The sequence below is a fragment of the Pseudomonas farris genome (assembly GCF_019145235.1).
Lineage (GTDB): Bacteria > Pseudomonadota > Gammaproteobacteria > Pseudomonadales > Pseudomonadaceae > Aquipseudomonas > Aquipseudomonas farris.
In genome coordinates, this window is record NZ_JAHSTV010000003.1 from 170,872 (window position 1) to 225,417 (window position 54,546).

Annotated in this window: 59 protein-coding genes and 2 tRNA genes (1 of these 61 only partly in view); 31 read left to right on the forward strand and 30 right to left on the reverse strand. The window is 58.2% G+C overall.

The genetic code is table 11. The annotated features are described in order from the left end of the window. Positions 1-204 precede the first annotated feature (204 nt). From KVG95_RS07060 to KVG95_RS07110, 11 genes are all read left to right on the forward strand, one after another. On the forward strand, positions 205-3,117 hold the full coding sequence (locus tag KVG95_RS07060) for an aminotransferase (protein WP_217855216.1): 2,913 nt from the start codon (positions 205-207) through the stop codon (positions 3,115-3,117). Between the two features lie 219 nt (positions 3,118-3,336). Then, positions 3,337-4,215 carry an N-carbamoylputrescine amidase gene (aguB, locus tag KVG95_RS07065; protein WP_217855218.1) on the forward strand — a complete coding sequence of 293 codons (879 nt, stop codon included), beginning with the start codon at positions 3,337-3,339 and terminating at the stop codon, positions 4,213-4,215. Positions 4,216-4,218: 3 nt separating this feature from the next. Further along, entirely contained in the window at positions 4,219-5,325 is a 1,107-nt protein-coding gene (gene aguA, locus KVG95_RS07070) for an agmatine deiminase (protein WP_217855220.1), read from the forward strand. A 245-nt stretch (positions 5,326-5,570) separates the two neighbouring features. After that, positions 5,571-5,783 carry a hypothetical protein gene (locus tag KVG95_RS07075; protein WP_217855222.1) on the forward strand — a complete coding sequence of 71 codons (213 nt, stop codon included), beginning with the start codon at positions 5,571-5,573 and terminating at the stop codon, positions 5,781-5,783. A 356-nt stretch (positions 5,784-6,139) separates the two neighbouring features. Then, positions 6,140-6,811, forward strand: a complete 672-nt coding sequence (locus KVG95_RS07080; RefSeq protein WP_217855225.1) for a DsbA family protein — start codon at positions 6,140-6,142, stop codon at positions 6,809-6,811. A 17-nt stretch (positions 6,812-6,828) separates the two neighbouring features. Next, on the forward strand, positions 6,829-7,224 hold the full coding sequence (locus tag KVG95_RS07085; protein ID WP_217855227.1) for a nuclear transport factor 2 family protein: 396 nt from the start codon (positions 6,829-6,831) through the stop codon (positions 7,222-7,224). Positions 7,225-7,461: 237 nt separating this feature from the next. Continuing rightward, positions 7,462-8,748, forward strand: coding sequence for an OprD family porin (locus tag KVG95_RS07090; protein WP_217855229.1), 1,287 nt, complete (start codon positions 7,462-7,464; stop codon positions 8,746-8,748). Between the two features lie 223 nt (positions 8,749-8,971). Next, on the forward strand, positions 8,972-9,718 hold the full coding sequence (locus KVG95_RS07095; RefSeq protein WP_217855231.1) for a 2OG-Fe dioxygenase family protein: 747 nt from the start codon (positions 8,972-8,974) through the stop codon (positions 9,716-9,718). A 46-nt stretch (positions 9,719-9,764) separates the two neighbouring features. Next, the gene (locus KVG95_RS07100) at positions 9,765-10,178 is read left to right on the forward strand and encodes a GNAT family N-acetyltransferase (RefSeq protein WP_187326451.1); all 414 of its coding nucleotides are present in this window, start codon (positions 9,765-9,767) and stop codon (positions 10,176-10,178) included. Next, positions 10,175-10,891: an AzlC family ABC transporter permease gene (locus KVG95_RS07105; RefSeq protein WP_123721679.1), complete on the forward strand. Its 717-nt coding sequence runs from the start codon at positions 10,175-10,177 to the stop codon at positions 10,889-10,891. Before KVG95_RS07100 ends, KVG95_RS07105 begins: the two co-directional genes overlap by 4 nt. After that, a complete protein-coding gene (locus tag KVG95_RS07110; RefSeq protein WP_038978526.1) occupies positions 10,870-11,187 on the forward strand; it encodes an AzlD domain-containing protein in 318 nt (105 codons plus the stop codon). The genes KVG95_RS07105 and KVG95_RS07110 overlap by 22 nt, the downstream gene beginning before the upstream one ends. On the opposite strand, the gene KVG95_RS07115 is transcribed toward KVG95_RS07110, so the two are convergent. Then, positions 11,104-12,030, reverse strand: a complete 927-nt coding sequence (locus KVG95_RS07115; protein WP_052962846.1) for a LysR family transcriptional regulator — start codon at positions 12,028-12,030, stop codon at positions 11,104-11,106. The two genes, KVG95_RS07110 and KVG95_RS07115, sit on opposite strands and share 84 nt — an antisense overlap. A 615-nt stretch (positions 12,031-12,645) precedes the next feature. Here KVG95_RS07115 and KVG95_RS07120 point away from each other — a divergent pair. The 5 genes from KVG95_RS07120 (at position 12,646) to KVG95_RS07140 (ending at position 15,561) form a co-directional block, all read left to right on the forward strand. After that, positions 12,646-13,056: an MbcA/ParS/Xre antitoxin family protein gene (locus tag KVG95_RS07120; protein ID WP_038978528.1), complete on the forward strand. Its 411-nt coding sequence runs from the start codon at positions 12,646-12,648 to the stop codon at positions 13,054-13,056. Continuing rightward, positions 13,056-13,733, forward strand: a complete 678-nt coding sequence (locus KVG95_RS07125; protein WP_217855233.1) for an RES family NAD+ phosphorylase — start codon at positions 13,056-13,058, stop codon at positions 13,731-13,733. Before KVG95_RS07120 ends, KVG95_RS07125 begins: the two co-directional genes overlap by 1 nt. Before the next feature lie 200 nt (positions 13,734-13,933). Continuing rightward, positions 13,934-14,155, forward strand: coding sequence for a tautomerase family protein (locus tag KVG95_RS07130; RefSeq protein WP_123361089.1), 222 nt, complete (start codon positions 13,934-13,936; stop codon positions 14,153-14,155). After that, complete coding sequence (locus tag KVG95_RS07135; RefSeq protein ID WP_217855235.1) at positions 14,152-14,808, forward strand: DsbA family oxidoreductase; 657 nt, start codon at positions 14,152-14,154, stop codon at positions 14,806-14,808. The genes KVG95_RS07130 and KVG95_RS07135 overlap by 4 nt, the downstream gene beginning before the upstream one ends. A gap of 42 nt (positions 14,809-14,850) precedes the next feature. Further along, the gene (locus KVG95_RS07140; protein ID WP_217855237.1) at positions 14,851-15,561 is read left to right on the forward strand and encodes an SDR family NAD(P)-dependent oxidoreductase; all 711 of its coding nucleotides are present in this window, start codon (positions 14,851-14,853) and stop codon (positions 15,559-15,561) included. A gap of 66 nt (positions 15,562-15,627) precedes the next feature. Here the strand turns inward: KVG95_RS07140 and KVG95_RS07145 are convergent, their stop codons facing one another. From KVG95_RS07145 to KVG95_RS07155, 3 genes are all read right to left on the reverse strand, one after another. Beyond that, positions 15,628-15,951, reverse strand: coding sequence for a hypothetical protein (locus KVG95_RS07145; protein WP_063341871.1), 324 nt, complete (start codon positions 15,949-15,951; stop codon positions 15,628-15,630). 145 nt (positions 15,952-16,096) lie between these two features. Then, on the reverse strand, positions 16,097-16,633 hold the full coding sequence (locus tag KVG95_RS07150; RefSeq protein ID WP_225922944.1) for a hypothetical protein: 537 nt from the start codon (positions 16,631-16,633) through the stop codon (positions 16,097-16,099). Positions 16,634-16,850: 217 nt separating this feature from the next. Continuing rightward, the gene (locus KVG95_RS07155; protein ID WP_217855239.1) at positions 16,851-17,765 is read right to left on the reverse strand and encodes a GntR family transcriptional regulator; all 915 of its coding nucleotides are present in this window, start codon (positions 17,763-17,765) and stop codon (positions 16,851-16,853) included. 154 nt (positions 17,766-17,919) lie between these two features. Here KVG95_RS07155 and KVG95_RS07160 point away from each other — a divergent pair, with 154 nt between their 5' ends. Both KVG95_RS07160 and KVG95_RS07165 read left to right on the forward strand, forming a co-directional pair. After that, a complete protein-coding gene (locus tag KVG95_RS07160; RefSeq protein WP_217855242.1) occupies positions 17,920-18,654 on the forward strand; it encodes an aspartate/glutamate racemase family protein in 735 nt (244 codons plus the stop codon). Then, on the forward strand, positions 18,614-19,363 hold the full coding sequence (locus tag KVG95_RS07165; protein WP_217855245.1) for a hydroxypyruvate isomerase family protein: 750 nt from the start codon (positions 18,614-18,616) through the stop codon (positions 19,361-19,363). The genes KVG95_RS07160 and KVG95_RS07165 overlap by 41 nt, the downstream gene beginning before the upstream one ends. A gap of 86 nt (positions 19,364-19,449) precedes the next feature. On the opposite strand, the gene KVG95_RS07170 is transcribed toward KVG95_RS07165, so the two are convergent. From KVG95_RS07170 to KVG95_RS07195, 6 genes are all read right to left on the reverse strand, one after another. Further along, positions 19,450-19,525, reverse strand: a tRNA-Thr gene (locus KVG95_RS07170). Positions 19,526-20,198: 673 nt separating this feature from the next. Then, positions 20,199-21,428 (reverse strand): methyltransferase, encoded by a 1,230-nt coding sequence (locus KVG95_RS07175; RefSeq protein ID WP_217855247.1) that lies wholly within the window; start codon positions 21,426-21,428, stop codon positions 20,199-20,201. Then, positions 21,409-22,098, reverse strand: a complete 690-nt coding sequence (locus KVG95_RS07180) for an ABC transporter permease (RefSeq protein WP_123498398.1) — start codon at positions 22,096-22,098, stop codon at positions 21,409-21,411. The genes KVG95_RS07175 and KVG95_RS07180 overlap by 20 nt, the downstream gene beginning before the upstream one ends. Further along, the gene (locus KVG95_RS07185) at positions 22,095-22,790 is read right to left on the reverse strand and encodes an ABC transporter permease (RefSeq protein WP_008068748.1); all 696 of its coding nucleotides are present in this window, start codon (positions 22,788-22,790) and stop codon (positions 22,095-22,097) included. The genes KVG95_RS07180 and KVG95_RS07185 overlap by 4 nt, the downstream gene beginning before the upstream one ends. A 78-nt stretch (positions 22,791-22,868) precedes the next feature. Further along, entirely contained in the window at positions 22,869-23,615 is a 747-nt protein-coding gene (locus tag KVG95_RS07190) for an ABC transporter substrate-binding protein (RefSeq protein WP_217855249.1), read from the reverse strand. Between the two features lie 13 nt (positions 23,616-23,628). Continuing rightward, positions 23,629-24,402 (reverse strand): ABC transporter ATP-binding protein, encoded by a 774-nt coding sequence (locus tag KVG95_RS07195; protein WP_052962829.1) that lies wholly within the window; start codon positions 24,400-24,402, stop codon positions 23,629-23,631. A 563-nt stretch (positions 24,403-24,965) separates the two neighbouring features. Here KVG95_RS07195 and gabP point away from each other — a divergent pair. Beyond that, complete coding sequence (gabP, locus tag KVG95_RS07200; protein WP_217855251.1) at positions 24,966-26,360, forward strand: GABA permease; 1,395 nt, start codon at positions 24,966-24,968, stop codon at positions 26,358-26,360. Positions 26,361-26,436: 76 nt separating this feature from the next. Here the strand turns inward: gabP and vapC are convergent, their stop codons facing one another. The 6 genes from vapC to KVG95_RS07230 form a co-directional block, all read right to left on the reverse strand. Then, on the reverse strand, positions 26,437-26,844 hold the full coding sequence (gene vapC, locus KVG95_RS07205; protein WP_217855253.1) for a type II toxin-antitoxin system tRNA(fMet)-specific endonuclease VapC: 408 nt from the start codon (positions 26,842-26,844) through the stop codon (positions 26,437-26,439). Next, positions 26,844-27,074, reverse strand: coding sequence for a type II toxin-antitoxin system VapB family antitoxin (gene vapB, locus KVG95_RS07210; protein ID WP_038978541.1), 231 nt, complete (start codon positions 27,072-27,074; stop codon positions 26,844-26,846). Before vapB ends, vapC begins: the two co-directional genes overlap by 1 nt. Before the next feature lie 180 nt (positions 27,075-27,254). Next, positions 27,255-27,707: a hypothetical protein gene (locus tag KVG95_RS07215; protein ID WP_217855255.1), complete on the reverse strand. Its 453-nt coding sequence runs from the start codon at positions 27,705-27,707 to the stop codon at positions 27,255-27,257. Positions 27,708-27,713: 6 nt separating this feature from the next. Beyond that, entirely contained in the window at positions 27,714-28,130 is a 417-nt protein-coding gene (locus tag KVG95_RS07220; protein WP_217855257.1) for a hypothetical protein, read from the reverse strand. A gap of 37 nt (positions 28,131-28,167) precedes the next feature. Next, positions 28,168-29,142, reverse strand: coding sequence for an alpha/beta hydrolase family protein (locus KVG95_RS07225; RefSeq protein WP_217855259.1), 975 nt, complete (start codon positions 29,140-29,142; stop codon positions 28,168-28,170). Between the two features lie 69 nt (positions 29,143-29,211). Further along, positions 29,212-30,270 (reverse strand): PDDEXK nuclease domain-containing protein, encoded by a 1,059-nt coding sequence (locus KVG95_RS07230; protein ID WP_217855261.1) that lies wholly within the window; start codon positions 30,268-30,270, stop codon positions 29,212-29,214. 261 nt (positions 30,271-30,531) lie between these two features. On the opposite strand from KVG95_RS07230, the gene KVG95_RS07235 reads away from it, so the two are divergent. Beyond that, positions 30,532-30,981 carry a carboxypeptidase regulatory-like domain-containing protein gene (locus tag KVG95_RS07235; RefSeq protein ID WP_217855263.1) on the forward strand — a complete coding sequence of 150 codons (450 nt, stop codon included), beginning with the start codon at positions 30,532-30,534 and terminating at the stop codon, positions 30,979-30,981. 84 nt (positions 30,982-31,065) lie between these two features. Here KVG95_RS07235 and KVG95_RS07240 read toward each other — a convergent pair. From KVG95_RS07240 to KVG95_RS07260, 5 genes are all read right to left on the reverse strand, one after another. Then, positions 31,066-31,141: transfer RNA gene (locus KVG95_RS07240), tRNA-Phe, on the reverse strand. 103 nt (positions 31,142-31,244) lie between these two features. After that, entirely contained in the window at positions 31,245-31,517 is a 273-nt protein-coding gene (locus KVG95_RS07245; protein ID WP_007897448.1) for an oxidative damage protection protein, read from the reverse strand. Beyond that, complete coding sequence (mutY, locus tag KVG95_RS07250) at positions 31,514-32,581, reverse strand: A/G-specific adenine glycosylase (protein WP_217855265.1); 1,068 nt, start codon at positions 32,579-32,581, stop codon at positions 31,514-31,516. The genes KVG95_RS07245 and mutY overlap by 4 nt, the downstream gene beginning before the upstream one ends. Then, positions 32,578-34,806 (reverse strand): AsmA family protein, encoded by a 2,229-nt coding sequence (locus KVG95_RS07255; RefSeq protein ID WP_217855268.1) that lies wholly within the window; start codon positions 34,804-34,806, stop codon positions 32,578-32,580. The genes mutY and KVG95_RS07255 overlap by 4 nt, the downstream gene beginning before the upstream one ends. Before the next feature lie 77 nt (positions 34,807-34,883). Next, the gene (locus tag KVG95_RS07260) at positions 34,884-35,288 is read right to left on the reverse strand and encodes an acetyl-CoA sensor PanZ family protein (protein ID WP_217855270.1); all 405 of its coding nucleotides are present in this window, start codon (positions 35,286-35,288) and stop codon (positions 34,884-34,886) included. Positions 35,289-35,554: 266 nt separating this feature from the next. On the opposite strand from KVG95_RS07260, the gene KVG95_RS07265 reads away from it, so the two are divergent. From KVG95_RS07265 to KVG95_RS07295, 7 genes are all read left to right on the forward strand, one after another. After that, a complete protein-coding gene (locus KVG95_RS07265; protein WP_052962820.1) occupies positions 35,555-37,216 on the forward strand; it encodes an OFA family MFS transporter in 1,662 nt (553 codons plus the stop codon). 270 nt (positions 37,217-37,486) lie between these two features. Beyond that, entirely contained in the window at positions 37,487-38,080 is a 594-nt protein-coding gene (hisB, locus tag KVG95_RS07270; RefSeq protein ID WP_007939452.1) for an imidazoleglycerol-phosphate dehydratase HisB, read from the forward strand. Continuing rightward, complete coding sequence (gene hisH, locus KVG95_RS07275) at positions 38,080-38,718, forward strand: imidazole glycerol phosphate synthase subunit HisH (protein WP_008068774.1); 639 nt, start codon at positions 38,080-38,082, stop codon at positions 38,716-38,718. The genes hisB and hisH overlap by 1 nt, the downstream gene beginning before the upstream one ends. Further along, positions 38,719-38,976, forward strand: coding sequence for a DUF2164 domain-containing protein (locus tag KVG95_RS07280; RefSeq protein ID WP_046045558.1), 258 nt, complete (start codon positions 38,719-38,721; stop codon positions 38,974-38,976). 42 nt (positions 38,977-39,018) lie between these two features. Beyond that, a complete protein-coding gene (gene hisA, locus KVG95_RS07285; protein WP_007897434.1) occupies positions 39,019-39,756 on the forward strand; it encodes a 1-(5-phosphoribosyl)-5-[(5-phosphoribosylamino)methylideneamino]imidazole-4-carboxamide isomerase in 738 nt (245 codons plus the stop codon). Positions 39,757-39,765: 9 nt separating this feature from the next. Beyond that, positions 39,766-40,536: an imidazole glycerol phosphate synthase subunit HisF gene (gene hisF, locus KVG95_RS07290; RefSeq protein ID WP_007897430.1), complete on the forward strand. Its 771-nt coding sequence runs from the start codon at positions 39,766-39,768 to the stop codon at positions 40,534-40,536. Positions 40,537-40,609: 73 nt separating this feature from the next. Next, positions 40,610-41,365: a substrate-binding periplasmic protein gene (locus tag KVG95_RS07295; protein ID WP_217855272.1), complete on the forward strand. Its 756-nt coding sequence runs from the start codon at positions 40,610-40,612 to the stop codon at positions 41,363-41,365. Positions 41,366-41,368: 3 nt separating this feature from the next. Here KVG95_RS07295 and KVG95_RS07300 read toward each other — a convergent pair whose 3' ends face one another. The 5 genes from KVG95_RS07300 to gpmI all read right to left on the reverse strand — a co-directional run bounded on the left by KVG95_RS07300 (position 41,369) and on the right by gpmI (position 48,215). Continuing rightward, complete coding sequence (locus KVG95_RS07300) at positions 41,369-42,607, reverse strand: trypsin-like serine peptidase (RefSeq protein ID WP_217855274.1); 1,239 nt, start codon at positions 42,605-42,607, stop codon at positions 41,369-41,371. Between the two features lie 104 nt (positions 42,608-42,711). Continuing rightward, positions 42,712-43,506, reverse strand: coding sequence for a divergent polysaccharide deacetylase family protein (locus KVG95_RS07305; RefSeq protein WP_217855276.1), 795 nt, complete (start codon positions 43,504-43,506; stop codon positions 42,712-42,714). Between the two features lies 1 nt (position 43,507). After that, a complete protein-coding gene (locus KVG95_RS07310) occupies positions 43,508-44,827 on the reverse strand; it encodes a S41 family peptidase (protein WP_217855278.1) in 1,320 nt (439 codons plus the stop codon). A 295-nt stretch (positions 44,828-45,122) separates the two neighbouring features. Next, positions 45,123-46,415: a murein hydrolase activator EnvC family protein gene (locus tag KVG95_RS07315; protein WP_217855280.1), complete on the reverse strand. Its 1,293-nt coding sequence runs from the start codon at positions 46,413-46,415 to the stop codon at positions 45,123-45,125. Positions 46,416-46,685: 270 nt separating this feature from the next. Then, entirely contained in the window at positions 46,686-48,215 is a 1,530-nt protein-coding gene (gene gpmI / locus KVG95_RS07320) for a 2,3-bisphosphoglycerate-independent phosphoglycerate mutase (RefSeq protein WP_201061495.1), read from the reverse strand. 154 nt (positions 48,216-48,369) lie between these two features. On the opposite strand from gpmI, the gene KVG95_RS07325 reads away from it, so the two are divergent. Genes KVG95_RS07325 through secB form a run of 3 tightly spaced genes read left to right on the forward strand, consistent with a single transcriptional unit; the run spans position 48,370 to position 49,580 of the window. Beyond that, positions 48,370-48,783 (forward strand): rhodanese-like domain-containing protein, encoded by a 414-nt coding sequence (locus KVG95_RS07325; protein WP_123361124.1) that lies wholly within the window; start codon positions 48,370-48,372, stop codon positions 48,781-48,783. A gap of 1 nt (position 48,784) precedes the next feature. Then, entirely contained in the window at positions 48,785-49,039 is a 255-nt protein-coding gene (gene grxC / locus KVG95_RS07330; protein WP_018929204.1) for a glutaredoxin 3, read from the forward strand. A gap of 55 nt (positions 49,040-49,094) precedes the next feature. Next, positions 49,095-49,580, forward strand: a complete 486-nt coding sequence (gene secB / locus KVG95_RS07335; RefSeq protein ID WP_007897410.1) for a protein-export chaperone SecB — start codon at positions 49,095-49,097, stop codon at positions 49,578-49,580. A gap of 131 nt (positions 49,581-49,711) precedes the next feature. Here the strand turns inward: secB and KVG95_RS07340 are convergent, their stop codons facing one another. Further along, on the reverse strand, positions 49,712-50,167 hold the full coding sequence (locus tag KVG95_RS07340; protein ID WP_007949025.1) for a tRNA (cytidine(34)-2'-O)-methyltransferase: 456 nt from the start codon (positions 50,165-50,167) through the stop codon (positions 49,712-49,714). Between KVG95_RS07340 and KVG95_RS30310 the strand changes: the two genes are divergently transcribed. Then, positions 50,166-50,606 (forward strand): hypothetical protein, encoded by a 441-nt coding sequence (locus tag KVG95_RS30310; RefSeq protein ID WP_264082246.1) that lies wholly within the window; start codon positions 50,166-50,168, stop codon positions 50,604-50,606. The two genes, KVG95_RS07340 and KVG95_RS30310, sit on opposite strands and share 2 nt — an antisense overlap. Before the next feature lie 690 nt (positions 50,607-51,296). Here KVG95_RS30310 and ntrC read toward each other — a convergent pair. The 3 genes from ntrC to KVG95_RS07360 all read right to left on the reverse strand — a co-directional run. Then, the gene (ntrC, locus tag KVG95_RS07350; protein ID WP_007897405.1) at positions 51,297-52,733 is read right to left on the reverse strand and encodes a nitrogen regulation protein NR(I); all 1,437 of its coding nucleotides are present in this window, start codon (positions 52,731-52,733) and stop codon (positions 51,297-51,299) included. Further along, positions 52,730-53,815 carry a nitrogen regulation protein NR(II) gene (gene glnL, locus KVG95_RS07355; RefSeq protein ID WP_038978561.1) on the reverse strand — a complete coding sequence of 362 codons (1,086 nt, stop codon included), beginning with the start codon at positions 53,813-53,815 and terminating at the stop codon, positions 52,730-52,732. The genes ntrC and glnL overlap by 4 nt, the downstream gene beginning before the upstream one ends. 377 nt (positions 53,816-54,192) lie before the next feature. Next, positions 54,193-54,546: the 3' portion of a DUF4124 domain-containing protein gene (locus KVG95_RS07360; RefSeq protein ID WP_264082247.1), read on the reverse strand. The gene runs 255 nt beyond the window's last position; only the last 354 of its 609 coding nucleotides appear in the window; its start codon lies beyond the right edge, outside the window; the stop codon is at positions 54,193-54,195.

Consider the following 54,546-nt stretch of genomic DNA (forward strand, 5'->3'; position numbering starts at 1 on the left):
TGGACGGTTGATGGATCCCTTTAGGCTATAGGTTGGAATCAGGAACAGTGAAAGGCAATCCGAGATTGCTGTAGGAAAGTTCATCTGAGTAGTCGCTGACCGGAAACCATCCCCAATGCCGACCCTCTGACCGGTATAAGAGGGTTGCGTATCGCCCCAAGCAATGGCGATATAAGCGCCTAATAAAATTTCAGGGGTTGTTGTATGCCGCTCGCCACGTTGATTCACCGCGCCAGTCTGCCCAGCCCGCAGGTGTCTGCGGCGCAAGCGCTTGAGCTGTTGAAAGAGCATTACGGGTTGAGCGGACGATTACAGACGCTTGGGAGCCAGCAGGATCTCAATTTCCGGGTCGACAGCGAGCAGGGGCGTTTCGTCCTGAAAATCTGCCGCGGCGATTACTCGGTCCTGGAGCTGCAAGCCCAGCACGCAGGGCTCAAGCATCTGGCGGAACATTCCGGCGTGCCGGTGCCTGGAGTGATTGCTGCCAAAAACGGCGCAGACCTTCTCTCCCTTGAGATTGAGGGCCAGGCTGTGCACGTACGACTGCTTGATTACATCGACGGCCAATCCCTGACGCATCTCGATCACCTAAGCCATTCAGTAGTCGCCGGTTTCGGTCGGCTCTGCGGCGAAATGGACCTGGCGCTGGCCGGTTTCGATCATCCTGGCCTCGAGCGCACCCTTCAATGGGATGCCCGCCACGCCAATGCGTTGATCGCGCATTTGCTGCCGGTGATCAAGGATGAGCGGCAACGAGCGTTGATTGCTGAAGCGGCCGAACAGGCCGAGCGCCATTTGCAGCCGCTGGTGGATAAGCTGCCGGTGCAGGCGATTCACATGGATATCACCGACGACAATGTGGTCTGGCAGCGGGATTCGCAGCGCCAATGGCAGTTGCAGGGCGTCATCGATTTCGGCGATCTGGTTCGAACCTGGCGGATCACTGATCTGTCGGTGACCTGCGCCGCGCTGCTGCACCATGCCGATGGCGATCCATTTTGCATTTTGCTGGCGGTTCGGGCTTATCACGCGGTCAATCCGTTGCCGCATGAAGAGTTGCTAGCGCTATGGCCGCTGATCGTTGCGCGCTCGGCGGTGTTGGTGCTGAGTGGCGAACAGCAGGTCAGCATCGATCCGGGCAATGAGTACAGTCGCGACAACCTGACCCATGAGTGGGAAATTTTCCGCGTTGCCACATCGGTGCCATTGGCGTTGATGGAGGCGGCGATTCTTAACGCGGTTGGGCAAAGCCTTCCAAGCATCGGCAGCGAGGGCTTCGCGCCATTGTTGCCGAGTCTGGTTGGGCGTGAATTTGCGTTGATCGATCTGGGCGTGCTCAGTCCGCATTTCGAGGCGGGTAACTGGGAGCAAGAAGGGATCGATCTGCGTTTGTTGACGGAAGCCGCCGAGGCACACGGTCTGGCGGCCAGTCGATATGGCCAGTATCGTCTGTCCCGCACTCGGCCGGACAGCGCCAGTGAACCGGATACTTTCCCGTTACACGTTGCATTGCGAGTGCCCGACGGCACGGCGGTCGAAGCGCCGTTTGCCGGGGTCATCCATATTGAAGGGGAGAACCTGCTGCAACTGGACGGCCCAGAGCTCAGCGTCCGATTGTGGGGTGTGGCCCCATCGGTACGCAGTAGCGCGGCGCTGGTCAAAGGCCAGGTCCTGGGTTCGGTCAGCGGGCCGTTGATCGTGCAGTTGTGTCGAAGCGCTCAGCTAGACGCGCCGTTGTTTTGCACACCTTCGCGCGCAGCAGCCTGGCAGGCACTGTGTCCGTCACCTGCCCTGTTGCTGGGCCTGGCCTGTGATGCGGAAGAAGAACTCGACCCGCAGACATTGCTCGCCCGCCGTGACGCGAGTTTCGCTCGCTCCCAGAAGCACTATTACGTCGACCCGCCGCGCGTCGAGCGTGGCTGGCGCAATCACCTGATCGACATGCAGGGTCGCTCTTACCTCGACATGCTCAACAACGTCGCGGTACTGGGTCATGGCCATCCGCGCATGGCCGCCGTTGCCAGCCGGCAGTGGTCGTTGCTCAACACCAACTCGCGTTTTCACTACGCGGCGATTGCCGAGTTTTCCGAGCGTTTACTGAAGCTGGCACCGGACAGCATGGATCGCGTATTTCTGGTCAACAGCGGTACCGAGGCCAATGACTTGGCAATCCGTCTGGCCTGGGCTTATAGCGGCGGTCGCGACATGCTCAGCGTATTGGAGGCTTATCACGGCTGGTCAGTGGCAGCGGATGCGGTTTCGACCTCGATTGCCGACAACCCCAAGGCCTTGAGCAGCCGTCCCGATTGGGTGCATCCGGTGACTGCGCCGAATACCTATCGTGGTGAATTTCGTGGCGTCGACAGCGCGCCGGACTACGTGCGCAGCGTCGAGCACAACCTGGCGAAAATCGCCGAACAGAAACGCCAACTGGCCGGTTTCATCTGCGAGCCGGTGTACGGCAATGCCGGCGGTATCTCGCTGCCGCCGGGCTATTTGAAGCAGGTCTATGCGCTGGTCCGCGCTCAGGGCGGGGTGTGCATCGCCGATGAAGTGCAGGTCGGTTACGGTCGCATGGGCAAATTCTTCTGGGGCTTCGAAGAACAGGGCGTGGTGCCGGACATCATCACCATGGCCAAAGGCATGGGTAACGGCCAGCCGTTGGGCGCAGTCATTACCCGCCGGGAAATCGCCGAAGCGCTGGAGGCCGAGGGTTACTTCTTCTCGTCGGCCGGTGGCAGCCCGGTCAGTTGCCGGATCGGCATGGCGGTGCTGGATGTGATGGAAGAAGAAAAACTCTGGGAGAACGCCCAGGTTGTGGGCGGGTATTTCAAGGAACGTCTTGAAGCGTTGATTGATCGGCATCCGTTGGTGGGCGCAGTGCATGGTTCCGGCTTCTATCTGGGCGTGGAGTTGATCCGCAATCGCGAAACCCTGGAGCCTGCGACTGAAGAAACCACGGCGTTGTGTGATCGCCTTCGTGAGTTGGGGATCTTCATGCAGCCGACTGGCGATGACCTGAACATTCTCAAGATCAAGCCGCCGATGGTCACGTCGCGTCAAAGCGTGGATTTCTTTGTCGACATGCTGTCGAAGGTTCTCGAAGAAGGGTTGTAAACACGTGCTCCCACAAGGGATTGTATTTAAATTCGATTATTATCTGGGTTAAGTGAGTTATTTTTGACTGGGTGAGTATTTATCGCTTTAAAAGCCGATTTTTATCGGCTATAAAGTCGCCATTGCCCACGGTGTGGACGAATCACGCCTAGTGCTGCCTCTTTCTGTCATCGGTCGATGCCACCCTCGACCTTCAAGCACTTGCCCAGGAGATGATTCATGAGCCGTATCGTTACCGTCGCCGCTACCCAGATGGCCTGTTCCTGGGACCTTGAAGCCAACATCGAGACCGCTGAGAAGCTGGTCCGTGAGGCTGCGGCGAAAGGCGCGCAAATCATCCTGATCCAGGAGCTGTTCGAGGCGCCGTACTTCTGCCAGAAACCGAACCCGGATTACCTGCAACTGGCCACGACCGTTGAAGATAACGTCGCCATCAAGCATTTTCAGAAAGTCGCCAAAGAACTGCAGGTTGTTCTGCCAATCAGCTTCTACGAATTGGCCGGTCGCGCGCGTTTCAACAGCATCGCAATCATCGATGCCGACGGCAGCAACCTCGGGATTTATCGTAAAAGCCACATCCCGGACGGCCCTGGCTACCACGAAAAGTACTACTTCAACCCGGGCGATACCGGCTTCAAAGTCTGGAACACCCGTTACGCGAAAATCGGCGTGGGCATCTGCTGGGATCAGTGGTTCCCTGAGTGCGCCCGCAGCATGGCGCTGCAAGGTGCGGAAATCCTGCTCTACCCGACCGCCATCGGCAGCGAGCCACACGACAAGACCATTTCGTCCCGCGACCACTGGCAGCGCGTGCAACAGGGCCATGCCGGCGCCAACCTGATGCCGCTGATCGCCAGTAACCGTATTGGCAACGAAGAGCAGGACGGCTACGACATCACCTTTTACGGCTCGTCGTTCATTGCCAACCAGTTTGGCGAGAAAGTCCAAGAGCTGAATGAAACAGAAGAAGGCATTCTGGTTCACAGCTTCGACCTCGATGAGCTGGAGCACATCCGCAGCGCATGGGGCTCGTTTCGTGACCGTCGTCCGAACCTGTATGGCGCGATCAAAACCCTCGACGGTTCCCTGGAGTCCTGAACCATGACCACGTTGAACAGCACCCCTCGCACCGACGGCTTTTACATGCCAGCCGAATGGGCACCACAGACCCAGACCTGGATGGTCTGGCCCGAGCGCCCGGACAACTGGCGCCTGGGCGGCAAACCGGCACAAGCCGCGCATGTGGCGGTGGCCAAGGCCATCGCGCGTTTCGAGCCGGTGACCGTGGCGGTTTCCGCCGGCCAGTACGAAAATGCCCGTGCCCGTCTCGACGTGCCGAATATTCGTCTGGTAGAGATGTCCAGCGATGACGCCTGGGTTCGGGATACTGGCCCGACGTTCGTCATCAACAACCGCGGCGAAGTCCGTGGTGTGGATTGGGATTTCAATGCCTGGGGCGGTTTCGACGGTGGTCTGTATTCGCCGTGGAACCGTGACTCGCAGGTGGCGGGCAAGATCCTCGAAATCGAGCGCAGCCCGCGCTACCGCACCGAAGGTTTTGTGCTCGAAGGCGGCTCGATCCATGTCGATGGCGAAGGCACCCTGATCACTACCGAAGAGTGCCTGCTCAACCGCAATCGCAACCCGCACATGGACCGCGCGCAGATCGAAGCGGTGCTCGGTGCCAATCTGGCTGTGGATAAAATCATCTGGTTGCCGGACGGTCTGTTCAACGACGAAACCGACGGTCATGTGGATAACTTCTGCTGCTACGTGCGTCCGGGCGAAGTGCTTCTGGCCTGGACCGATGACCCGCAGGACCCGAACTACCCGCGCTGCCAGGCGGCAATGAACGTGCTGCAAAACAGCACCGATGCCAAGGGGCGCCCGTTCACGGTGCACAAGATGCCGATTCCCGGGCCGCTGTACGCGACCGAAGACGAGTGCGCTGGCGTGGATCCGGTTGACGGCACTCAGGAACGCAATCCGACCGTTCGTCTGGCTGGCTCTTACGTGAACTTCCTGATCGTCAACGGCGGCATCATCGCGCCGAGCTTCGACGACCCGTTGGACGGTCCGGCCAAAGAGATTCTGCAGGCTTTATTCCCGCAGCACGAAGTGGTCATGGTGCCGGGGCGCGAACTGTTACTGGGGGGCGGTAACATCCATTGCCTTACCCAACAACAGCCCGCGCCGCACAAGGAGTGAGTGAGGTCGTAACAGCTTAAGTTGATTGCAAAATCGATTGAGCAACGATTTTTCCTCGTCATTTTGCAGAAAGCCCGCAGCCCATCAGGACTGCGGGCTTTTTTGTATCCACTTGTCGACACTTCGAAAACATTGGCACAGCTCTTGTATCTTCGATGGGGCAACACGGGGAGGGAGAGAACTTCGATGTTCTGTCATAAACCTTGGATAAGTTAGCCGCTCACAAACCAGGAGAGAGCGCTGAGATGAACGCCGAAATGAATGTGGTGGGCGAGCGGGCATTGCATCCCCTGGCAGTTAACAGCGAATCGCTCCAGGCCCTGGCGCAGTGGTTGAAGTCCAATGGAACGCGTCAGATCAGGGAACCTGATCCGCGCCGGATGATGATCGAGCGCTACCCCGCTGGTTTATTCAGCGAGGCAGAACTGGAAGCACTGTGGGATGTGATGGAAGGATAAGAAGAAAAACAACGGATTGATAAAAGCGCTGCCGGGAAGGCGGCGCTTTTTTTTGGGGCGAAGGATTTCATGATCACTGGAGATCAATGTGGGAGCGGGCTTGCTCGCGAAAGCGGTATGCCAGTCAACGAAGATGTTGAACATGATGGCCCCTTCGCGAGCAAGCCCGCTCCCACAAGGTTTTGCATTGTTTAGAAGATTCAGGTTCCGGTCATGTCGCCCATAACCTGGCGGAAATAGAAAGTATTCGACCGATTCATGAAACAGACTGAAAGCCATTCCAGCGTTTTTCCGAAACTTTCTGGGGATTAATCTGCCGGCATTGAGTTTTCCCACTTTGTTGCCGGAGTCTTCCCATGATCCTTCACTACATTTACGACCCATTGTGCGGCTGGTGCTACGGCGCCAAACCATTGGTGCAGGCCGCCCAAAGCGTGCTGCCAGTGATCGCCCACGGTGGCGGCATGATGAGCGGCGCCAATCGCCAAACCGTTTCGCCACAACTGCGCAATTACGTCATGCCCCATGACCGACGCATCGCCGAGTACACCGGCCAGCCGTTTGGTGAGGCATATTTTGAAGGCTTGCTGCGCGATGAGACGGCGGTGTTCGATTCCACGCCGCCGATTGCCGCTGTGTTGGCAGCCGAGCAGATCGCTGAGCGCGGTCTTGAAATGCTGGGGCGTTTGCAAACGGCTCATTACGTGGAGGGTCGACGCATTGCTGACACCTCCGTGCTGCTGGAACTCGCCACACAAATAGGCCTTGAAGCTGAGGCCTTGCAACTGGCGTTTACTGAAGCCGACACAGAGCGCCATATCAAAGACAGCCGCGCACTCTTGGCCAAAGTCGGTGGTCAGGGTTTCCCGACCTTCGCGTTGGAACAGGATGGCCAGTTCACCCTGGTCGACATAGGCCCGTGGCTCGGCAAGCCGCAAGCTTTCGCCCAATGGCTGGGTCAGTCGTTTGCGGCAAAAGAGTCTTCATCCGCGTTTCAAGCCTGTGGCCTCGACGGCTGCGCCCATTGAATTCACCTGGAGTCACCATGGATAACCTGAGCCTGATCAAAAGCACCTACGAAGGCGCCAACTCCCAGGAGAACGCTCGCAATACCGCCGCGGCGCTGGCCGATGACGCCCGCTGGACCGAAGCGGCGGGTTTTCCCTACGCCGGGACCTATGTCGGTTTCGACGCTATCGTCGAAAATGTCTTCAAGCGCCTGGCCACCGAGTGGGAAGATTTTCAGTTCAAGGTCGAGAACTATGTCGCACAGGGCGACAAGGTGTTTGCCTACGGTAATTACAGCGGCATCTACAAAGCCACCGGCCGCCCGATGAATGCTCGGGTCGCTCACTTGTGGACCTTGGCCAACGGCCAAGTCACGCATTTCGAACAATTCGTCGACAGCCATACCGTGCAATTGGCTATCGCTGACAAGTGATTTCTTAGACGATTTTCGCCTATTTACAGACGATTCCTGAAATTGACACCTTATTTAGCGCGCAGATAGGATGCGCCCAACGCCTGTGGCTAACCGCCATGACTTACAAAACAATAAAAGGCCCGCCGCGAATTTTCGTGGGCGGGCCTTTTTGTTTTTGGCGGTGAAAAAAGAGCGCGATAGCGCCGTTTCAGCGGTTCGACACAGCGCGTATCAACCCGTAATAAGGAAAATAACATGTTGAACAAGCGGATCAGCCTGATCGCATTGGGGATGTTGAGCGCCACTCAGGCCATGGCTAACGACCAGGCCGAGTCCAAGGGTTTTGTTGAAGACAGCAGCCTCAAAGTGCTGCTGCGCAACGCCTATATCAATCGTGACTATAAAGACGGCAACCAGGACAAAGCCGAATGGGGCCAAGCGGCCATCGGTACTTTCTCGTCTGGTTTCACCCAAGGCACCGTCGGTGTGGGTGTGGACGCCTTCGGTCTGTACGCACTGCGTCTGGACGGCGGCAAAGGCCGCAGCGGCGCCGGTGGTATCGACTTCTTCAAACAGGGCGATAGCGGCAACGCAGCTGACGACCTGTCGAAGGGTGGCGCGGCAGTCAAGTTCCGTCTTTCCAGCACCACGCTGACCTATGGCGACCAGATGCCGGCCCTGCCGGTGCTGAACTACGACAACTCGCGCCTGCTGCCGGAAAGCTACACCGGCACCCTGATCACCTCCAAGGAGATCAAAGGCCTGGAGCTGAACGCAGGTCGCTTCACCGCCGAATCGCGCAAAAGTGCTGAAGGCCGTGACAGCGGTGGCTTGAAGTCGATCAACGTGTTGGGCGGTAGCTACCAATTCACCGAACAGTTCAAGGCTGCGCTGTACGCGTCCGACGTCGAAGACGTGCTGAAGAAACAGTACGTGAACGCTAACTACGTGTTCCTTTTCGACAAGGATCAGTCCCTGACCCTGGACTTCAACGGTTACCGCACCAAGCTGGACGATTCCTACGTCCGCGAAAGCGGTGCTACCGGCGACGACAACAAGATCTGGAGCCTGGCAGCGACCTTCGCCACCGGTCCGCACTCGTTCACTCTCGCTCACCAACGCAGCACCGGCGACAGCAACCTGGGCTACGCCTACGGCGGCTATCAGAAGGATCAAGGTCGCGTCGGCGACGGCGGCAACACCATCTATCTGGCGAACTCCTACTGGTCCGACTTCAACGCCGAAGACGAACGCAGCTGGCAGCTGGGCTACGGTCTGGACTTCCGCGCTTTCGGCGTTCCTGGCCTGAGCTACAACGTTGCCTACGTGCGCGGTGACAACATCACCACCTCCACCAGCGAAGGCGGCACCGAGCGCGAGATCTTCAACCAGTTCAAGTACGTTGTGCAAAGTGGCCCGGCCAAAGATTTGAGTGTGAAGGTGCGCAGCTCGATCCTGCGCGTATCGCAGAAGTCCAGCGAGTACAACGTCAGCGGCAACGAACTGCGTGTCTTCGTGGATTACCCGATCAACATCTTCTAATGATCGCTTGAGTTGGATAAAAGCCCCGACTGGTTCGGGGTTTTTTTTCGCCTCGTAACTTTGGAAAAATACTGAAAACTGCTGTTTTCGATCGCAAAAAGTCGAATTAAAGCAACTTCATACTGCGTTTCAATCAACGCTTGATATGCCTGAAATTCTTTCTCATGGGCCGCAAATCCTGCACCTACTAGATTAAGCCGCTAAATGCAGTGGAGACCTAGTAATGATCGTTTTGAACAGAGAAGTTGGCGAATCGCTACGGCGCGACAAATATGTCAACGTCCAGGGAGCCGACTTCAATCTCTTCGGTCATTTTTCCGACTTCGTCAGATTGACCAAAAGTTGGGAAAGCATGGAGCCGGACAGTTATTACGGCCAAGCCGATGCGGGCATGCGTTTTCGTCGTTACAGCGATTTCGAATACAACCCCGTAACTCGTGACTTGAAGCAGCTGGAACACCGCGCCTACGTGCAATCGAAGGCCAACAACAGCTATGTCGGCGGACTGGAGCGGCACTTCCAGGACTTCTCCAATGAAGTCATCAATTCGCCGGTGATGCGCAGCCTCATCGATGTGGATTTCGAGGTGTACAAAAACGTATTACCGCCGGAGTTGCATGATGAGATCTGGCAATGCCAGATCCATCAGATCCGCATTGAGATCAAGCCAGGCAAGCAACTGGAAATCACCCCTGAGGGCATTCACTGCGACGGTTATCCATTCAGCGGTGTGCATTTCTGGGGTCGTAATAACGTGGATGGGGCGGAGAGCCGCTTGTATTCGGCCCAAGAGGAACAATTGGCGGCGACGACTTATCTGGAAATCCTCGACACCACCTACTTCCTCGATCGCGACATGCGTCACTACGTGACACCGGCACGCAACACCCACGCTCACGAAATGGCCTATCGGCAGATTCTGGCCATTTCCTTCTCGCGGCCCGGGACCGCTTTCGACATTGTTCGCTGAACAGCTAGATCCCATGATGCACATCGCCGAGTGCGCTGCACCGGTGATGTTGCAGCGCGCGATGGCCAAGGATGCCCAACGTCTGGAACGCTTCTTTCGGCAATTCGAAGAAGTGTCATTCTGTGAATGGCAGGACGCCAAATGCCTGCGCGGTGTGTTGGAGCAGAAAACCACCACCGCGTTCCTCGCGCTCGATGTCTGCGGCGAAGTGGTCGGCGCGGTGTTGGGTGGCATGCTCGGCAGCCGCGGCACCATCAATCACCTGGCGGTGAGCCCGGTGTATCGCAGCCAGGGCGTTGGTCAGCGCCTGGTGGAAGCGGCTTCGGCAGACATGAAACGTGTCGGTGTGCTGCGGATGTTCCTGTTCGTCGACGATGCTAACCTTGCCGGCAAACGTTTTTGGAGCGCCCAGGGCTTTTGCGAGCCGAGCGGCGAAACTACCTTTGAGAGGGACCTATGAATGAGACGTCCAGCAGCCAGCCGCTGATGGTCGAGCCCCAGCCCTCGCGCACGTTCGCTGAAGCCAGCCCGGTTATTGCGGGCTACTTCACGGTGTCGTTTGTGTTCGGTTTGATGGCCGTCAATGCCGGATTGCCCGTGTGGCTACCGGTCGCGATGTGCTTGTTCGTCTACGCCGGTGCCTCGCAGTTTGCCGCCCTGGCGCTGATCTCCAGCGGCGCATCGCTGACCACTATCATCCTCACCACATTTCTGATCAATGCGCGGCACATGCTGATGTCGGTCTACATGGCCAAGGCCTTGCAGGCGATGGGGCTCAGTCGTCTCGAGCGTTGGTGTTATGCCGGTGGGCTGACCGATGAATCGTTCGCCTTCCACAGCGTCAAGCTGGGCAAGGGCACGCCGGTCAATGTGCGTTACCTGATCGGCTTCAATCTGTATTGCCACACGTCATGGGTGCTGGGCGGTTTGCTGGGAGCAATTTGCGCGCAGTACGCGGCGCACCTGATCAAATATCAGCTCGACTATGCGCTGACCGCGATGATGCTCTACGTGCTGGTATCGTTGTGCAACACCCGCAATAAACTGATCGCCGCACTGGCCGCGGTTGCCTGCATGGGTGCCCTGAGCCTGATCGGCAGCTCACCCTTTAACGTATTCATCGCCACATTCGTGGGCTGCGGGGTGGGTGTATGCCTGACCAAACGTTCCTGATCCTGGTCGTCGTGCTGATGATGGCCGTGACGTTCCTGCCGCGCGCGTTGCCGCTGCAGGTGAGCACCGATCATTGGCCACCCCTGGTCGCCCGGGCGCTGGAATACCTGCCGGTGGCGATCGTCGCTGCAATCAGCCTCACGCCGCTGTTGATCAAGGATCAGCAGGTGCAGCTCGATCGCCCGGAATTTTATGCAGCCATTCCGACGTTGTTATGTGCGTATTTCAGCAAAAACCTCTTTCTCAGCGTAGCGGTGGGAACGGCTGCGTACATCGCGCTCGGGTCGTTCATGTAGCGACAGAGTGACCACGTCGTTTAAGGCCTGGCCCGACAACTCGGAGTTATTGACCGCCAGCCGCACTTCGAGGGAATCCTCGAAACCCGGGAAAATGGTCAAGCCATTACGCAGGGCCGCCTCACGGGAAACCATGCCGAGACCGTCCATTTGCGTGATCAATGACAGGGTCAGGGTCTCGCTGCAGGAATAGATCATCCGCTTGCCTGACTCGTAATTACCAAGGCCTGCGTCGAGAAAGCGCAAGAAGCTGTGGGAATACGGACAATCGTCGGCAGGACGAACCTGAAACTTATTGCCGAGCAGCATCAGCGGATCGTTTTCCTCACCGCAATGAGCACCGACCACCTGCACCTGTACATGGGGCAGAGCAATGCTGGGTAATCCCGGCTGCTGCGGCCCGATCAGCACGGCCAGGTCGAAGTCCTCATTCTTCAACTTGCTGAGGTTTTCCATCGACTCGGCGTAGCTGAATTCCAGCTGATAATCAGGAAACACCTCAATGAGGCGCCCGATCATTCGCCGATTGAAGTCGGCCGAGAGCGTGGTGTTAAGTGCAACCTTGAGCGTGCGCTGTCCAGGCACCTTGAGCGCGGCGACTTTTTCTTCCAGTTGCCGCGTAGCGACCAACACTTTGTCCATGTAGGGCGTGAGCTCCGTGCCCTGTGTTGTCAGAGTCAGCCCCTTGTTGGAGCGACGAAACAACCGAAAACCGAACTGCTCTTCGACCTTGTTCAACTGCGCGGCCAATGCCTGCACGGTCAAACAGGAATGCTCTGCCGCCGCCGACAATGAGCCGGTCTGCACAATGCGCATGAGATTACGTAAGGTTCTGCTATCCATTTGGGTAATGCCCTCTAAAGTGGGCTGGCTATTGTTGTGTACCTGATCGCCCCGGTGGGCGTCGGTCGCGTGCTGGCTATGATCCTGCACCTGAGCATGCTTGTCCCGAGTTTAGTAGCGAAATGGTTCTGCGTCCGATGGTTGGAGGCTTACACAGGATTGGGGTTTTTGGTGGGGCGTAGGTGATCGGGGTCAGAAAATGGCCCGGATGGGGGATGTGTGGGGCGTTTTCTGGATATCAGCGAAACCTTTTTCCAAGGCAAAAAAAAGCAGCCTGATCAGGCTGCTTTCATGAATAGGTGCTTGATATTGTGCTCCCTCAAGCAGGGGAGGAGAGGTTTACCCGAGCGCTGATTTTCAGGTCATCAACGGGGCTCCTACATCGACTATCGCCACCTGAAGGCAGTCGGTTTCGCGCTCTCGATTAAATTGTCTGCCCCTGTATGGCGGGTGTCAACGAGTGTCTTTGACCGTGTGTCGGAGTCTTTTCAGGGGCGGAAAATCTGCGCGAAGTCTCTTTTCGAGAGTAATACGTTTACGAATTAAAATTTCATATTTGTTCGTATCTGTACTAGTCTGAAATCAAGATATCGCACATTCAAGGAGGCCATCCCCATGCCTGCCTCAACCATCGTCCTCAGCCCACAGCAACAACTCGAGACTCCCGAAGCCGGTCGAGTCGCGCTGAAGTTCTTCTTCAACCTCATGGAACGCTGGGGCTGCACCGCCGAGCAACAACGCACCCTTTTGGGCAAAGTCGGCAACACCACTTTCTACAAGTACAAACACCTGCCGCCCAACGTGCGCCTGCCCCACGACACCTTGGAGCGCATCTCGTATTTGATGGGCATCCACAAAGCCTTGAGCATCATCTTCAGCAACAGCCGCGAGCGCGCCTACACCTGGGTCAGCAGCCCCAACACCGCCGCGCCGTTCAATGGCCAGTCGGCGCTGTCCTACATGCTGGCCGGCCGCGTGGTCGACATCGCTGACGTGCGCCGCTACCTCGACGGAGTGCGCGGTTGATGGCGCCGGAGCTGGCCGACCCGCAATGGCCGCGGGCTTACCGGATCGTCAACAGCTGCTTCCCGCCGATCTCGTTGTTCGAAGACGTGCTTGACCCCGAAGACCTGCCCACCGCCTACGCGCTGGAAGCCCTGACCAACGATCGGCTGATGGAAGAAGCCGGCGTTCTCGCCCGCGTGCGCCCCGAAGACCGCGTCTCCGGCCCCGGCTCCACACCGGTCATGGCCGCGTTCACCCACATCGGCAAAACCAGCCGCTTCACCGACGGCACCTTCGGCGTCTACTACGCCGCCAGCAGCCAGGCCGCCGCCATCGCCGAGACGAGCTATCACCAGGAACGCTTCCTCGCCGCGACGAACGAACCGGACCTTGAGTTGACCATGCGCACCTACGTCAACAAGGTCGTCAAACCCCTGCACGACATCCGGCAAAACTATCCTCACCTTTATGATCCGGACCCCACCGCGTACGGCCCATCCCAGGTCTTCGCCCGCCAATTGCGCGAAACATTGTCGTGGGGATTGCTCTACAACAGCGTTCGTTTGCCGGGCCATGAATGTGTTGCCGCGTTTCGACCGCCCGCTGTGTCCATTCCGAAGCAAGGGAAGCACATTCGTTATGTGTGGAGTGCGAGCAGTCGCAAGATCTCGTTTGTGTTTGAAGTCAGCGAGATGTGAAGCCCAGCGAAACGCAAAAAAACCCGTTGGATTCGGGGTTTTCTGCGTGGCGCACGTCTCCAATCGATATCGACGTAGTCATTACACCAAGTAACTAATGATGTTCCTGCCCCCACCTTTATCCCCCTGACCCAACCTCATACAGTCCTCTCCAACGCCTCCCCATCATTCCGATGAGAAGGTCACTGGAGATTTCCCCCATGCCTTTCGTAAGCGTACGCATCACCCGCGATGGCGTTACCTCAGAGCAGAAAGCTCAGGTGATCGCTGAAATCACTGAAACCCTGGAACGCGTCCTCAACAAGCGCCCGGACCTGACCCACATCGTGATCGAAGAAGTCGACACCGATAACTGGGGCTATGCCGGGATCACCACCACCCAGTACCGAAAACAACTCGCTGAGGAGCAGGGGCAGTCATGACCGCGTCCGTCACCATCGATTTCGTCTCCGACGTGGTGTGCCCATGGTGCGCCTTGGGCGCGACGGCGCTGGAGCAAGCGATCGAGAACGTGGCCGGTGAAGTCTCCGTCGAGCTGACCTTCAAGCCCTTTGAGTTAAACCCGGACATGCCAGCGGAAGGCGAGAACGCGGTCGAGCATTTGATGCGCAAGTACGGGCGCACCGCCGAGGAAGTCGCCGCCGGCAAAGCGATGCAGATCGCCCGCGGTGAAGCCATCGGGTTCAAGTTCGATCTGGAGAAGTGCAGCCATTTCTACAACACCTTTGATGCTCATCGTTTGTTGTTCTGGGCGTCGCAGAAAGGGCGGCAGATCGCACTCAAGCAAGCGTTGCTACGCGCTTACTTCGCCGCCGGCCAGAACCCGAGCGATCACCAGACGCTGGTGCGTCTGGCGGCTCAGGCGGGACTGGATGCAGAGCGTGCAGGCGAGGTGTTGGCGTCCGGAGCGTTTGCCAATGAGGTGCGTGAGCTTGAGGCGTTTTACCGCGAGCGCGGCATCAATTCGGTACCGGCCATGGTGCTTAACGGTCGTCACCTGGTGTCCGGGTCGCAATCGGTCGATTACTACGAACAGATGTTGAGGCAAATGGCGCAGGCCGCGGCCGAAGCGTGATTGATCACTTTTCAAACCATCATTTATTAGTCGAGGTTCATCATGAGCAATTCGAAAAAAGTCATCGTTATTACTGGCGCCTCCCAAGGTCTCGGCGCAGGCATGGTCAAGGCCTTCCGTGATCTCGATTACCGGGTAGTCGCCACTTCGCGTTCGATCCAGCCGTCCACCGACCCAGACATCCTCACCGTTGCCGGCGACATCGGCGACCCCGCGGTCGCACAGCGAGTCATCCGTGAAGCGATCGAACGTTTCGGCCGTATCGATACGCTGGTCAATAACGCCGGGATCTTCGTCGCCAAGCCGTTCACCGCCTACACCCACGAAGATTACGCAGCGGTGTTGTCGGTGAACCTGAATGGTTTCTTCTACATCACCCAACTCGCGATCACCGAGATGGAAAAACAGGGCAGCGGTCACGTCGTCAACATCACCACCAGCCTGGTGGACCATGCCATCGACGGTGTGCCGTCAGTATTGGCGTCGTTGACCAAGGGTGGCTTGAACGCTGCGACCAAATCTCTGGCCATCGAGTACGCCAAACGTGGGATTCGGGTGAACGCGGTTTCCCCGGGCATCATCAAGACGCCGATGCATGGTGAGGAAACTCACGAAGCCTTGGGGAATTTGCACCCGGTTGGGCATATGGGTGAGATCAGCGACATTGCGCAAGCTGTTGTTTATCTGGACAGTGCCAACTTTGTCACCGGCGAGATCTTGCATGTCGATGGTGGGCAGAGTGCGGGACACTAAGAGCGGTTCAGGAGTAGGGCGCTGTTCACAGCAAGGACGACGACCAGCGCTCTCATCCTTGAGTCATTAACCTCCGAACGGCGCTACCTTGATCGGTTCACCTTTCTTCGCGCATGACGGCGGATTGGTCATACCCAGTGTCAGCAGGTTGCCGCCGTTAATGATGCAGTTGAACTGCTGGTTATCGTTGGTTTTCAGCGCGACATAAGTATTCGTGCCTTCAGTACGACGGCTGACAATACTCAAGTCAGAAGGTGAATAGCCCAACGCACCGGCACTCTGAGATTTGATCTGCTCATCGGTTAGCGTGTTGGTACTGCTGGCGATGGAGTTGCAGCCGGCCAGGGTGAATAACAGCGCACCAGCCAGGGTTATTTTGTGGAGAGTCATGGGAGTGTTCCTTACTCGTTTGTGTTTCTTGTCGTGTGGTGCCACGTACTGACCGGAAATCACAACTGAGGAAAGCAGTGGCTTGTGAAGCGTAGCAGAGGGAAATCCGCTCATTGGTGGCTGAGAGACTTCTTGTGCTGACTGTTCAGGCCAATGTTGTCCGCGCCACTAAACCCACAATATTTTGTTCGGGGCGCGTCGTTGCGCACGTCGAGTCGGCAAGGTGAACGGTTGTCGGGAAGAACAGGGACACCAGGATTGTGCCCCCCATCAGAATCGGCAGTAGACCCATGATTGTGAAGTAATGACTTCTTCTGGCGTTGCCAAAGTCACGACGTACCAAGGGCCAAAAAGCCAGAAACAGAACGCTGAGAACGGCCAGCCAGGCTAAGCGCGGAATGAAGTCCCACCCGTCGTACCCGGACTCCCAGATCGCCCAGGCATAGGTGGCCAGAGAAGTTGTGCCGTAGAGGTAGATGCCGAGGGACTGTTTCAGGCCGATGAGAATGGCCGATAGCAGCAGGGCGGTGCCCATCATGGCGTAATAGGGGGATCCGCCAGCGGTAACTAAAACGCCCCCTCTATAGGCAAGTGCCAATCCAAGCAGGGCAACAAATAGGGTGTACACCCCGAACAGAAGGTTCGAGACTCCCGCTCCTCTAGCCAACGTCCTTTGGTTCATTGCGATCATCCCTGTGTGATTCGATGCGGTTTCGTCCGAGCGGCGCGCATAATTGCTCATTATTGTAATGAAATACAATGTCAGGCGATAAAATTAACCACCCCGTGCGGATGAATCGGTATTTTTGTATTTTGTATTGAGTAGAAACAATCGTGCTAAGCTGATTAGCGAGTTCTTGGACAGCGCTCTGACGAAGCTTCGATCAGTAAATAGGGTGTTAGTGGTGCGCTCTATTCCCATCATCTTTTGGCATGACGTCCTGCGAAGTCTTGAGTCGGCCCACTTCGTCCAGATGCCTCCAGAGAAATTGCGCGGCTTCTTCACGCCGATCAGACTCGATGAGGTCGAGCAAATGGATGTGTTCCTGGCATTGCGCCATAAGACGAGTGCGATCGACGTTGGCTTTGTAGCCCATGAAACGCCTGAGTTGATTTTGCTGGCGTATGGCATCAATGAAAAAGACATTTCCGGAGCACTGCACGATCAGTTCGTGAAACTGGGCGCCCACTTGGAACAGTTGAGCGCGGGACAAGGTGTGGATATCCCCATCGAGCATCGCCTGCTGTTGCTGCCTGGCCTTGGCAAATGCGGCGTGATTGATCTGATAACCGGGCTCAAGCAGGGCGGCCGGCTCGATGGCCATACGGAAGCGGTAGCTTTGGATGTGTGTCTGGGCGTTATGCACGAAGTCTTTAAGGCTCCATCCTTGCCCCGGCTTGCGCTCCACCATGGCTTCGCTGGCCAGCCTGTTCAATACCTTGAGCAATTGTCCGCGGGGCACTTCGTAACGGCGCAACAGCTGCGCTTCGAAAAAGTGGGCAGGTATTTCGCCGCCAAGAATGTCGTCGACTACGCGAAGGTAAAAGTCTTCGAAAGGATCACTGGCGAGAGGGAATGTTGCTTCCTGAATCTGCCCTGCGTCCTGCTTCAGAAAGTAGCCACGATTGGGCTCCTGAATGGCGAGATCCCACTCAGCGAGCAAGGCAAACACACGCCGAATAGGCGAGCGCGAAACACCCAGCGCTTGCGCGAACGTCTGCTCGCGCAACGGCTCACCGGCTTTCATCGACCGGGCGCGAACCAGGTCGATAACGCGTGGGGCCAACTGCAAGGCGAGGTCTTTCTTGATCACAGGCTCTATCTCGAATGGTTAGCTTCAGTCCGTTCCCGTCTGGGCAAATGCCCCCATCGGACTGGGGTTGGAAAATACCATACGAAGAGGATGTGGGTATCTGCACAAAGAGCGCTGGCGGACTTGTCGAATAACCTTGTCGAGGCACTTAAGGATGAAGGCTCCACGCATTTTTCTGGTCCACGCGACCGCACTGGCGATCGATCCCATCACGGTGGCCTTTGCCCGGCTATGGCCGGAGGCGCAGATCATCAATCTGCTCGAAGACTCGTTGTCCCGAGACCGAGTGGAGGAAGGCGGATTAACCACGAGTATGAAGGCCCGCTTTCTGACGCTTTCCCATTACGCAGTACAAAGCGCAGCGGACGCCATTCTTTTTACCTGCTCGGCTTTCGGCGATGCCATCGACTTATGCAAGCCTGACATTGCCATTCCAGTACTCAAGCCGAACGAAGCCATGATCAACCTGGCTCTAACGCAAGCATCGCGTGTTGCCGTGCTGGCGACATTCGAGCCAACCATCACCTCGATAATGGCCGAGTTCAAACAAGTGGCTGAGCGTAGTGGTCGAGCGTTGGAGGTGGTGCCCTATTTTGTCCCCGGCGCAATGCAGGCACTGAGCGAAGGGGACAAAGAAGATCACGATACTGCCATCGCGGATATGGCCAGTCAGGTCGGAGCCTGCGATCTGATTTGTTTCGCCCAGTTTTCGATGACGAGCGCCGCAGGGCAAGCACAGGCCTGCTCTGGTCTGCCTGTATTGACCACTCCCGATAGTGCAGTGCTGGAGCTGCGAAGGATGCTCCAGGCTGATGATTTCGTTTCTTCCCAGGATGGATGTTTACCCAATGCTCAAGTTCAATGCTCATCTCGGTTTCCAATTCAATGAGTTGCCTTTTCTACAACGCATCGAAGCTGCCGCAGCAGCTGGTTTTCGGGCGGTGGAATTCCCGTCGCCATACGAATTCGACGCAAGTCTCCTGGCCGACCACCTGGCTCAATACAGTCTGCCGCTGATTCAGTTCGCTGCACCGGCTGGCGTTACCAAAGGCATCGCTGCCTTGCAGGGCAAGGAAGAGGAATTTCGCAGTGGGTTGCTCCAGGCCGCCAGCTATGCAAAGGCGCTGGCGTGTTCGGATGTCCACATCATGTCTGGCGTTACGACGCAGGATGAGGCGGCGCTTATTTTCGGGGGTAACCTGGAGTATGCGGTCAAGTACTTCGAAGATCAGGGTTTGCGGCCGCTTATCGAAGTGATCAGTTCGCAGGCGATGCCGGGCTACTACATGTCTGACTTCAGCAAGGCGCAACAGGTGCTGGAGACCTTTCCAAGTGTTGGGCTGATTCTCGATCTTTACCATGCCCAGATTCTGACCGCAGATGCAGCAGATGTTCTGGACCGGTTTTATGACAGAACCGTCCATGTGCAGATTGCCGACTGCCCGGGTCGTCACGAACCGGGAACGGGGAGCATCGACTTTGCTGCCTTGTTCGCGGCGCTGGAGCAGCGTGGCTATCCAGGATGGATCGGTTGTGAATACCGTCCTTCCGGTTCTACCGTTGCGAGCCTTGACTGGATAAAGCAGCTAAATGCTTAGTGCTTGCGACGCGTGAACGGGTTTCGGATTTCACGTACGCTAGAAACAACAAAGCCCTCGCATTTCTGCGAGGGCTTCGTTTTGTATGGTGCCGGCACCAGGAGTCGAACCCGGGACCTACTGATTACAAGTCAGTTGCTCTACCAACTGAGCTATACCGGCGTGTTAGGGCGACGATTATAGCGATTGGGTTGGTTCTGTAAACCCCTGAATTCAGACTATTTTTATGCAGGCGTTTGATCTGGCGTGAACCAGCACGTTCTTGAGTTTCTGAAGGGTGCGCCAGGCTCGGCTGTTTTTCATCGTCCATAGCTGCGCTTCAGCGTGTCCGGCGCGTTACAGGGCAGCGGCGAGGTGGTTTTCGGTGTCGGGGATGGAGGTCTGAAGTTGTGGGCTTTGTGGAAATGGAAGTCCTCCAGGTTGCGCGGCGGGATGTCGAAGGCGGGTTTGAGTGCGCCGCAGGCGGATGTCTTCGAAATTCTGTGCATAAGAAATGAACGTCACGGTCGCATCCTGTCGGTCAGTTTTTTCTTGTTCATGACCGTATTGTCGGCGTTCTTGTGAACGTGTATTGCAGGGCGCAATTTTCCGCAATGGGTGTCCGGTATTCGGCGGTTATGTCGTTTTGATGAAATGCTTATGCACAATGGACTAGGGGCGACTACCTGTTCATTACGATTTTGTAGACTCGTTCTCATTTGTCCGCAAATGCCTGTTTTGCGGGTTTTTTATTTGTGTGAACAAAAAATGACCAGCAGTGTTTTGGGCGTAAAACAGCGTGGATATTGGATCCATGATAAATCTATCAACAGAGTTATCCACAGGCTGTGGCTGTTTAAGGGCGTTCTGCAAGGAGTAGGAAATTGCGCGGCGTGAGTGGAGTTTCACAGAAGGTGCCGAGGCGAACGGTATAACCCTGCTGAATGAGGAAAAGTGCCCGATCAAGTACCAGCCACAGTTCCAGCGGCCGTCGGAAAAGGCCTCGCAGCAGCTCCAGGTTGCGCACTTCGGCCAATCGCTGCCAACCGGCGGCTTCCAGTGTAGTCCAATCCGGCGCGCCGACTGTGGATAAGTCTTTGAGTGCAGCCAGATCGCGGCAGTAATCGGCGAAAGGTTTGTCCAGCCAGGCGCTGGGAAGGGAAGGGGTTGGCAGGTATTCATCGATGCCGCGCAGTTGTCGTTGCAGAAGGTCGAACGCCAAGCGCCGGGCCATGGAGGTGTCGCGCTGACGTCGAACGCGAGCGCCGGCGGTGACGGTTTCGTTCATCGGCAGCGCAAGATCATCGAGGGAAAGGTGTAGGTCGGAGCGCTCAGCTGCACAGGAAAGCGGCTGATAGGTGTTCAGACTGATCCGGTTGTAGCAGCAGGGTGCGATGGCCAGTTGTTTGCAACCGGCGGCGCTGGCGAGCTGGATCAGCCGTACATGCAGGTCGCCGCAGGCGTGCAATGCGACCGGCGTGTGATCGGCGTTCAATAAAGAGGCTGCGCCAAGCGCGAGTACATCCTGCTCGACATGCAGCGCATGCAATTGATGACGCTGGCTGAGTGCCTGGCCGCTGGCAACCAGTGCCGGATCGAACTCCAGGCACGTCAATTGTTGCCCGGTTTGCAGCAGGCGTCGCCCCAAATGGCCTTTGCCCGAGCACCAATCCAGCCAATGCTTCGGTGCCGAAGCGAACTCCAACCGACTGGCGAAGGCTTCGATCTGCTGCCACTTGCGCCCTGGCACATCCACATTCAAGCGATGGCCTGCCGCTTCAAGCGCACGTGTCGGCAACTTACCCACCGTGCTCAGCTCGGCAGACATCGCCGCCAATGAAGCAAACGGCTCCGGCGCATCAAGCAAACAAGGTTGGTTATGACTGCTTTCCGCATCCTCCAGCGACCGCCCGCGTAGCCAAAACGCCAACTCCGGGTAGGACGCTTCCCAAGGCAGTTGCAAATGGGTAAACGGTCGAGGTTTCCACAGCGCCTGATGCTCGATCAGAAAAGCATCCAGCGCGGTGAAACGGGCGAGCAGGGCCTCGCCCGTCAGCGCGCAGGAATCAACGCCCTTGGCAGGCATCGACGCGCAACCAGCGCTCCAGCAGCTTGAAGCCACGAACCAGCACGTAAGCCATCAGCAGATAGAACATGCCTGCTGCGAAGAAGATCTCCACCGGCAGGTAGGTGCGGGCAATGATGGTGCGGGCCATGCCGGTCAGTTCCAGCAAGGTCACGGTGCTGGCCAGGGCGCTGGCTTTGAGCATCAGGATCACTTCGTTACTGTAGGCCGGCAGGCCGATGCGCGCAGCACGCGGTAGCATAATGTAGAACAGCGCTTTGGCCCGGGACATGCCCAGCGCCCGCGCCGCTTCAATCTCGCCCGGCGGAATCGCCTGGATCGCGCCACGCAGGATCTCGGCGATATAGGCCGCGGTGTGTAGGGTCATGGTCGCGGTAGCGCACCAGAATGGACTGCGCAGATAGGGCCACATCGAACTGTTACGCACCGCGTCGAACTGCGCCAAGCCGTAATAGACCAGAAACAGCTGAACCAGCAACGGCGTACCACGGAAAAAGAAGATGTAGCCGTAGGGGAATGCCCGCACGTACCAGAGTCGCGACGAGCGAGCGATGCCCAGCGGAATCGCCAGCAGCAACCCGGCAATCACGGCGATAGCCACCAGTTCCAGAGTCAGTGTCGCGCCCTGAGCCAGTTTCGGCAGCCACTTGATGATGACTTCCCAGTTCATTGGGTGCTCCTCGCGAAGCCGCGAGCGGCGCGTCGTTCCATAAAGTGCATGCCGGTCATGGCCAGAATTGTCAGGCCCAGATACATGAAGGCGGCCACCATATAGAAGGTGAACGGTTGCTTGGATATGGTCACGCCGATTTGTGTGTGACGCATGATTTCTTCCAGGCCGATGACGGAGACCAGTGCGGTGTCTTTCATCAGGATCATGAACAGGTTGCCCAGGCCGGGAAGTGCGATGCGCCACATCTGCGGCATGATCAGCCGGGTAAAGATGCGGAATTTCGACAGGCCCAGGGCCACGCCGGCTTCACGGTGACCCTTTGGGATCGCCAGAATCGCACCGCGAAACACTTCCGTGGCGTAGGCGCCAAAGCACAGCCCCAGCGCAATCACGCCGGCGGCGAAGGCGTTGAGTTCGAGGTCGGGGTTGCCGAAGAACTCGCCCAGGGCACGCATCAGGTTGACCGTGCCGAAGTAGATCAACAGCACCCAAAGCAATTCCGGGATACCGCGAACCAGCGTCGAATAAGTGCCGCCAAGCCATTGCAGCGGCTTGTACGGGGAAGTCTTGGCCAAGGCGCCGAGCAGACCGAGCACCAGCCCCAGGCACAAGGCCGAGAGTGCCAGTTTCACAGTCATCAGCGCACCAGCGGCGAGCGCCGGGCCGAATCCGTAGAGGTCGATAATCATGGAATTCTTTTCAAATCGCGGCAGGCAACGCCAAGGACCGGCGCCGTCAGCGAACGGCGCCGGTCAGGCAGGTCAGAATCAATAGATGCTGAACGGGAAGTACTTGTCGTTGATCTTCTTGTAAGTGCCGTCTTCGACGATTTCCTTCAGGGCAAGGTTCAGCCTCGCGCGCAGGGTGTCGTCTTTACGCACGGCGATACCAATCTTGTCACTTTCTTCCACCGGGTCGCCCTTGAATTCGTAAGCACGGCCAGCGTCGCTTTTCAGCCACTCATAGTTGACGTATTTGTCGGCCAGGATGCCGTCCAGACGTCCGGAAGTCAGATCCAGATAAGCGTTTTCCTGGGTGTCATAGAGTTTGACCTCAACGCCGGGCATGTTGTCTTCCATCCAGGTGCCGGCGAGGGTCGCACGTTGTGCGCCGATCACTTTCCCCTGCAGGGAATCCTTGTCGGTTTTGAACTCTTTGTCTTTCGGCGCGATGAACTGCAGTTTGTTGGAGTAGTACGGTTCGGTGAAGTCCACCGCTTGCTTGCGTTCGTCAGTGATCGACATCGAGGAGATCAGGAAGTCGAACTTCTTGGCGTTCAGGGCCGGGATGATGCCGTCCCAGTCGGACGTGACCACGGTGCACTCGACTTTCATCTTGGCGCACAGGGCATCACCGATTTCTCTGTCGAAGCCGACGACATTGCCACTGGCATCTTTGTTGTTGAACGGCGGGTAGGCCGCTTCGATGCCCATCTTCAAGGTCTCGGCGGCGGCACCGGCGCTAAAGGCCAGGGTGACAGCAGCGGCCAGGAAGATTTTTTTGTAGTTCTGCATGCGGGTAGCTCCGTTAGCGGTTGCTGGACATGAATTGTTTGCAGCGCGCCGAAAGCGGGTTTTCGAACACCTGCTGCGGCGATCCTTGTTCTTCTACCAAGCCCTGGTGGAGGAACACCACTTCGCTGGACACCTGACGGGCGAAGCCCATTTCATGGGTCACGAGCAGCATGGTGCGGCCTTCTTCGGCCAATGCGCGGATGACATTAAGTACTTCCTGGACCATTTCCGGGTCAAGGGCGGAGGTGGGTTCGTCGAACAGAATGACCTTGGGCTGCATCGCCAGGGTGCGGGCGATGGCCGCGCGTTGCTGCTGGCCGCCGGAGAGTTGCGCCGGGTAGGCATGACGCTTGTCAGCGATGCCGACCTTGGCCAGCAAGGCTTCGGCGACTTCAATGGCGTCGCGTTTGCTTTGGCCGAGCACGCGGCGCGGGGCCTCGATGATGTTGTCGAGCACGCTCATGTGCGGCCAGAGATTAAAGTTTTGAAATACAAAACCGATCTCGCTGCGCAGGCGATTGATCTGCTTGCCGTCGGCAGCGACCAGTTCGCCGTTCTTGGCGGCTTTGAGCTTGAGTTCTTCGCCGGCCACCAGGATCTGGCCCTGATGCGGGTTTTCCAGCAGGTTGATGCAACGCAGGAACGTGGACTTGCCGGAACCGGAGGAACCCAGGATCGAGATCACGTCGCCGTCGCGGGCGGTCAGCGAGATGCCTTTGAGCACCTCAAGCTGTCCGTAGCGTTTGTGCAAGTTGCGGATTTCAAGCGCGGGCGTGGCCTCAGCCATGTGCGTTCCTCATAGTGTTTTCGCTCCTGCTGTTGGCGGCCTTCCTGGCGAGGCGGCCAAGCTAGCATAGCGTTCGAATGGCAGCCAACAGCGCTACGGACGGTAAACGGGTGGCATGTGGCAGGTTGTCGCATCGGCGCAGCAGACTGTCGCGCTGCTATCAACCGAACAGCCGTTTGAACCCTGCCTTTGAATAAAGAGACGGGGCGGCTGTTCCAAAAAAAGGCGCGATGTTGCCAGCTTTGGCGGGGTGTTGGAAGCGCTAACCGGACAAACGTTCCTGATCTGCACTTTTATTGTGCATGCCCGAATTTTTTGGTGTGTTTCCGGTGCGCTGATTCGTTCTTGAAGTGGGTGGCAGGGTAACGCTCTGGCGAAATGCCATTAATCTCAATGACTTGCGATGATTGCTCGATTCAAGCGCAGGCCCCGTATAGCGGGCTTATGAAACATTTTGGCGCAATTATTGCGTGCAGAATAAGAAACGCCCTGTTGGATTCTTTTTACGAGAAGGAATGTCAGACCGGGCCGACGTCATCGCTTTACTTGCAAAGGTAGTCTTAATGAGTAGTAGCCAAAGCTCCTCCAATGGCCTCGAGCAGGGGCTAAAACCGCGTCATGTGACCATGCTGTCGATCGCCGGGGTTATTGGCGCCGGGCTGTTCGTCGGCTCCGGCCACGCCATCGCTGCTGCCGGCCCGGCTGTACTGTTGGCCTACGCGGCCGCCGGTGCTCTGGTGGTTCTGGTCATGCGAATGCTCGGTGAGATGGCCGTTGCATCGCCAGATACAGGCTCCTTCTCCACGTACGCCGATCGCGCGATCGGTCATTGGGCCGGTTTCACCATCGGCTGGCTCTACTGGTGGTTCTGGGTGTTGGTCATCCCGCTGGAGGCTAACGCTGCCGCGACCATTCTGCATGCCTGGTTCCCGAATGTGGCGATCTGGGCCTTCACGCTGGTTATCACGTTGCTGCTAACGGTGACCAACCTGTTCAGTGTGAAGAACTATGGTGAGTTCGAGTTCTGGTTCGCCCTGGTCAAAGTCGTGGCGATCATCGGCTTTATCGGTCTTGGCATTCTGGCAATCTTCGGCTTCCTGCCTACCAGTCAGGTCAGCGGCGTGTCGCACCTGTTTGACACTCAAGGCTTCCTGCCAAACGGCATGGGCGCGGTGCTGGGTGCCATCCTGACCACCATGTTTTCCTTCATGGGCACCGAGATCGTGACCATCGCGGCCGCGGAGTCGAAGAACCCTGGCCAGCAGATTTCCAAGGCTACCAACTCGGTCATTTGGCGGATTGGCTTGTTCTACCTTGTATCCATCTTCATCGTTGTGGCCTTAGTGCCATGGAACGACCCGATCCTGGCCAGCGTCGGTTCCTACCAGACCGTGCTGGAGCGCATGGGTATCCCGAATGCCAAGCTGATCGTCGATATCGTGGTTCTGGTTGCGGTAACCAGCTGCCTGAACTCGGCGCTGTACACCGCCTCGCGCATGATGTTCTCTCTGGGCAAACGCGGTGATGCGCCTGCCGTTTCCCAGCGCACCAACAAGAGCGGCACGCCGTACTGGGCCGTCATGTTGTCCACCGGTGCTGCGTTCATCGCGGTTTTCGCCAACTACGTGGCCCCGGCCGCTGTATTTGAATTCCTGCTGGCCAGCTCTGGCGCCATCGCGTTGCTGGTGTACCTGGTGATCGCGATTTCGCAACTGCGTATGCGCAAGCAGCGTATGGCTCGCGGTGAAAAAATCGCCTTCAGCATGTGGCTGTTCCCGGGCCTGACCTACGCGGTGATCATATTCATCGTTGCGGCCCTGACCATCATGCTGTTCCAGGAAGCCCACCGCGTGGAGATCCTCGCGACCGGCCTGTTGAGCTTGTTGGTAGTGGCTGCCGGGTTGTTTGTGGCTCGTCGTCGCAAGCTGCAGAAAGTGGGCGCGGTGGTGCTGAACTGATTCGTACCGCGTAATGCAAAACGGCCGCTGTCAGTGATGACAAGCGGCCGTTTTTGTTTTGTCTGTTGTGCTCGATTCAAGCGGGGTGCACCCAGTCTTCAACTCGTAAACCGGATACACGCTCAAATTCCCGTAGATTATTCGTCACGATGGTGAACCCTCGTGAGCGTGCGTGGCCGGCAATCATGTGGTCATAAGGGCCTATTGGTGTCCCTGCTTTAGCCAATTCCGAGCGAATCATTCCGGTGTGTGCTGCTGCTTCATAGTCAAAAGGCAAGATCTCAAGACGGGCAACAAAGCCCTCGATGACAGCGAGGTTTTTTTCCGGTGCAGCAGATTTTTCTGCACCGTAAATCAACTCCATCAAGGTGACAGCGCTTATGCATAGCTGGCCGTGATGACGATTGAAGGCTTCGCGTACAATCTGTGGCTTGTTCTTGATGGTGAAGATGCAGATGTTGGTATCGAGCATGAATTTGATCATTAAAACGACTCACGCTCCTGATCGGTTGGTTGCTCACGGTCAGCCATAAAGTCTGCGCTCACGCCTTCGCCGTCGAACCAGCTATCCCAGGCTTCTCCTGCCGGGGTGATGAGGCGAGTCCTGCCGATAGCGATAACATCGACACGCTTCACATCACTGGGCATTGCGACAGCTTTGGGCAGGCGGACGGCCTGGCTTCGATTGCTCATAAAAAGGGTGGTTTGTTCCATGGCAGGCCTCCTGCGCTTTGCTAACGCTTGAAGTCAGAAGGATAGAATTTTGTTGGGATATGTCAATGGGATATACGCGATGACTGATGAAAGGTTGTGATAGTCACGACAGTTTCAATGGTTACAAAAAACGGCTGCTGTCAGAGATGACAAGCAGCCGTTTTTACTTCCAGAGTGGCCTTACTTAGCCTTTTCCACCGGCAAGTCCAGCGACTGACGATAGCTGTCCAGCGCATCGCCAAAGTCAGTGATGAATTGCGGGTCGGTCAGCCAGGCCTGGGCGGCGTCGCGGTCCATGCCATCGGCCCACATGCGGTAGTCGATCAGCATGTCGGCGGCCAGGTGCGTGGCGGCCATGGCTTCGTTGTCGGCGTTTTCCATGTCCAGCAATTCTGGATGGTCGCTGATGATTTCGGCGAGGTTCGACAGCAGGGTCAGCAGCATGTCGTTGCGGCTGGTAGCCTCGGCGTCGCGCATTTTGCTGAACATCGCCAGGGTGTATTCCGGGATTGGCTCGCCGATTTCCCCCAGATCATCGTCCAGTGCGGCGGGTTTTCTGCCGTGAATATTGATTTGCTTGGCTTTGATCTTGGCGCGTTTGGCGCGTTTCTGTTGCTTGTTCAGGGATGCCATGGGAACTCAGTTTGGTTTCTGTTGGGTTTGGGCCGCGATGGCGTCGGACGCCGCCACGTAGTCAGCCTGGAAGGCCGGGGATTCGATCCACGCCAGAGCGCCGGCTTCGTCGGTCTCGGTGGACCATTGGCGGTATTCGATCAGTGCCGCGAGGATGAAGTCCATTGCGCCTTCTTCGCCTTCCTGCTCGTACACCAGTTCCAGCAGCGGGTCTTCGAGGAAGGCTGCGCACATCGCTTGCTGACTGATTTTTTCAGCATCGATCATTTTCTTGAACAGTTCAGTCAGGTCTACCGATTCGAAGTCGATGCGATCGTCGTTCGGGTCCAGCTCGACCGGCGCGGCAGCCCGCTGGGTGCGGTTTTGCTTGGCCTTGGCTTTGGCGCGGGAGGCGCGTTTGTTCTGCTTGTTGGCGGAGGCCATGGGCGTCGTTCCGTAATTCATTGAGGGGGCGCATCCATCAACTGCGTGGCACTCGCCGCCCGGGTGTATCGGGGGCCAGCTCGCCGGTCTGCAGCCAGGACAATGCAATGGGCCATAGTGTGGCTTGGTATGCGCTGCGAAAAAAGGCGAAATGTCCGACTTCTTCTTCGCCGATGTCTTCAGGGGTGATTCGAAGGTGGGTGTTTGTACTGCCAGTGAAGTAGTCGAGCAGGCGTTCGATGGCCGGAGTCGTGCCGTAGGGATCATCGCTGAGGCTGATCGCCAAGGTCTGGGCGGTGACATTGGCGAAGGGAAGCTGACCGTTTTTGGCGTAGATGACACGGCCGCTGGGGCGTTTCTCGTATCGGGCGGTGAGCATGCTCCAGTCGCGGACTACACCGGCCGGGGTGTCTTCGAGCCAGCCGAGGCGTTTGCCGGGAAAATAGCCGCAAAGCATGGTCATCAGTGGCATCACCACATGCCACTTGCCAAACATTCGCCAGCGATGAGCAGGGGCGTAGTCGCGCCAGTAAGCGAACTGCGCACCCACCGTCACCAGGCGTCGGATCACATGCCCGGAGGCTCCCAGCCCGGCCGCGCAACCGCCAAAGCTGTGGCCGACGACATTGATGGGTTGTTCCGCAAACTTGCGTTGCGCCCTTTGCAGCATCGCCTCGAAATCCAGCGCGCCCCAGTCGGACCATGAGGCCTCAAGCCCCTTCAGCGACGCGGGGCGCGACTCGCCGATGCCGCGGTAGTCATAGGTGATTACGTCGAAGCCGTTGGTGAACAGGTAATCGGCGAAGCGCGAGTAGTGTCGGCAACGAACTGAAGTAGCGGCGTTGATGATCACCACAGGACGGGTTGGGTCTTGATTCGCATGCCGCCAGGTGAAGCCGCCAAGGATGAAGCCATCGGCGGCGGGCTCGTTGAAAGATTCACCAGGTGTGCCGGTGGGTAACGGCAATTCAAGTTGCGTCGGGGCCAGTGAGGGCATGTCCTGCAAATTCATCGGCGTTGAACCTTTGCGGTTAGCCAACCACCATAGTCTTCGCGCTGTTTATGAACAATCCACCGGTGCTTATCGGAGCCTTTGCTTGAGTAACCGTTCCTCAAGCACCGCCCATTCCCGATCCAGTTCTACGCGAAGTTCCTCCTCGCTCGGCAGCACCAGTCTGTAGGTGCTGGCGAACAGTTGTTCGTTGCCTTGCAGCACTGAATAGCGCACCACCGATTCATCTTTTTGCGCGCAGAGAATGAGGCCGACGGTGGGGCCATCTTCCGGGCCGCGCTTGAGGTCGTCGTACATGCGCACGTACATGTCCATCTGGCCGACATCCTGGTGGGTCAGTACGCCGCGCTTGAGGTCGAAGATGACGAAGCACTTGAGCAGGTAGTTGTAGAACACCAGGTCGATGTAGAAGTCTTTGCTCTCGGTACTGATGCGTTGCTGGCGAGCGATGAAGGCGAAGCCTTTGCCCAATTCGAGCAGGAAGCCCTGGAGTTGATTGATCAATGCTTGTTCACGTTCGCTTTCCTGGATCAAGCCCGCATTGGGCAGGCCGAGAAATTCCAATAGGACTGGGTCGCGGATGAAATCCCGAGGGCTGGCGTTCATTTGCTGGATATTGGTGGCGGCTTCCTGTTTGACGGCAGCCCGGTCGCGGCTCGCCAGCAAGCGTTCGTAATAGAGGGTATTGATCTGGCGCTCGAGGGCGCGACTTGACCAGTTCTGCAGAGCAGATTCGTTCATGTACCAGTGGCGAGCGTTGTCGTTGTCGACTCGTAGCAGTCTGCGGTAGTGGGTCCAGCTCAATTCGGAACGCACTGCGTTCCAAATTGGAAAGGTCTGATAAAAGTCCCGCATGTATCGCAGGTTGCGTTCGTCAAAACCTTTCCCAAACTCTGACGTCAGTACTTTCGCCAGCGTCGATAGCAACTGTTTGCCATACACCGCCCGCCGAGCGCCTTCCTGCTCGAACTCCACAATATGCCGCCCGATCTGCCAACAGGTTTGCACCTGAACGGTATCGACCGCTCGCAGCACTTTCTGGCGCGCTTCCTTGATCAATTCGCCAAGACTGCCGAGCAGTGAAGTGATCTGTGGATCTTGAGTGTTACCGTGTTTGAGGGAGCTCATGACATTTTCCGCGGCTAAGGAAACAGGCGGAAGAGGATGGCAAGAGAGTGATAGTCCGCGATGCCGGGCGTTGCTGGTAAGTCGGAAGGAAAGGCGAATTTGCTTTGCAGGACCGGGCCGACGGCAGCCCATGCATGAGGAGCACATCACGTAGTCCGATTCGCAGTGAGCCCAAGTGCTAATCGATCTAAAACTTGAACATTCAGCAACAAATCTAAAAAGCGTAACGATTGGGTTCTGCGTAACCCGGGAGTCGCCATCATGAAGAAAATCCATTCATTCATGCTGCCCATCGCCGCCGTCGGCGTACTGATGTTTCCAGTCGTGCTTAACGCCGCCAGTCTTGAACCGATCGACAGCACAGGCGTGCAAGTCCAGCAGCAACAGCAAAACGGGATTACTTACCTGTCCGGGGGGATCGGAGAGGATGAGGCTCGAGCCATTCAACAAGCGCAGGGCTACAACCTGCACATGACTTTCTCCATCGGGGCGGAGGGCAAATATGTTCCGGATGTGAATCTGGTCATTCAGAAAGACCCGGGGCAACCCGTGCTGACGCTGAGCGAAGCCGGCCCGTTGGTTTATGTTCAGCTGCCACCTGGCAAGTACACCGTCGTCGCGACACGCAATGGTGAGGAACGGCGTGATACGGCGGATGTAGGAAGTGGCGCCGCTCGCAATCTTGTCTTCCACTGGAATACTGAAAACTAGCCCAAGAGAGACGCTTGCACGATGCCTGATCAAATCGCGGGCATAAAAAAACCCTGAATCTTGCGATTCAGGGTTTTCGGTATTTGGTGCCCAGAGACGGAATCGAACCGCCGACACGGGGATTTTCAATCCCCTGCTCTACCGACTGAGCTATCTGGGCAACGGGGCGCATTAAACTGGTTTTTCAGGGGGTCGTCAAGAAAGTTTTCAAAAAAATTTTAATTATTACCGTCGCTTACGATCCGCCCCCCGAAAAAACGGGATTATTCAGCTGGCGGAACGTAGCCTTCGGCCTTGGCGTATTCCTCGCCGGAAAAGAACTTGTCCATCTCGCCTTGAAGATATTTGCGGTCTTCGGCGTTCATCATGTTCAGGCGTTTTTCGTTGATCAGCAGGGTCTGGTGTTTCTGCCAGTCGGCCCAGGCCTTGGCCGAGACGTGGTCAAAAATGTCCTGACCTTTTGCACCCGGAAATGGAGCGCGCTCCAGGGCGGGTAATTCTTCTTTGTACTTGCGGCACATGATGGTGCGGGTCATGACGACTCTCCTGCGTTCAATACGGCGGCCGCGCGTTCGAGCAAGGTTTTGACCGGGGCGGCAAGGCCCAGGCGCGGCGGGGTGGCGAGGTTATACCAGAGCCAGTCGGCCTCGGCCACGTGATGGCCAGCCTCTTGGACCTGAACCAGCCAGGGTTCGATGGATAACTGAAAGTGGCTAAAGGTGTGTACCAGGCTCGGCAGGGCCTGTTGGCTGCCCAACTCCAGCGAATGCTGCGAAGCCAGATGCTGAAGGTCATCGAGGTCGTCGAGTTCCGGCAGGCTCCAGAGACCGCCCCACAGGCCCATGGAAGGGCGACGGTAAAGCAGAATCGCCCCTTCGCCATTGGCGAGCATCGGCATCAGCGTGCGCTTCTGTGGCACGGCTTTGCGTGGCTTGGGGATCGGGTAGCGGGTTTCCAGGCCAAGCATGTGCGCCTCGCAGCCCTTTTCCAGCGGACAAAGCAGACAGCTCGGTTTGCTGCGGGTGCAGAGCGTGGCGCCCAGATCCATCATCGCCTGGGTGTAGGCGTTGACCCGATCATGTGGCGTGAAGCGCTCAGCGTTGGCCCACAGCTGTTTGGCAACCTTGGGCTCGCCCGGATAACCCTCTTGCGCGGTAAAGCGCGCCAGCACCCGTTTGACGTTGCCATCGAGGATCGGCGCCCGCAGGCCCATGCTCAGGCTGGCAATCGCGCCGGCCGTGGACAGGCCGATACCCGGCAGATCTGTGAGCTTTTCCACATCACGGGGAAACTCGCCGCCATATTCGGCAACGACAATCTTCGCAGTCTTCTGCAAGTTGCGCGCGCGGGTGTAATAACCGAGACCGGTCCACAGGTGCAGCACTTCGTCTTCCGGCGCGGCGGCCAGAGCTTCGACCGTTGGCAGCGAAGCCATGAAACGGTCGAAGTAATTCAGCACAGTGCTGACCTGGGTCTGCTGCAGCATGATTTCCGAGACCCACACCCGGTAAGGGGTGATGCCCTGTTGCCAAGGCAAATCGTGGCGGCCGTGGCGGTCGTACCAATCCAGCACCGCCGTTGAAAACTGCTCGGCTCTCATCGCTTGAACAGCCCCTTGAGCGCGTTTTTCAGTTCCGGGCTGACTTTATCGCCAAGCTTCTCGTCGATTTTTTCGCTGATTCGCTCGCCAGCCAGTTTGCTCGCGACTTGTCCCATGCGTTCATTGTCGACGCGGCAAGCCTTGGCACCCAGTTCCAGCGGACCACGGCAGCGCAGTGGCCACTCGATGCCGACGAAGCGCTCGCTGACTTGGCAGGCCGGGTCCGGCATGTCGCTCTTGTCGCCTTCGACGATCACGCCGACGCGGTAATCCATGCCCAGCACCCGCAGGTCGATGTCGCCGTTACCGTTGACGGTCATGCCCGGAATGCGCACTTTCAGATCGGGGTTATTGGCCACGCCATTGCGGAAGGTCAGGTTGCCCTTGAGCTCTTCGAACGGTGTGTCCTTGCCCCGTGGCTCGCCGGTGAGGGTTTTGCGATTCAGGGTGGCGATGCCTTTGCACAGTTGCTGCTCAAGGTTGGCATTGAGCAGCACGCCGTTGTTGATGACGAAACTGGCATTGCCGTTGAGGTTATCGATCAGCACGCTCTGGCTATTGCCGCTGCTGGTCAGCGCGCTATCGAGCGTAACCAGGCCTTGGAGCGGTGGATTTTTCCCTTGGCTTTCGAGGATTTTTTCTACAGGCACTTTGCTGATGCGCGTCTGCATGTTCAGCGCCGGCACTTGCTGGCGCACGTCCAGGGTACCTTTGGCTTCGAAGTTGCCGTCGTACAGGTCGCCGCGCAGGTTCTCCAGCGTCAGCAGGCCGCCTTGGCCTGTGGCCTTGAGTGCCGCATTCTGAATCGGCAGTTTGTCGAGGGTCAGCTGGCCGAAAGTCAGGTCGGCGTTCACGTCGAGTTTGCTCAGGCGTTCCACCGGCAACAGACGCTCGGTGCTCCACGGGCCTTTGGTCGGTGAGGGCGGCAGCGGTGAACTGCCTGCACCAGCCATCGCCTCGCTCTCGGTGCTGGCCACTTCGGCCTGACGCACCTGCTTCGCGCTGTTGGCTTCGGCGGATTTTGGCGGCAAGTAACGATCGACGTTGAAGGTGTCAGCCTTGAGGTTCAGTCGCAGCGATTGCTTGGCGAAGTCCTCGACAGCGATGCGGCCGCTGAAAGTGCTGTCATCGAGCTTCAGGTTGAGGTTGTCGAGGGTCAAACTGGTCGGCGTGCCGGCAACCTGGCTGGCCAGTTCGACTTTGCTCAGGCTGCCTTCGGCCATCGCCGGGAGTTTCTGGCCGATGCTGTCGACGAATTTCGCCAGATCGAACTGGGCAATCGACAGGCCGCCGCTGATTTGCGGGGTCTTGTCGAGGTCGTTGGCCTTCAGTTCGCCCAAGGCGCGCAGCTGATTGGCGGAGATCTTGATGCCGGTCCATTCGGCGACGTTGGCGGCCTTGTCCAGCAGCAGCTGGCCTTGAGCGGCGAAGGTCATGGTTTTGCCTTGCAGCGGATCGCCAGCGACTTCACCGGAGAGTTTCATGTCTTCGAATTTGTAGCGCTGCAGCGCACGTTCGAAACGCAACTCGCCGGCCAGCTCGGTGCGCACCCGCAGAACCGGTTGGTTGGTACCGAGGAACGCGGTGAGTTTGACCGGGATGTTGGTCGAGTCGTGCACGGGGCCAGTGCTCAGCTGGATGCTTTCGGCGCTGAACTGCTTGCCGGTTTTCTCGTCGCTGTACTCAACGCGGGCGTTGTTGACGGTCAGGCTGTCGATGTCCAGGCGGATCGGCTGGGCCGGTTTTTCTGCCTGAACGGTAGTGGTTGGTGCAGGTTCGCCGGTGGCGGCGGGCGGCGTGGCCGACGTCGTCGGGGTAGCAGGTGCCTTGCCTATGTCTTCCCAGTTGCCATGGCCGTCCTTGTCACGATTCAGGCGCAGGTTCAGGCCTTCGACGCGCACATCGCTCATCTGCACTTCGCGGCGCAGCAGCGGAATCACGCGGACCGACAGGCCGAGCATCTGCAAGTCTGCGAACGGTTCGGTAGGCTTGGCCAGGGTTGCAACACTGGCTTCGTGCAATTCCAGGCCCAGCCAGGGAAACAGGCTCCAGCCGATATCGCCATTGAGCGTCAGCTCGATGTGGGCCTTGTCGCGGGCAATCTGGCGAATCTCGTCTTTATAGTCGTTGGGATCGAAGAGGTGGGTCAGGGCAAAGCCCAGCGCCACAATGATCAGCAACAGCCCGAGAAGTACCAGACCCAGGATTTTGCCGAACGCTTTCATGGGCGAGTCCTTGTATTAGTCGAATTCGAAATTTAGCCGGGGAGTATAGCGCTCCGAAGTGGCTGACCGGTCAGCGATCACATCGGGAGCTCATCCAGCGGTACCTTCAGCTTAGCCACCAGCGCTTGAGCTTCGAGGTGCCCGGCAGGCGCCAACAGCCGCAATGTCGCGCCTGATTGCGACGCCATTTTCTGCGCTTCGTTCACCAGACGCTCGGCAACCCCACGACGACGGGTGATTTTTCGTACGCATAAATGGGACAAATGCCAGACGTCCTGGTGCCGTTGCAAACGTGCCGCACCCAACAGCCGATCGTTGAAGCGTCCGGCGATCAGCGAACCGTCCTGCAGGCAGCCTTCGATCAGCTGCATCTCCCCAGTGAATGGCGCAAACAGCCAGTCCGGGGCATCGCGGTAGATCTTCTGCAGATCTTGCTGATCCTGATAAGTGGCTTGGTTCAGCAGTTCGACAATGATCGGCATGGCGCTTCCTTTGAAAAGTTAATCCGGCCTCTACGTGTGAAAACATGTTCTTGCGGTTGTACGAGAACAGATGACATACAAAAGGTGATATCAGTTTGGTTTTTCTGTCACGTGCAAATGGTAACCTCTGCCCGTTCGTCCGTCCCTTCTGTGGCGTGATGTCGCACCAAAATGGAGCTTCACCTAAAAAACAGTCATGCCTGCGTGCATTAAGGCTGGGGGTGAAGAACGGCTGGCGAACAATACTAATAATTGGGGGAAACACCATGACTACGAGCATCACGGCGGACGGCTTTGCCGACCAGCCCGCGTTCCTGTCCAAGGAACGCATCATCGCCAAGCCCGGTTTTAACCGTTGGCTGGTACCACCGGCCGCTCTGGCCATCCACCTGTGCATCGGCATGGCCTACGGCTTTTCGGTGTTCTGGTTGCCGTTGTCCAAAGCCCTGGGCGTCACCAAGGCCGTGACTTGCGCGCCGGACATGAGCTTCATCGCTCAGGTCTTTTCGTCTCAATGCGACTGGCCGATCTCGATGCTCGGCTGGATCTACACCCTGTTCTTCATCTTCCTTGGCTGCTCGGCAGCGATCTGGGGCGGCTGGCTTGAGCACGCAGGCCCTCGCAAGGCCGGTGTTGTGTCGGCACTGTGCTGGTGTGGCGGTCTGCTGATTTCGGCGCTCGGGGTCTATACCCACCAGATCTGGCTGATGTGGATCGGCTCCGGAGTCATTGGCGGTATTGGCCTGGGCCTGGGTTACATCTCGCCGGTCTCGACCCTGATCAAGTGGTTCCCGGACAAGCGCGGCATGGCCACAGGCATGGCGATCATGGGCTTCGGCGGTGGCGCGATGGTAGGTGCTCCACTGGCTGCAGCGCTGATGGGTCACTTCGCTTCGCCAACCAGCGTGGGCGTATGGCAGAGCTTCCTGGTAATGGCTGCGATCTATTTCGTGTTCATGATCGGTGGCGCACTGTCCTACCGCGTTCCGCCAACCGGCTGGAAGCCTGAAGGCTGGACTGCTCCGGCGAAAAAAGCGTCGAACTCGATGATCACTCACCGTCACGTCCACGTGAATGTGGCGTGGAAGACTCCGCAATTCCGTCTGGTGTGGCTGGTGCTGTGCCTGAACGTTTCGGCGGGCATCGGCATCCTCGGCATGGCTTCGCCGCTGCTGCAGGAAGTCTTCGCCGGTAAATTGCTGGGCACCGACCAGACATTTGGTCAGCTGGATGCCGGGCAACTGGCCTCAATCGCTGCCATTGCTGCTGGCTTCACCGGTTTGCTGAGCCTGTTCAACATTGGTGGCCGGTTCTTCTGGGCTTCGTTCTCAGACTACCTGGGTCGCAAAAACACTTATTTCGTGTTCTTCGCCCTCGGTTTCGCACTGTACGCGCTGATCCCGAACCTCGGTCATCTGGGCAGCGTCGCGCTGTTCGTGGCGGCGTTCTGCATCATTCTGTCGATGTACGGCGGTGGTTTTGCGACGGTGCCGGCTTACCTGGCTGACTTGTTCGGTACGCAAATGGTCGGCGCGATCCACGGTCGTCTGCTGACCGCGTGGGCGGCGGCGGGTGTGTTGGGGCCGGTGTTGGTGAACTACCTGCGTGAATATCAGCTGAGCATTGGCGTTGAACGTGCCGCGGCTTACGACATCACCCTGTACATCCTCGCGGGCCTGCTGGTGCTGGGTTTTCTGTGCAATCTGATGGTTCGCCCGGTGGCCGACAAGTACTTCATGACCGACGCTGAACTGGCGGCCGAACAGGCGCTGGGCCACGACAAAGGGGCTGACGCCAGCACCGTGCTGGAGTGGAAAGCGGATGCGGGCACCAAACCGTTGGCGGTGGCTGCGTGGTTGGTGGTGGGCATACCGTTGGCGTGGGGTGTCTGGGTGACGCTGCAGAAGACTGCGGTTCTCTTCCACTAACGCAAAACCCTGTGGGAGCGGGCTTGCTCGCGAAAAGGGCGTGTCAGTCGACATCAATGTTGCCTGGTACGCTGCTTTCGCGAGCAAGCCCGCTCCCACATTTGCTCTCCGTGGACACAGATTTTGTGTTTGCCGGCTTGTACTGACATGTCTATCCCCGACGGCAGGGGATTCACTCCGTCAGTGATATCACCTCTCGTGTTTCTGTTTAGCGCCCGCGACCCTATAATGGCTGCCTTTTTCGCCCCAATGATTTTTGCGGAGCTGGTGATGGCCGAACGTATGGCGTCTGTCGAGCGCGACACTCTGGAAACCCAGATCAAAGCCTCGATCAACCTGGATGGCACCGGAAAGGCCCGATTTGATATCGGTGTACCTTTTCTTGAGCACATGCTGGACCAGATCGCCCGTCACGGGCTGATCGACCTGGATATTGTCAGCAAGGGCGACCTGCATATCGACGACCACCACACGGTGGAAGACGTCGGTATCACGTTGGGTCAAGCCTTCACCAAAGCCATCGGCGACAAGAAAGGCATCCGTCGCTACGGCCACGCCTACGTGCCGCTCGATGAAGCGCTGTCGCGTGTGGTGATCGACTTCTCCGGCCGTCCTGGCCTGCAGATGCATGTTCCTTATACCCGCGCTACCGTCGGCGGTTTTGACGTTGACCTGTTCCAGGAATTTTTCCAGGGCTTCGTCAACCACGCCAACGTCACCCTGCACATCGACAATCTGCGTGGGCACAACACCCACCACCAGATCGAGACCGTGTTCAAGGCTTTCGGCCGCGCCCTGCGCATGGCCGTGGAGCTGGATGACCGCATGGCCGGTCAGATGCCGTCGACCAAAGGCGTTCTGTAATGCAGACGGTCGCGGTTATCGATTACGGCATGGGCAACCTGCACTCGGTGGCCAAGGCTCTCGAGCACGTCGGTGCCGGCAAGGTCCTTATCACCAGCGATGCCGATGTGATTCGCGAAGCCGATCGCGTGGTATTTCCCGGCGTCGGCGCGATTCGCGATTGCATGGCGGAGATCCGTCGCCTGGGCTTCGACTCGCTGGTGCGTGAAGTCAGCCAGGACCGTCCGTTCCTCGGCATCTGCGTGGGCATGCAAGCCTTGCTCGACAGCAGTGAAGAGAACAATGGCGTGGACTGCATTGGCCTGTTCCCGGGTCAGGTGAAGTTCTTCGGCAAGGATTTGCACGAAGACGGCGAACACTTGAAAGTGCCGCACATGGGCTGGAACGAAGTGAAGCAGACGGTAGAACACCCGCTGTGGCACAACATTCCGGACCTGGCGCGTTTTTACTTCGTGCACAGCTACTACATCGCTGCCGGCAATGCGCGGCAGGTGGTGGGCAGCGGTCACTACGGGGTCGATTTCGCCGCAGCGCTGGCCGACGGCTCGCGTTTCGCCGTGCAGTTCCACCCGGAGAAGAGCCATACCCATGGCCTGCAATTGCTGCAGAACTTCGCTGCGTGGGATGGTCGCTGGTAAATGGCTGCCAAAAAGAAGCCGCCGATCCTGACCCTCACTCCCGAGCAGGAGAACGAGGCCAATCACAAGATCAAACGCTTCATGGAGGATCGCTTCGAGCTGGACCTGGGTTCGTTCGAAGCGGCTGAAATCCTTGAGCTGTTTACCCGCGAAATTGCTCCGCACTATTACAACAGGGCGATTTTCGATGTGCAGACGCACCTCAAAGAGAGGTTCGAAAGCATCGAAAGCGACCTGTGGGCGCTCGAGAAAAACTGATTTCCGAGCGAAGCTGAATACTCGAATTTGAAGGTTTGCCAGATGCTGATTATTCCCGCTATCGATCTCAAAGACGGTGCCTGTGTTCGTCTGCGCCAGGGCCGCATGGAAGATTCCACGGTGTTCTCCGATGACCCGGTGAGCATGGCTGCCAAGTGGGTGGAAGGCGGTTGCCGCCGTCTGCATCTGGTCGACCTGAACGGTGCTTTCGAAGGTCAGCCGGTCAACGGCGAAGTAGTTACCGCCATCGCCAAGCGCTACCCGAACCTGCCGATTCAGATCGGCGGCGGTATCCGCTCGCTGGAAACCATTGAACACTACGTCAAAGCAGGCGTGAGCTACGTGATCATCGGCACCAAAGCCGTGAAAGATCCGGCTTTCGTTGCCGAGGCCTGCCGCGCGTTCCCGGGCAAAGTGATCGTTGGTCTGGATGCCAAAGACGGTTTTGTCGCCACCGACGGCTGGGCTGAAATCAGCACCATCCAGGTGATCGACCTGGCCAAGCAATTCGAGGCTGACGGCGTGTCCGCGATCGTTTATACCGACATCGCCAAAGACGGCATGATGCAGGGCTGCAACGTTTCGTACACCGCCGCCCTGGCCGCTGCGACGAAGATTCCGGTGATCGCTTCCGGCGGTATCCACAATCTGGGTGACATCAAGTCGCTGCTCGACGCCAAGGCGCCAGGCATCATCGGCGCCATCACCGGCCGGGCGATTTACGAAGGCACCCTCGATGTCGCTGAAGCGCAAGCTTTCTGCGATTCGTACAAAGGCTGAGGACTCACCATGGCGCTGGCCAAACGCATCATCCCTTGCCTGGACGTGGATAACGGCCGGGTGGTCAAGGGCGTCAAGTTCGAGAACATTCGCGACGCCGGCGACCCGGTGGAAATCGCCCGTCGCTACGACGAGCAAGGTGCCGACGAGATTACCTTTCTCGACATCACCGCCAGTGTCGACGGTCGCGACACCACGCTGCATACCGTCGAACGCATGGCCAGCCAGGTGTTCATCCCGCTGACCGTGGGTGGCGGCGTGCGTACCGTGCAGGACATTCGCAACTTGCTCAATGCCGGTGCGGACAAGGTCTCTATCAACACCGCTGCGGTGTTCAACCCGGAATTCGTCGGCGAAGCGGCGCAGCATTTCGGCTCGCAATGCATCGTCGTCGCCATCGACGCGAAGAAGGTTTCCGGTCCGGGCGAAACCCCGCGCTGGGAAATCTTCACCCACGGTGGTCGCAAGCCAACCGGCCTCGACGCCGTTGAGTGGGCGAAGAAGATGGAAGGCCTCGGTGCCGGCGAAATCCTGCTGACCAGCATGGACCAGGACGGCATGAAAAACGGCTTCGACTTGGGCGTCACCCGCGCCATCAGCGATGCGCTGGGGATTCCGGTGATCGCGTCCGGCGGTGTCGGCAACTTGCAGCACTTGGCCGATGGCATCCTCGAAGGCCACGCCAGCGCGGTGCTGGCGGCGAGTATTTTCCACTTCGGCGAATATACCGTGCAGGAAGCCAAGGCTTACATGGCTCATCGCGGCATCGTGATGCGCTAAACAGTACAGGCCAGTGGACAGCATGGCGGGCTCAAGGCACTCTTGGGCACGCCATGGATTCCGGTAGCCCGACATGCTTAAACGTCTCCTTCTTGTCCTCGCCAGCGCTTCTCTGTTGCTCATCAACGGAGCTCACGCCGAAGAAAATCCCGGCACCGGTCTGGTGTTGCTGACGGAAAACTTCCCGCCGTACAACATGGCGAAGAACGGCAAAAATTTCGCTCAGGACGAGAACATCAACGGCATTGCCGTGGACATTGTCCGTGAGATGTTCAAACGCGCCGACATCACTTACAGCCTGACGCTACGTTTCCCTTGGGAGCGAATCTACAAACTCGCCCTGGAGAAGCCTGGCTATGGCGTGTTCGTGATGGCGCGGTTGCCGGACCGCGAGAAACTCTTCAAGTGGGTCGGCCCTATCGGCCCGGACGACTGGATTCTGCTGGCCAAGGCCGATAGCAAGATCACCCTCGAGACGCTGGAGCAGGCGCGCAAATACAAGATCGGCGCCTACAAGGGCGATGCGATTGCCGAGACACTGGCCAAGCAAGGATTGAAACCGATTGTTGTGCTGCGGGATCAGGACAACGCCAAAAAACTGGTCAATGGCCAGATCGACCTGTGGGCTACCGGTGACCCGGCAGGCCGCTATCTGGCGCGCCAGGAAGGCGTGAACGGGCTCAAGACCGTGCTGCGCTTCAACAGCGCCGAGTTGTACCTGGCGTTGAATAAAGACGTACCGGACGAAACCGTCGCCAAGCTGCAAGCCGCGCTGGATCAACTGCGCAAGGAAGGCGTGGTTGACGAGATCATGGGGCGCTATCTGTAGCAATTATCTTGATGTTGTCTGAAGGGCAGTGGCCGGTGTCGCGCTCAAGTACACGGCACTTGTAAACACGTTATTCAACGTCGCCCTTGTCAGCTGCTGTTCCCCTGAGGCGACGCCGATAATGCACAGTGCATGTGCGCCGCTTTGTGGCCCGATTTCAGTATTGATGTAAGCATCTTCAGCGCTGGTGGCGGCGCTGTAATTGTCGAGGTCCTTGCAGTCCCTGGCGTTATGGACCGTTTTATAGCGATAGAAGGGTGCCTCGAGGGAAAACCTGAAATCCCACGTAGGCAATACGGTATGCCCCTCCGCGTTTTGCACTCTATGAACGTAGGACTTGAGCTTCCAAGGCTCCGAGACAGTCAGTTCGACCGGTTCCAGGGAGCAGTCCTGCCCATTACTGGTAAAGATGCCGTCGATAAAGCAGTAGTACAGGAAGTTGGCGGAATAGCTGTAGTTGAAACGCGTTGCCTGGCAGGACGACGAATGTTCGCAGCCGGGGGGAGCTGACAGGTTGCGGTAGGCTCCGACTTTACTGACGATGCCGGTGATTTCGTTGGTGCGGCGGTTCAGCATCGGGCTACCGGAGCTACCAGCGTAAAGGTCGCAGCTGTTTTTCATGGCTAAAGGGAACACCCCTGGATGATCGATGAATGTTCCGGCGGTTTGTTCAGCGCAGGCGCTCAATCGAAGCCCCTGTTCGGTAAAGCCGCCCGGCGCGCCAATGTTAAGCGCATCCTGACTCTCGTAGGTTTGATGGGGCGCCAGCTTGAGCGGGTTGACCCCTGCCTGTATCAGCGACGCCAATGTCGCGTCGACTTCGAGTACTGCAAGATCGGTCCCGACCAGGCTGCTCCATCGGGCAGTTCGGATGGCGTACTGGCGCTTACGCTGTGGCACGTCATGAAAGTAGTGGAAGGTGACGCTGGCTTTCAAAGGCAGGTTGGTCCGCGCCGAACCGTACTCAAAGAACACGCAATGACCACTGGTGAGCAGGTAGGCAGGGCCGGTCGCTCGGCCTTGCCTGTTTCGCGTATCCAGTAGAACGGCGCTGCAGGTCTCGCCCGATTGGAGACTGAGTCGTCCCACGCCGCTCCAGATTTCATAAAAATGCTCACTGTTTTGCAGGGCTCTTGAAGGCGAATCGTTGATGGCGCCTTCGCCCAAATCGCGAGCCTGCACTGCAGAAATAGCCAGCAGGCCAATCAGGCCGGCGAAGCAAAAGAAGCTGAGATATTTCATGTCCATTCCTTGGTGATGAAATTCGGGGTGAGCGCTATCGTGGCACGCGTCTGTGTGCCGACAGGTATAAATAGTTATCGCGAAATGGAGTGGGCCGCGAGGAATTACCGGGCGGTCGGGAGGTGGTACTGACCATCCTTGCCGTGCGCTGCCGTCGCACGATTGCCGCGCACACTGATCATCTGTTTGATATCGATCCAGTCAATGCCCTGAGCCTTGAGCTTGGGTAATTCACGTTCAAGCACCGCCAATGTCTGCGGATACGGATGCCCGATCATCACCGCAGAACCTTGCTTTCGCGCCAGGCTGATAGCTGTCTGTAGCTGAGTAAAAATCGCGGCTTCAGTAGGCTCGTCATCCAGGAACACATCCCGCGAAACGCTCGCCAGACCAATCTTCTGCGCCTCCGCGGCCGCCACGGTTTGCGCGCTGGTGCGGCTGTCGACGAAGAACTTGTGCCGACGCTGCAAGTCCGCCATCAGCCAGGCCATGGCCGGTTGCTGCGCGGTCATGCGGCTGCCCATGTGGTTGTTGATGCCAGCGGTATACGGCACAGCCTTGAACGCTGCGTTCAAGCGCTTCTCGAGTTCTTCGATAGGTAATTCGGGATGCCAGGCAAACGGCCCGGTGGCCGGGGCCATGGGCATGTGCAGGATGACGATCTTGCCGGCGCGATGGGCTTCGCGGGCGAACTCGGTGGCGTGGGGAGTGTCGGGCATGATTGCCGCGGTGACCGGGCCGGGCAGCGCCAGCACACGGCGATCCTGGAGCAGGTTCTGCCCCAGGTCATCGATGATCAGGCTCAGATAAGCCTTGTGAGGTGCCGCTGTTGTGGCAGGCGCCGCGTGAGCGACACCCGCCAGACAGCACAGCAGACCAAGGAGCAACCGCAGGCGCATCTCAGCGGCCGGAGGTGATGCTCAGCCCTTTGAGCAGGCTCAGGGCCTGGGCCAACTGGTAATCGTCATCCTGCGGCATGGCCTTGGCTTTGCCACTGGAACCGGTCGGTTTGTCGGCGCCGCCGTTGCCATTGCCCAGGTGACCTTGCAGATCGGCTTCCTTGAAGTATTCGCCGTCCTGCTCGTTGGTGATCTTGGCCCTGCGTACTTCGATATCCGGGACGATGCCCTGCGCCTGAATCGAGCGACCATTCGGTGTGTAGTACAGCGCCGTGGTGATTTTCAGTGCGCGTTCGTTGTTCAGCGGCAACACGGTCTGGACCGAGCCTTTGCCGAAACTGGTGGTGCCCATGACGACTGCGCGTTTCTGATCCTGCAGGGCGCCGGCGACAATTTCCGAGGCCGAGGCGCTGCCGCCGTTGATCAGTACGACCATTGGCACGGCTTCGCTTTCGTCCTTGCCGGTGGCGGAGAAGCGCAGTTCGGAGTTGGCGATGCGGCCCTTGGTGTAGACGATCAGGCCCTTGGTGATGAAGTGGTCGACCACTTCTACCGCCGATTGCAGCACGCCGCCCGGGTTGTTACGCAGGTCGAGGACGATACCGCTGAGCTTCTTGCCGTTGTCCTTGCGCAGCTTGGCCAGGGCCTTGGAGACCTCTTCGCCGGTCTTGACCTGGAACTGGGTGATGCGGATGTAGCCGTAGCCGGACTCCAGCAGCTGGCTCTTCACGCTTTTCACTTGAATGATGGCGCGGACCAGGGTCACATCGAACGGCGCACCACCGTCGCGTACCAGGGTCAGGGTGATCTTCTGGCCGATCTTGCCGCGCATCTTGTCGATGGCTTCGGTCATGCTCTGGCCGCGAGTCGGCTGGCCGTTGATCTTGACGATGAAGTCGCCAGCCTGAATGCCGGCCTTGGAGGCCGGGGTGTCATCGATGGGCGAAACCACTTTGATGAAACCGTCTTCGGCGCCGACTTCGATGCCCAGGCCGCCGAATTCGCCGCTGGTGCTTTCCTGCAATTCAGCGAAGTCTTCCGGGCCCAGGTACGCGGAGTGTGGGTCGAGGTTGCTGAGCATGCCTTTGATGGCGTTTTCCAGCAGGGTCTTGTCGTCCACCGGTTCTACGTAGGCTGCCTTGATCCGGTCCATGACTTCGGCAAAGGTGCGTAACTCGTCCAGCGGCAATGGCGCCTTGGTGGTCGCAGCAGTGCCTGCAGGTGCGACCGCCGGGGCAGGCTCAGCGGCAAACGCCAACGGCGCGCTGATCACCAGGGCAATCGTCAGGGCCAGCGAGGTAAGGCGGGACAAATACAGCATGTCGAACGAACTCCTAATAGGTCGTGGTGACGCTTAATAGCGGGTCGCGTTGGAGCTGTGAGCGTGCGATGCAAGGCGTGAGACGCAGGTAAGGGTTGTTTCCTTGCCAAGTCTCACAACGCAGCAGCGCGCGCTCACAGCTCCAACCCGGAGGGCCGTGCCCCGGAAGGCGCAATACGTCGTTATTCGTCGTTCATTTGAAGCAACCAAACCTCACTCCTCATGCCTAGTCTTGCGCCTTCCGGGGCGCGGCGCGACCCGCTATTAAGCGTCACCACGACCTAAGATGGCGTACTTATCCTTGCGCACGACACCATTGCGCCGGATCACTCGGGTGACCCTGCTGACGAATAGCGAAATACAGCGCTGGTGTGTCCTGCCCGCCACTGTTGCCGACAGTGGAGATGGACTCACCGGCTTTTACCACGTCACCCGCAGACTTGAGCAACGTCTGGTTGTGACCGTAAAGACTCAAAAAACCGTTACCGTGGTCGAGGATCACCAGCAACCCGGCGCCGCGTAACCAATCGGCAAACACCACGCGGCCGCCGTGAACGGCATGCACTTGGCTGCCGGCGGAGGCGCTGATCATCACGCCGTCCCATTTGGTGCGGGCATCGTCGCCACGGCTTTCACCGAAGCGTGCCAGCAGTCGACCATCAACCGGCCATGGAAGTTTGCCGCGGGTGGAAGCAAAGGGGCCGCCAAAGGTTTCGCCTGAACTTGAAACCAGTGCGCCGGGTGTCGATTTAGCGGGTTTGCGTGGGGCATCGGTGGCATCTGCTTCAGCCTGAGCCTCACGTAAACGCTTTTTTTCGGCTTCCTGCTGGGCGATCAGCGCTTTTTGCCGCGCTTCTTCTGCCTCTCGGGCCTGACGGGCCAGGGTTTCTTCAATGGTTTTAAGGACTTTAGACAGATCTGCCTGATCCTGCTCGCGCGCCGCCAGTTTCTGGTCGCGGGCCTTCACGTCGTCGTTGAGCTTGGCCAGGACTTGCTGACGCTCCTGGCGGACCTTGTCGAGTTCGTCGCGCTGGCTGTCGAGGCTGCTTTTCTGCACCAGCAATTGCGCTTGCTGCAGGCCGATGTCTTTCTCGACATTGGCCAGTTGGCGCAGGGTTTCATTGAAATTCTTCAGCTGCTCCAGGCGGGCCTGGCTCAGGTAGTCGTAATAGGTGAGGGTGCGGGCGAATTTTTCCGGGTTCTGCTGGTTGAGCAGCAGCTTCAGGTACTCCTGACGGCCATTCTGATAGGCCGCGCGGGCCTGGATGGCGATCAGTCGTTGCTGTTCAATGCGCGCGCTCTGGAGTTTTTTTTTCTCACCATCGAGTCGCTGCAGCTCGGATTCGCTTTTCTTCAACTCTTTTTGCAGGGCTTCGACCTGCTTCTCGAGCTTGCCCATCTCGGTTTCGGTGCCCTTGAGGTCTTTCTGCACCCCGGATTTTTCTTCCTGGAGTTTGCCCAGCAGTTTCTTCAGCTCGGCAATGTCCTGACGCGTGGCGTCCAACTGTTGTTGGGTTTGCGTGCGCTCGTCGGCAAAGGCCGGTTGAAGCAGGCAAGTCAGGGCAAGGGCTATCAGGACGCGAAGCATAGAGGCGGGCGACACCAGGGAAAGGGACGGCCTAGTATGCCCGCCAAGCGCAGCAAAAAAAATGCCCAATTGGGGTTGTGTGATAACTGGAGTGGGGTTCAGGGCGTTACGTTCTCCAAAAACACCACAAAACCAATGTGGGAGCGGGCTTGCTCGCGAAGGGGACATCACATTCAACATCAATGTTGACTGTCAGACCGCTTTCGCGAGCAAGCCCGCTCCCACAGTTGATTGGTGCTGTTTCAAGGGATTTGAGCAATTCCCCTTTGATTACACCAGAATCGAAGTACCCGTCATCTCCGCCGGTTTCTCAAGCCCCAGCAACATCAGCATGGTCGGCGCGACATCCGCCAGCACGCCGCCGCCGCGAACCTTGAAGTCACGCTTGCCGACATAGATGAACGGCACCGGCTCGGTGGTATGCGCGGTGTGCGCCTGGCCAGTGGATGCATCGGACATTTGCTCGACGTTGCCGTGGTCAGCAGTAATCAGGGCTTCACCGCCGACTTTTTCCAGGGCATCGACAATACGGCCGACGCACAGGTCCAGGCACTCGACCGCTTTAACTGCCGCGTCGAACACACCGCTGTGGCCGACCATGTCGCCGTTGGCGTAGTTGACCACGATCACGTCGTAACGCTGGTTTTCGATGGCATCGACGATACGGTCGGTGACTTCCGGGGCGCTCATCTCGGGCTGCAAGTCATAGGTGGCGACTTTCGGCGACGGGATCAGGATGCGTTCTTCGCCCGGGAACGGTTCTTCGCGACCGCCAGAGAAGAAGAAAGTCACGTGGGCGTACTTCTCGGTTTCGGCGATGCGCAGCTGCGTCTTGCCGTTTTTCGCCAGGTAATCGCCCAACACGTTGTCCAGGCTGCTCGCGGCGAAGGCCGACGGCGCGGGGATGCTGGCGGCGTATTGGGTCAGCATGACGAAACCGGCCAGTTTTGGCTGGCGAGCACGTTCGAATTCCTTGAAATCGTCTTCGACGAACACGCGGGTCAGTTCGCGGGCACGGTCGGCGCGGAAGTTCATGAAGACTACGGCGTCGCCGTCTTCGACTTTCACCGGTTCGCCGATGGAGGTGGCTTTGACGAATTCGTCGCTTTCGCCACGCTCGTAAGCCGCTTGCAGGCCTTCCTGCGCGGTGGCGGCATTGAATTCGCTGCTGCCATCGACAATCAGGTTGTAGGCCTGGGACACGCGATCCCAACGGTTGTCGCGGTCCATGGCGTAGTAACGGCCAATGATGCTGGCGATCCGGCCTTTGCCGAGGGCTTCGAAGGTCGCGTCCAGCAACTCGATCGACGACTGGGCGCTTTTCGGTGGCGTATCGCGGCCATCAAGGAAGGCGTGCAGGTAAATTTTTTCGGCGCCGCGCTTGTAGGCCAGTTCAGCCATGGCGACCAGGTGATCCTGGTGGCTGTGAACGCCGCCATCGGACAGCAGGCCCATGAAGTGCACGGCTTTGCCGGCAGCAACGGCTTTATCCACCGCGGCGCAGATGGTCGGGTTCTCGAAGAACTCGCCGTCGCGGATCGCTTTGGTCACACGCGTGAAGTCCTGGTACACAACGCGGCCGGCGCCGAGGTTCATGTGACCGACTTCGGAGTTGCCCATCTGGCCGTCCGGCAAGCCGACGTCCATGCCGCTGCCCGAGATCAGGCCGTTCGGCACGGTGGCCCACAGACGGTCCAGTACGGGCTTCTTCGCTGCAAAGATGGCGTTGGATTCAGGGCTCTCGCTGTGACCGAAGCCGTCGAGAATAATCAGGACCAAAGGTTTAGGCGTGGTAGTCATGGATTCCACTCGTGGCTGAGTTATAAAGAGGGCGATGGAAAAGGGAGTGGCAGTTTAAAGCGAAGTTCCGGCGCCGTCACCGCCGGACGGGGTTTGGCCCACCATAGTGGCTGTGTATACTGGCCGACATTTTAACGCCCTGGAACCTCCTTCGATGGTTGCTCACCTGATTGAATTTGCCACTAACCACTATTTGCTCGTCGGTATCTTCGTCGTACTGCTGGCGTTGCTGATCGCTTATCAGATGCAGGGCGGCGGCCGCAGCCTGAGCACCGGTGAACTGACCGGGCTGGTTAACAAGGACGCAGGCGTGGTGATCGACATCCGTCCGATCAAGGATTTCACCGCCGGTCACATTGTTGGCGCGTTGAACATTCCTCACGACAAACTGACCGCTCGCGTTGGTGAACTGGAAAAGCACAAGGCCAAGACCATTATCCTGGTCGACGCCATGGGCCAGACTGCCGGCACTCATGCCCGCGAACTGATGAAAGCCGGCTTCACCGCCGCCAAGCTGTCCGGCGGTATTTCCAGCTGGAAAGCCGACAATCTGCCGCTGGTGAAGTGATATGAACAACGTCGTCGTCTATTCCAGCGATTACTGCCCTTATTGCTCGCGAGCCAAGTACCTGCTCGAGAACAAAGGCGTAGCCTTCGAAGAGATCAAGGTCGATGGCAAGCCGCAGGTACGTGCCGCGATGGCTCAGAAGGCCGGACGAACGTCCGTGCCACAGATCTGGATCGGCAACACCCACGTTGGCGGCTGTGATGATTTGTTTGCCCTGGAGCGCGCCGGCAAGCTCGACGCCATGCTCAAGGCCTGACTGCCTTACTTGAAATAGCCAACCCTACAAGACCCGAGATCAGAAAGGATCTGAGATGACTGACCAACAGAACACTGCAGCTAGCGAAGAAGAAACCGCACCGCAATTCTCCTTGCAGCGCATCTACGTACGTGACTTGTCCTTCGAAGCCCCGAAAAGCCCGGCGATTTTTCGCCAGCAGTGGGAGCCGAGCGTCGGTCTGGATCTGAACACTCGCCAGAAGGCTCTGGAAGGCGACTTCCACGAAGTCGTACTGACCCTGTCGGTCACCGTGAAAAACGGTGAAGAAGTGGCGTTCATTGCTGAAGTGCAACAGGCCGGGATCTTCCTGATCAAGAACCTGGACGATGCTTCGATGAGCCACACCCTCGGCGCCTTCTGCCCGAACATCCTGTTCCCGTACGCTCGCGAAACCCTGGACAGCCTGGTGACCCGCGGTTCGTTCCCGGCCCTGATGCTGGCCCCGGTGAACTTCGACGCGCTGTACGCACAAGAGCTGCAACGCATGCAGGCGGCTGGCGAGACTCCAACCGTTCAGTAAGCGGTCCTGAAGTCAAAGCAAGTCCAATGTGGGAGCGGGCTTGCTCGCGAAAGCGGTATATCGGTCAGCATTAATGTTGCAGCTGATGACCCCTTCGCGAGCAAGCCCGCTCCCACATTTGTTATGTGGTGTTACTTGAACCCGAGCTGGCGCCAGCCTTCATACACGGCGACGGCCACGGTGTTGGACAGGTTCAGGCTGCGACAGCCTTCGCGCATCGGCAAACGCAGGCGTTGTTCGCCGGGCAAGGCGTCGAGCACTTCGGCCGGCAAGCCACGGCTTTCCGGGCCGAACAGGAAGGCATCGCCCTCGGCGAAACTGGCGTCGTGAAATGGCCGCGAGCCCTTGGTGGTAAAGGCGAACAGCCGTGGATGGCCGAGGCTTTCCAGGCAGCTGGCGAGGTCTGCGTGGCGTTGCAGGGTGGCATACTCATGGTAATCGAGGCCGGCCCGGCGCAGGCGCTTGTCGTCCATCTCGAAGCCCAGCGGTTCGATCAAATGCAGGTGGCAGCCACTGTTGGCGCACAGCCTGATAACGTTGCCGGTATTCGGCGGAATTTCTGGTTGGAAAAGGATGACGTGAAACATGCACGGCTCCGAAGGTAAAGATGACGGGCATTCTACGCCGCCAAAGGACCCTCGTTCGAAACTATTCCCGCGAGTGATGGCTTCGCTGGCGATTGTCGGGATGATGGTGGGCCTGATGATCGGTCGCCTGACCGCGCCCGACCCCAGCGTTTTGCAGCAGGTCGAGGTGACGGACGATGGGCTGGTGGTGTGGTTCAACAACGAACCTAAAACCCATGGCGAGATAGTCGACGGCAGCGTGGCGCTGTTGTTCGAGGCTGAAGGCCGTGCACAGAAAGGTCAGCTCAAGCTCAACGGCAGAGACGTGAACTGGCGAACGCGATTGAGTGATGGGGGATTGTTGCTGACGGTGGTGGCGGCCCGGCCGCTGCAGGGCGAATGGGCCGGTAGCGAGGTCGATGACCGCTGGCGGCTGGAGATCCATCTCCGAGAGCAATAAAAGAGGGAATCCCCGGCCTGCCTGTACCAAGGTCCCCAAAACGGGAGGGCTCGCGCATTGCGGCGTGAGCCCGGTGTAAAGAGGGAATCCCCGGCCTGCCTGTACCAAGGACCCCAAAACGGGAGGGCTCGCGCATTGCGGCGTGAGCCCGGTGTAAAGAGGGAATCCCCGGCCTGCCTGTACCAAGGACCCTAAAACGGGATGGGCTCGTCGCAGTTGCGGTATGAGCCCGGTGTAAAGAGGGGAATCCCCGGCCTGCCTGTACCAAGGTCCCCGAAACTGGGTAGTGAATCGAATCACTGATTGGACTATTGCAGGGGGCGTGCCAGTTTTTAACAAGTTGCAACAGAAAGCCGCTGGGCAGCGCTGAAGGCCCCGTAATTCGGGGCTTTTGTGTTTCTTCGATATGGTTTTTTTTAGATGGAGGTCGGATTTTGGATCGGTTGTCGTGCGCGATTGCGGGTCATGGTGCATTGGTGCGGTGCATTGAGCCCTAAATGTGGGAGCGGGCTTGCTCGCGAAAGCGGTGTGTCATTCAACATCAATGTTGAATGTGATGGCCTCTTTGCGGGCAAGCCTGCTCCCACATGGAGTTGATGTCAGCCACAAATAGACGGGCTTGGCACAAATCCTGTGGGAGCGGGCTTGCCCGCGATTGGATCTTGCGGTCAACGAAGAGCTAAAGGGTGTTTAACCCTCATCCCCCTCATCATCATCCCCACCATCAACCTTCATCCCCAATTCCTTGATCTTGCGGGTCAAGGTATTGCGGCCCCAACCCAGTAGCACGGCGGCGTCGCGGCGGCGGCCGGCGGTGTGTTTGAGGGCGGTTTCGATCATGATCCGCTCGAAGGCCGGCACGGCGCTATCCAGAAGGCTCGACTGACCGCGAGCCAGCGCCTGATCAGCCCACTGACGCAACGCTTGCTCCCAGTTGGTCACCGGCGCCGAGTCCTGCGGCAGGCTCAGCAGTTCTGGCGGCAGATCGCTGATGTGCACTTCGCGACCCGAAGCCATCACAGTGATCCAGCGGCAGGTGTTTTCCAGCTGACGCACGTTGCCTGGCCACGGCAGGTTTTTCAGGTATTCCTCGGTTTCGCTTTTCAGCAGCTTCGGTTCCACCGCCAGTTCTTGCGCGGCGCGGCTGAGGAAGTGCTTGGCCAGGGTCGGGATGTCTTCGCGACGGTCCGACAGCCGTGGAATGTGGATGCGGATCACGTTGAGGCGGTGGAACAAGTCCTCACGGAATTTTCCGGCATGCACCAGGGTTTCCAGATTCTGGTGAGTCGCGGCGATGATTCGCACATCGACCTTCACTGGCACATGGCCGCCTACGCGGTAGAACTCACCGTCCGCCAATACTCGCAGCAAGCGAGTCTGGGTATCCGCCGGCATGTCGCCGATTTCATCGAGGAACAGTGTGCCACCGTCCGCCTGCTCAAAACGCCCGCGACGCAGGTTGGCCGCGCCGGTGAATGCGCCTTTTTCATGGCCGAACAGTTCGGACTCCATCAGATCCTTGGGGATCGCCGCCATGTTCAGCGCAATGAACGGCGAGGCCGCCCGTGGGCTGTGACGGTGCAGGGCGTGGGCCACCAGTTCTTTACCGGTACCCGATTCGCCATTGATCAACACGGTGATGTTGGAGTGGCTCAAGCGCCCGATGGCGCGAAACACTTCCTGCATCGCCGGCGCTTCGCCGATGATTTCCGGGGTGCGGGTCAAGGCGACCGGGACTTCCAGGCCTTGCTGTTCCTGAGCGTGCTGATTGGCGCGCTTGACCAGAGAGACGGCTTCGTCGACATCGAACGGCTTGGGCAGGTATTCAAATGCGCCGCCCTGATAGGATGCGACAGCGCTGTCCAGGTCGGAGTGCGCGGTCATGATGATCACCGGCAGTCGTGGGTGTTGTTCGCGAATCCGTGCCAGAAGGTCCAGACCGCTGGCGCCCGGCATGCGGATGTCGGAGATGATCACGTCCGGCTGCTGGCGCGCCAGGCGGCTCATCACGCCATCGGCGCTGTCGAAGCTTTGCGTGGTCATGCCTTCCTGCTGCAAGGCTTTTTCCAGGACCCAACGGATAGAACGGTCGTCATCGACGATCCACACGGTTTCACTACGGCTCATGTCGATGTGGCTCCTTGTTCCAGTGGCAGAAAGATCGAGAACGTGGTGTGGCCTGGATGGCTGTCACATTCGATCAGGCCCTGGTGCTGGCTGATGATGTTCTGGGTAATGGCCAAGCCGAGCCCGGTACCGTCCGGGCGGCCGCTGACCATGGGGAAGAAGATGGTTTCTTGCAGCTCGGCGGGGATCCCCGGGCCGTTGTCGATGATTTCGATCTTGGTCACCAGGCGATGGCGCACGTGGCCGATGGTGAACTGGCGCATGGCGCGGGTGCGCAAGCTGATGCGGCCAAGGCGCAGCTCGTTCTGGCTGCTGATGGCCTGCATTGCGTTGCGCACGATGTTCAGGACGGCCTGAATCATCTGTTCGCGATCAATCAACACATCTGGAATGCTTGGGTCGTAGTCGCGCACCAAAGTGATGCAGCCCTGACTTTCGGCCTCCACCAACTGACCCACGCGCTCCAGCACTTCATGGACGTTGCACATGGCCAGTGACGGCAGTTTGTTGGAGCCGAGCATGCGATCCACCAGATTGCGCAGGCGATCGGCTTCTTCAATGATGACGTTGGTGTAATCGCGCAGGCTTTCTTCCGGCAATTCACGGGCGAGTAACTGAGCCGCGCCGCGAATCCCGCCGAGAGGGTTTTTGATTTCGTGGGCGAGGCCGCGTACCAGCATCTTGCTGGTCTCCTGCTTCGACAGCTGCGCCTCTTCCTTGGTGATTCGCAGCAAGCGATCACGCGGGTGAACCTCCAGCAACAGCAGTGTGGCGCCATTGCTCAGGATCGGTGTCACGGCGTAGTCGACGGTCAGGGTCTGGCCGGTAAGGGCGGTGAGCATCGCTTCGCGCTTGGTAAACGGGTGCGCCTGCTCGACTGCCTGGCGCAGGGAATTCAGCGCTTCGGTGGATTCGGTGAACAACTCACTGATGAACTGCCCATGGCTACGCTGACCACTGATAGCCAGCAGCATCTCCGCCGCCGGGTTCATGTACTCAAGGCGCAGTTCGGCGTCGAGCAGAATGGTGGCGGTGGTCAGGTTGTCGAGTAGCAAGCGGTGTAGTGCGTCGCTAATGGTCATCAGGACCTCTTTTGGAGCGGGGCATGCGCATGAATAACGCGCCGATACGGGGAAAATGCAAAAACCAAACCAAGGCTCCGAAAAGAAGCGTTTAGAGCCTGAAACAGGCGTTTGACGCTCATTTGCGTGGCGTTCTGCCAGCTTTCGCGGGTACTTTCGAACCAAAATGGGTTGCGATGTGAGTACTGTGCACTCTATCGCACCAATATAGTGCGCAAACCTGAACGAAGTAAAAGAAGCTCAGTCAGCGCGGATGCGAAAACCTGTGGGAGCGGGCTTGCTCGCGAAAGCGGTTTGTCAGGCGACATCAATGTTGGCTGTGCCGCCGTCTTCGCGAGCAAGCCCGCTCCCACATGGGTGCGCTTAACTGACTGGCATCAGCGCCAGAAGGAGCTTTCTTCTTCGGGTTTGTCTTTGAGAGGGCATTCCGGCCGTTGGCCGTAGTCGGTAAGGACGCAGGGTTTGACCTGACGTTTCTGCGCGAGGGAAATGCGCTGCATGTGGAAGGGTTGATTGGCCGTGCGTTCGACGGTGCGGCCCTGTTCGTCGAGGATTTCCACGGACAGCTGATGACTGCCGCGGTCGATGTTGCTCAGGGCGAATACAGGGCTCGGGCCGGGCTCGGCGGTGGGTTGGCCATCCAGCAGCAGACGATAGCGATGGCCCTGTTGCAGGCCGGGTTCGCTGGTAACGCTGACGATCAATTCACCGGTAGTGCTACGGATCGTGGC

Excerpts from the sequence above, each read along its gene's own strand:
- KVG95_RS07060 (WP_217855216.1), top strand. The coding sequence starts at position 205 with ATGCCGCTCGCCACGTTGATTCACCGCGCCAGTCTGCCCAGCCCGCAG.
- aguB (WP_217855218.1), top strand. The coding sequence starts at position 3,337 with ATGAGCCGTATCGTTACCGTCGCCGCTACCCAGATGGCCTGTTCCTGG.
- aguA (WP_217855220.1), top strand. The coding sequence starts at position 4,219 with ATGACCACGTTGAACAGCACCCCTCGCACCGACGGCTTTTACATGCCA.
- KVG95_RS07075 (WP_217855222.1), top strand. The coding sequence starts at position 5,571 with ATGAACGCCGAAATGAATGTGGTGGGCGAGCGGGCATTGCATCCCCTG.
- KVG95_RS07080 (WP_217855225.1), top strand. The coding sequence starts at position 6,140 with ATGATCCTTCACTACATTTACGACCCATTGTGCGGCTGGTGCTACGGC.
- KVG95_RS07085 (WP_217855227.1), top strand. The coding sequence starts at position 6,829 with ATGGATAACCTGAGCCTGATCAAAAGCACCTACGAAGGCGCCAACTCC.
- KVG95_RS07090 (WP_217855229.1), top strand. The coding sequence starts at position 7,462 with ATGTTGAACAAGCGGATCAGCCTGATCGCATTGGGGATGTTGAGCGCC.
- KVG95_RS07095 (WP_217855231.1), top strand. The coding sequence starts at position 8,972 with ATGATCGTTTTGAACAGAGAAGTTGGCGAATCGCTACGGCGCGACAAA.
- KVG95_RS07100 (WP_187326451.1), top strand. The coding sequence starts at position 9,765 with ATGTTGCAGCGCGCGATGGCCAAGGATGCCCAACGTCTGGAACGCTTC.
- KVG95_RS07105 (WP_123721679.1), top strand. The coding sequence starts at position 10,175 with ATGAATGAGACGTCCAGCAGCCAGCCGCTGATGGTCGAGCCCCAGCCC.
- KVG95_RS07110 (WP_038978526.1), top strand. The coding sequence starts at position 10,870 with ATGCCTGACCAAACGTTCCTGATCCTGGTCGTCGTGCTGATGATGGCC.
- KVG95_RS07115 (WP_052962846.1), bottom strand. The coding sequence starts at position 12,030 with ATGGATAGCAGAACCTTACGTAATCTCATGCGCATTGTGCAGACCGGC.
- KVG95_RS07120 (WP_038978528.1), top strand. The coding sequence starts at position 12,646 with ATGCCTGCCTCAACCATCGTCCTCAGCCCACAGCAACAACTCGAGACT.
- KVG95_RS07125 (WP_217855233.1), top strand. The coding sequence starts at position 13,056 with ATGGCGCCGGAGCTGGCCGACCCGCAATGGCCGCGGGCTTACCGGATC.
- KVG95_RS07130 (WP_123361089.1), top strand. The coding sequence starts at position 13,934 with ATGCCTTTCGTAAGCGTACGCATCACCCGCGATGGCGTTACCTCAGAG.
- KVG95_RS07135 (WP_217855235.1), top strand. The coding sequence starts at position 14,152 with ATGACCGCGTCCGTCACCATCGATTTCGTCTCCGACGTGGTGTGCCCA.
- KVG95_RS07140 (WP_217855237.1), top strand. The coding sequence starts at position 14,851 with ATGAGCAATTCGAAAAAAGTCATCGTTATTACTGGCGCCTCCCAAGGT.
- KVG95_RS07145 (WP_063341871.1), bottom strand. The coding sequence starts at position 15,951 with ATGACTCTCCACAAAATAACCCTGGCTGGTGCGCTGTTATTCACCCTG.
- KVG95_RS07150 (WP_225922944.1), bottom strand. The coding sequence starts at position 16,633 with ATGAACCAAAGGACGTTGGCTAGAGGAGCGGGAGTCTCGAACCTTCTG.
- KVG95_RS07160 (WP_217855242.1), top strand. The coding sequence starts at position 17,920 with ATGAAGGCTCCACGCATTTTTCTGGTCCACGCGACCGCACTGGCGATC.
- KVG95_RS07165 (WP_217855245.1), top strand. The coding sequence starts at position 18,614 with ATGCTCAAGTTCAATGCTCATCTCGGTTTCCAATTCAATGAGTTGCCT.
- KVG95_RS07175 (WP_217855247.1), bottom strand. The coding sequence starts at position 21,428 with ATGCCTGCCAAGGGCGTTGATTCCTGCGCGCTGACGGGCGAGGCCCTG.
- KVG95_RS07180 (WP_123498398.1), bottom strand. The coding sequence starts at position 22,098 with ATGAACTGGGAAGTCATCATCAAGTGGCTGCCGAAACTGGCTCAGGGC.
- KVG95_RS07185 (WP_008068748.1), bottom strand. The coding sequence starts at position 22,790 with ATGATTATCGACCTCTACGGATTCGGCCCGGCGCTCGCCGCTGGTGCG.
- KVG95_RS07190 (WP_217855249.1), bottom strand. The coding sequence starts at position 23,615 with ATGCAGAACTACAAAAAAATCTTCCTGGCCGCTGCTGTCACCCTGGCC.
- KVG95_RS07195 (WP_052962829.1), bottom strand. The coding sequence starts at position 24,402 with ATGGCTGAGGCCACGCCCGCGCTTGAAATCCGCAACTTGCACAAACGC.
- gabP (WP_217855251.1), top strand. The coding sequence starts at position 24,966 with ATGAGTAGTAGCCAAAGCTCCTCCAATGGCCTCGAGCAGGGGCTAAAA.
- vapC (WP_217855253.1), bottom strand. The coding sequence starts at position 26,844 with ATGATCAAATTCATGCTCGATACCAACATCTGCATCTTCACCATCAAG.
- vapB (WP_038978541.1), bottom strand. The coding sequence starts at position 27,074 with ATGGAACAAACCACCCTTTTTATGAGCAATCGAAGCCAGGCCGTCCGC.
- KVG95_RS07215 (WP_217855255.1), bottom strand. The coding sequence starts at position 27,707 with ATGGCATCCCTGAACAAGCAACAGAAACGCGCCAAACGCGCCAAGATC.
- KVG95_RS07220 (WP_217855257.1), bottom strand. The coding sequence starts at position 28,130 with ATGGCCTCCGCCAACAAGCAGAACAAACGCGCCTCCCGCGCCAAAGCC.
- KVG95_RS07225 (WP_217855259.1), bottom strand. The coding sequence starts at position 29,142 with ATGAATTTGCAGGACATGCCCTCACTGGCCCCGACGCAACTTGAATTG.
- KVG95_RS07230 (WP_217855261.1), bottom strand. The coding sequence starts at position 30,270 with ATGAGCTCCCTCAAACACGGTAACACTCAAGATCCACAGATCACTTCA.
- KVG95_RS07235 (WP_217855263.1), top strand. The coding sequence starts at position 30,532 with ATGAAGAAAATCCATTCATTCATGCTGCCCATCGCCGCCGTCGGCGTA.
- KVG95_RS07245 (WP_007897448.1), bottom strand. The coding sequence starts at position 31,517 with ATGACCCGCACCATCATGTGCCGCAAGTACAAAGAAGAATTACCCGCC.
- mutY (WP_217855265.1), bottom strand. The coding sequence starts at position 32,581 with ATGAGAGCCGAGCAGTTTTCAACGGCGGTGCTGGATTGGTACGACCGC.
- KVG95_RS07255 (WP_217855268.1), bottom strand. The coding sequence starts at position 34,806 with ATGAAAGCGTTCGGCAAAATCCTGGGTCTGGTACTTCTCGGGCTGTTG.
- KVG95_RS07260 (WP_217855270.1), bottom strand. The coding sequence starts at position 35,288 with ATGCCGATCATTGTCGAACTGCTGAACCAAGCCACTTATCAGGATCAG.
- KVG95_RS07265 (WP_052962820.1), top strand. The coding sequence starts at position 35,555 with ATGACTACGAGCATCACGGCGGACGGCTTTGCCGACCAGCCCGCGTTC.
- hisB (WP_007939452.1), top strand. The coding sequence starts at position 37,487 with ATGGCCGAACGTATGGCGTCTGTCGAGCGCGACACTCTGGAAACCCAG.
- hisH (WP_008068774.1), top strand. The coding sequence starts at position 38,080 with ATGCAGACGGTCGCGGTTATCGATTACGGCATGGGCAACCTGCACTCG.
- KVG95_RS07280 (WP_046045558.1), top strand. The coding sequence starts at position 38,719 with ATGGCTGCCAAAAAGAAGCCGCCGATCCTGACCCTCACTCCCGAGCAG.
- hisA (WP_007897434.1), top strand. The coding sequence starts at position 39,019 with ATGCTGATTATTCCCGCTATCGATCTCAAAGACGGTGCCTGTGTTCGT.
- hisF (WP_007897430.1), top strand. The coding sequence starts at position 39,766 with ATGGCGCTGGCCAAACGCATCATCCCTTGCCTGGACGTGGATAACGGC.
- KVG95_RS07295 (WP_217855272.1), top strand. The coding sequence starts at position 40,610 with ATGCTTAAACGTCTCCTTCTTGTCCTCGCCAGCGCTTCTCTGTTGCTC.
- KVG95_RS07300 (WP_217855274.1), bottom strand. The coding sequence starts at position 42,607 with ATGAAATATCTCAGCTTCTTTTGCTTCGCCGGCCTGATTGGCCTGCTG.
- KVG95_RS07305 (WP_217855276.1), bottom strand. The coding sequence starts at position 43,506 with ATGCGCCTGCGGTTGCTCCTTGGTCTGCTGTGCTGTCTGGCGGGTGTC.
- KVG95_RS07310 (WP_217855278.1), bottom strand. The coding sequence starts at position 44,827 with ATGCTGTATTTGTCCCGCCTTACCTCGCTGGCCCTGACGATTGCCCTG.
- KVG95_RS07315 (WP_217855280.1), bottom strand. The coding sequence starts at position 46,415 with ATGCTTCGCGTCCTGATAGCCCTTGCCCTGACTTGCCTGCTTCAACCG.
- gpmI (WP_201061495.1), bottom strand. The coding sequence starts at position 48,215 with ATGACTACCACGCCTAAACCTTTGGTCCTGATTATTCTCGACGGCTTC.
- KVG95_RS07325 (WP_123361124.1), top strand. The coding sequence starts at position 48,370 with ATGGTTGCTCACCTGATTGAATTTGCCACTAACCACTATTTGCTCGTC.
- grxC (WP_018929204.1), top strand. The coding sequence starts at position 48,785 with ATGAACAACGTCGTCGTCTATTCCAGCGATTACTGCCCTTATTGCTCG.
- secB (WP_007897410.1), top strand. The coding sequence starts at position 49,095 with ATGACTGACCAACAGAACACTGCAGCTAGCGAAGAAGAAACCGCACCG.
- KVG95_RS30310 (WP_264082246.1), top strand. The coding sequence starts at position 50,166 with ATGCACGGCTCCGAAGGTAAAGATGACGGGCATTCTACGCCGCCAAAG.
- KVG95_RS07340 (WP_007949025.1), bottom strand. The coding sequence starts at position 50,167 with ATGTTTCACGTCATCCTTTTCCAACCAGAAATTCCGCCGAATACCGGC.
- ntrC (WP_007897405.1), bottom strand. The coding sequence starts at position 52,733 with ATGAGCCGTAGTGAAACCGTGTGGATCGTCGATGACGACCGTTCTATC.
- glnL (WP_038978561.1), bottom strand. The coding sequence starts at position 53,815 with ATGACCATTAGCGACGCACTACACCGCTTGCTACTCGACAACCTGACC.